Genomic DNA, 48,091 nt, shown 5'->3' with positions numbered 1-48,091 from the left:
GGCGCCCTCGACGACCGCCACGGTGCCGTCCAGCCCGACGTCCGCACCGCCGGGTCCGGGCAGCCGCCCCGGCAGCGCCGCCAGCCCGGCGAGGAGCCGGCCGGCGGCACCCGCGCGGTCCCGCCACCAGCCGTCGGGCCGCGACCCGACGACGTTGGCCACGTCGACCAGCAGCACCGTCATCCGTCCTCCTACCGGGGGGTCCTCGCGCGACGTCGTTTCCGCGCGGAGCCCCTCGGGCATGCAACCTGATCACCGCCCGGGGGATTCACGGCGGCTCCGACGAAGGGAACCACCATGGCCGGGAACCACCACGATCACACGCACTCCGACCGCGACACCACCGTGGGCGCCACCGAGGGGGCCTCGGTCTCCCGCGGGGTCGCCCGCGACGCCGTCACCGCCCAGCACGACCGCTACGGCGGCATCAAGTGGGGCGCGGCCTTCTTCGGCTGGCTGTCGGCCAACGGTCTGGCCGTCATCCTCGTCGCGCTCCTGTCGGCGGCCGGCGTCGCGCTCGGCCTGGCACAGGGCGTCGACTCCGCCGACGCCGCGGCCGACCAGGTCAGCACCGGGATCGGCATCGGCGGCGGCATCGCCGTCCTCGTCGTCCTCTTCCTCGCCTACCTGGCCGGCGGCTACGTGGCCGGCCGGATGGCCCGCTTCGACGGCGTCCGCCAGGGCCTCGCAGTCTGGCTGATCGGGCTGCTGGTCGTCCTCGCGCTCGCCGCGGCCGGGGCGATCCTCGGCTCGCAGTACAACGTGCTGCAGCAGCTCAACCTGCCGCGCATCCCGGTCGACGAGGGCACCGCCACCACCGCCGGGATCATCACGCTCGTCGCGATCCTGCTGGTCACGCTGCTCGGTGCGATCCTCGGCGGCAAGCTCGGCGAGCGCTACCACCGGAAGGTCGACCGCGCAGGCTTCGACCTGGTCTGAACCGGCCCGCCTGCTCCTAGGCTGCACCGCATGTGCCGCAACATCCGCCCGCTGGCCAACTTCGAACCGCCCGCGGCGGACGACGAGATCCGGGCCGCCGCGTTGCAGTACGTCCGCAAGATCAGCGGGACCGCCAGGCCGTCCCGGGCGAACGTCGAGGCTTTCGACCGGGCGGTGGCCGAGGTGACCGCCGCGTCGGCCCGGCTGCTCGAGTCGCTGGTGACCACCGCCCCGCCGAAGGACCGCGAGGTGGAGGCCGCCAGGGCCCGGGCCCGGGCCGCCGTGCGGTACGGCACCTGAGCCGGGGGCCGGACGTGGATCGGTTGTGCACCATCGGAGTGACGGGGCGGTGCGGCGGGTAACGCAGTGCGCATGACCTCCGCACCGCAGACCACCGCCGGCACCACCGACGTCCGCGTCACCGGCAACGGTGCCGCCGAGCAGGAGGCGCCGGGGCACGGTTCCACCGTCTGCGCCGACTGCACCGACGGGCTCGGCAAGCCGCGCCCGATCGAGCCCGGCTCGTTCCGGGAGAGGGTGCACAGCAACCCCGCGGTGGCCCTCACCTGGCGCGTCGCCGTGTTCACCGCCGGACTGCTGCTCGTGATGCTGGGCATCGCGCTCACGGTCCTGCCCGGCCCGCTCACCATCCCGCCGGTGCTGGCCGGCCTCTGGGTGTGGTCGACGGAGTTCGACTGGGCCCGCCGGTTCTTCGCCGTCTTCCGGCGCAAGGCCGTGGCGGCCTGGCGGCACGCGCGCCAGCACCCGGTCAGCTCCCTGGCCGTGACCGTCGGCGGGCTGGCCGCGGCTGCCGCCGTCTTGTGGGCCGTCGGCCACTTCCAGCTCGTGGACCGGGCGACGGCGGCGCTCGGCCTCTGACCGGTCAGTCCTCCCCGGCCCGCCGCACCTCGTGCGGGTCCGGGGTGCGGAACGGCGGTTCACCGTCGTCGCCGGGCCCGCCGGTCGCGGCGGCACCGGTGTCCTCGGCGCGGTCGGGTTCCTCACCCCCGGGTCCGAATCCCGGCGCGGGTGGCGGCGCGCCGGCTCCGGGATCCGCTGCCGGGATCTCCTCGTCCTGCTGGCCGAGGTGGGGTTCGAAGGGGCTGGACATCGACATGCGCCGCTCCCTACCCCGCCGCGGCCCGGCACTCCCCTGCCGTCCGGGATCTTCCCCTGATCTACCACCGCGCGTCCGGCGGCCGGAGGCCTGGGTTACAACTCCTGCATGAGCTCCGCCCCGATCCTGCGCCGCGCCCGGTTCGCCGAACTCACGCCGTTCGAGGTGTACCGGTTGTGCCGGCTCCGGGTCGACGTCTTCGTCGTCGAGCAGGAGTGCCCCTACCCGGAGCTGGACGGCAGGGACCTGGAGCCGGCGACGGAGCACCTGTGGTTCGAGACCGACGGCGAGGTCCTGGCGACCATCCGGGTGCTGGACGACGGCGACAGCCACGCCATCGGCCGGGTGGCGACCGCGGCCACGGCGCGCGGGCGCGGCCTGGCGGCGCAGCTCATCGAGGCCGCCGTGGCCGACTACGGGAACGGCCCGCTGACCCTGGGCGCGCAGGCGCACCTCGAGCCCTGGTACGAGCGGTTCGGCTTCCGGCTCAGCGGACCCGGTTACGTCGAGGACGGCATCCCGCACGTGCCGATGCGCCGCGACGGGGTGTGACGGTGGACGAGGCGGCGACCCTGCTCGCCGCGGCGGGGCGGCTCCGGTCGCTCGCGGTCCGCAGCACGGCCGGCGACTGGCGCGTCGGCGGCCTGCTGGCCAGCCGGCCGGAGGTGGTCGCGCACGCACCGGACGGCGGCACCGAGCACGTGGCGGAGGCGCGGACCCGCTCGGCCGCGTGGATCGCCGCCCTCTCCCCCGCCGTGGCGGAGCCCCTCGCCGCCTGGCTCGCCGCCTCGGCCGCCGCGGGCACGCCCGATCCGGCCGCCGTCGCCCTGGCCCGGGTGCTGCTCGGGCGGCTGCCCGCGGAGCGGCCCACCCCCTGAGACGACGAGTGCCCCGCCGGCGGACCGGCGGGGCACTCGCAGCGAGCAGCGGTCAGACCGGCTCGGCGCAGTAGATCTTGCCGTCTGCGTTCTCGTCCTCGGGGCCGTACCAGATGGCCGACTGGGCGGTCGCGAACTCGGTGCAGAGCATCCCGGTGGCCATGAACTCGTCGTAGGTCATCTCCTGCTCGTCGACCCCGACGACCTTGGCCTCGGCTTCGTCGGAACCGCAGTCGACGGTCTCGACGTCCTCGCCCATGGCGCCCTTGATGCAGTCCCCGACCTCGGGCTCACCGGCGCCGAACAGGCCGAAGGCGGACGCCGCGACGCCCAGGACGACGACGCCACCGACGATCGGCAGCACCTTCTTCAGGGTGCTGCCTTTCTGCGGCCCACCCGCGGCCGAGGCGCCACCCGGCGGGGTCCAGGCCCCGGCGGGCTGACCCGGCTGCTGGTCGAACGGCTGGTACGGCTGACCGGGCGGGACGGGCTGGCCCGGCTGCTGGCCGGACGGGTTCGTGTCCGGGCCGTGTCCGGGGTGGCTCATGGGTGCTCCTGGTGATTAGTCGATGTGCGTACGGCGAGATCCTGTCCCACGCGGCCCCGACCAGGACCGTTTTCCACCGGATGGGCAGGTCGCAGGCCCCCGGCGGACCCGCCCGCACCACTCGTCACACCCATCCCGCGGCCGTGCGACCGGTCGAGCGGCGGCCGGACCGGGTAGCCGCCGGGGATGCCACGCACGCCGCTCCCGGACCCGCTCGACCCATCCCCGCTCGAGGCCGGCTCGGCCGCGCCTTCCGAGGTCGAGGGCCTGGCGCGGCGGCTGGACAAGCCGATGGGCGCGCTGGGGCTGGTCTTCGTCCTCGTCGTGCTCGGGCAGTCGCTGGCCCGCGAGGCCTGGCTGGTGACCACGCTGAGCATCGTCGGCTGGGTGCTCTGGGCGGTCTTCGTCGCCGAGTTCGTGTTCCGGGCGGTCACCGCGCGGGACCGACGGCGGTTCTGGACCCGCAACTGGTGGCAGCTGCTCTTCCTCGCCCTGCCGTTCCTCCGCTTCGCCCGGGCGCTGACCCTGCTGCGGGCCGCCCGGGTGGGCGGTGTGCTGTCGGCCGCCGTGCGCGGGTCGCGCTCGGCCGGCCGGCTGCTCAGCGGGCGCATCGGCTGGCTGAGCGCCGTGACGGTCGTCGTGGTGCTCGCCGTCAGCCAGCTGCTCTACGTCCTGGGCATGTACGACTCCTACGGCGCAGCGCTCTACGACGCGGCGCTGGCCGCCATCAGCGGGGAGCCGCTGTCCGCCCGCACCGCGCTGGCCCGCGTGCTCGACGTCGTCCTGGGCGTGTACGCGGTGGCCGTGTTCGCGACGCTGGCCGGCGCGCTGGGGGCCTACTTCCTGGAGCGCCGGGACCCGGCGCCGGCTGCCGCACCGGACCGGCGGCCGGGCGTGCGGACGCCGGGCCGGGGGTAGGGCCCGGCCATGAGCGACGACGTGGCCACGGGTGGGTTCGCCGCACGACTGGGAGCGCGGCCGGAGGCAGCGGCGGACGGCTCGTCGCGCATCGCGTTCGAGGCGACCGACGAGCACCTCAACCCGGCCGGCACGCTGCACGGCGGCGTGCTGGCCACGCTGGTCGACACCGCGATGGGTGCTGCGGTGCGGACCACGACCGGCGACGACGAGGTGCCCGCCACCAGTCAGCTGACGGTGACCTACCTGCGCCCGGGCAGGCCCGGACCGCTCACCGTCAGCGCCCGGCTGCGCACCCGTGGCGAGCACCTGACGGTGTGCGAGGCCGACGTGCAGCAGGACGGCAAGGACCTGGTGCACGCCGTGGCCACCTTCGCGCTGCTGGAGCGCTGAGCGACCGGTGGCTACCGGCCGAGCTGGCTGACCAGGAAGGCGAACAGGAAGATCAGCGCGATCCCGCCGAGGAAGATCGCCGGCAGCAGGATGCGTCCACGGCGACGGCTCGACTCGGTCGACATCTGCGGCTCACCGGTCTCCGTGGGGTCGCGCTCGTCACCGGGGCGTCCGGCGGGGTGGGAACCGGTCATGGGAGTGCTCCTGCCAGTCGTGGGATTCGGACCGTGCGGATCACGCGTCCTCCCCGGCATGCCCTCCCTGGACACCGTCCACGCGCGACCTGTGCGATCCGGGATGACCGATCGACCTGCGGGGAGGACTATCGCGGCATGACCACCGCAACGTGGAACGGCACCGTGATCGCCGAGTCCGACGACATCGTCACCGTCGAGGGCAACGCCTACTTCCCCCGGGCCGCGGTGAAGGAGGACCTCCTGCGACCGTCGGACAAGCAGACGGTGTGCCCGTGGAAGGGGACGGCGTCCTACTTCAGCCTGGAGGTCGACGGCCAGGTCAACGCGGACGCCGCCTGGTACTACCCGGAGCCCGAGGACGCCGCCCGGGAGATCACCGGGCGGGTCGCGTTCTGGAAGGGCGTCGAGGTGCGCTGAGCCGGCGCCGTCAGCGCCCGGGACGGGTGCCGGCGAGCTCGCGGGCCGAGGCGGCCGCATCGGCGTCGAGCTGACGGGCCACCGACTCGGTGTAGGAGTCCCAGGCCCGCTGCGGGCTGACACCCAGGGCGCTGGCGATCTCGTCCCAGTCCGCACCGCCGCGCAGTGCGGCACGGATGCCGACCAGCTGGCTGTCGTGGGCCTTGCGGGCGATCACCTCGCCCAGCGCGAGCAGTTCCAGGGACTCGTGCACGTCGAGCTGCGTCTGGTCGTCCATCAGGCTGGACCAGGAGTCGGCGTCGGCGTCCCGGACGGTGTTCAGGGCGGTGTCGCCGTTGTCGCGCCGGCTGAGGAAGTCCAGCCGGGTGGCGGCCGTCGTCAGCGAGAACTCCGCCTCGAGGGCCTCGGGTGTGATGCTCATGGGAGAAGGGTCCCCGTCCGGCCCGGCGTGGCAAACCCGGATGCGCGCGACCTGCGGCACGCGGACGCCCCCGGAATCACTCACCCGGGCCGGTCGTGGCCCGCTCAGCACGTGGACGCCCGTCCCCGCCACGTCGAGGGTGGCCACCTGCGGCTGGATCGCCGGCGCAGCCCCGGTTCCCGTCGGGCAGCTCCGGCCCGGGGGGTCGTCCGTCACAGGAACAGGTAGTCGTCGGGGGCCGGCCGGCGGGTGAGCCGCCAGTACTCGAGGGTGTGCAGCGGCCAGTTCTGCGAGACGCGCCCGGTGGCGTTCTTGTACCAGTTGCGCACCTCGGGGATCCCCCAGGCCATCGACCGGTTCGCCCGGTCTATCCGCTCGTTGAAGGCGTCGACGACGTCGGCGCGGACCTCCATCGCGCGTCGCCCCGTGGAGCCCAGCAGGCGGAGGCACTCCAGCACGTAGTTCATCGCCAGCTCGGAGAACATGAAGATGCTGCCGTTGAGGACGAGGTTCGTGTTCGGCCCGTACAGGGAGAAGAAGTTCGGGAAACCCGGGACCGTGATCCCGAGGTAGGCACGCGCGTCGCCGTTCCAGTGCTCGTGCAGGTCCCGGCCGGCCCGCCCGGTGACCGTCATGGACGACAGGAAGTCCGATGCCCTGAAGCCCGTGCCGTAGATGATCACGTCCACCTCGTGCTCGACCCCGTCGCGGGTCCGGACGCCCCGCTCGGTGATCTCGGCGATGCCCACGCTGACGAGGGAGACGTGGTCCCGCTTCAGGGTGGAGGCCCAGACGCCGTTGTCCCGCAGCATGCGCTTGGCGTACGGCGGGTAGGACGGCACCACCTTGTCGAGCAGGTCCGGGCGATCGGTGTACTGGCTCCGGATGTGCTCGGTCAGCTGGGCCCGGAGGCGGGCGTTCGGGGCCGACACCGAGCCGGGCTCCCGCCAGTCGGGATCGACGACGGCGAAGGCGTGCATGCCGTCCACCGCGATCCAGAACTGGTAGAAGCGGAACCAGCGGGCGTAGTAGGGCACGTGCCGGAACAGCCACTGCAGACCGGGCGCGATGTCGTCGTGGTACGTGGGGGCCGGCAGCGCCCACGGAGGAGTGCGCTGGAAGACCACCAGCTCGGCGACCTCGTCGGCGATCGACGGGATGACCTGGTAGGCGCTGGCCCCAGTGCCGATGACGGCCACCCGCTGCCCGGCCAGCTTCACGTCGTGGTCCCATCGGGCGGTGTGGAAGGACGGCCCGGCGAAGCTGTCCCGCCCCGGGACGTCCGGGTAGTTCGGCTGGTTCAGCTGGCCGACGGCGGTGATGACGGCCTGCGCGGTCACCGACGACTCGGTGCCGTCGCGGTCCCGGGTCAGCACGGTCCACGTGCACGTCTCGTCGTCGAACCTGGCCTCGACCACCTGGGTGCCGAACCGGATCCGGTCGCGCAGGCCGAACTCCCCTGCGACGTCCCGGAAGTACCCCTGGATGGCGCTCTGCCGGGAGTACTGCTGGAGCCAGTCGTCCTTCTGCGCGAACGAGTAGCTGTACGCGAAGTTGTTCGTGTCCAGACGGCAGCCGGGGTAGTCGTTCTCGAACCAGACCCCGCCCACGTCGTCGTTGCGCTCGAGGACGACGAAGGACAGGCCGGCCTGGTCGAGGTGGTGGGCCGCGGCGAGACCGGACATGCCCCCTCCGACCACGACGACCGCGTGGTCGACCTGGGCACCGGCCCCCGGGGTGGTCGCGAGCCGGCGCCCGACGTCCTCCGCCAGGCCGAGCTCCTGCATGAGCAGCGGCTCGTAGTCCTCGGAGACCTCCCCGGTGAGGAAGCGCATCAGCCGACGCATCTCCGCCGTCCCCAGGTCACCGGCGACCCGGCAGCCGCCGTCGCGGAACCGGCGCAGCGCCTGGAACGCGGCCTCGCGCGCCCGTTCCTGGGTCTCCTCGTCCATGCCGCCCTGCGGTGCGATGAACGCGTCCTTGGCCCGGCGCGGTGGCTGGAGGTCCGGGGCGATCAGCGTGAGATCGCCGGTGATGTGCGCCAGAGCCGGGAGCAACGGCGGCAGGTCGGCGTCACGCAGCACGCGGCGCAGCGTCTCGTCGTCCTCGGTGATGGGCTCGATGGGGTTGCAGATCGCCATGCGTCAGACCTCCGGTCGGCGCTCGTCCGGCCACGGGCTGGCCCCCACGGCCTCGTCCAGGAACGTCGCGATGCCGGACGCGAGCTCGCACTCCTGCCCGCGGTAGTAGTGCTCCGCACCGGCGAGGACGAGCCGCCGGTCGCCCTCCCCGGCGAACTCGTTGAACACGGAGTGCCACAGCGCGTGCCGCGGTTCGGCGTCGCCCCAGGCCAGTAGCACCGGCGCGGTGGCATGCGACACGTTGGCCAGCCAGACGCCCTCGGGCTCCTCGAGCCGCTGGACGAGGCTGCCGGCGCTGATGGCGTGGTACCAGCCCGGCACCGGGATGAGGTCGCGTTCCCGGCCGTCGGCGACCATCCGCCGGGCCAGGTCGGCGGCCCGGACCTGGTCGGCCGGGTCCGGCCACCACAGCGGGAAGGGGTTCTTGTTCGTCGTCAGCGGCGACAGGAGGACCCACGCGTCGATCGCAGGGTCCCTCGGCATGAGGTCGGCCGCGTAGAAGCCCCCCGAGGAGTGCCCGCAGACGACGACCCGGTCCACGCCGCGCTCGCGCAGGTGCGCGACGCCGGCGGCCAGGTCGAGGTGTCCGGTGGCGAGGTCCTCCCACATGCCGCCCTCGACGGCCCAGTCGTCCGTGCCCACCGTGTAGCCGAGGTCGTGGCAGCGCATGTTGACCGCCAGGTGGGCGATCCCCGGCAGCAGCGGCGGCAGGAAGCGCGAGGGTCCGTTGAGGACGCTGCTGCCCTTGCCGTGGACGTGCAGCATCCCGACCGTGGGCTCGTCAGCCGGGTACCAGAGCGCGTCGATCGGCAGGCCGTCGGCCCGGCGGAGCTCCACGAGCTCCACGCCCACCCGGATCGGCGTCGCCCATGAGGAGACCGGCCCCGTTCCGGCGTCGACGACCGTCATCGACGGGTCACCGGACCTGGACGGTCATGGCACCGATGCCGCTGATGGACATCTCCAGCTCCTCCCCCGCGGCGATCGGGCCGACCCCGGGCGGAGCCCCGGTGAACAGCACGTCACCGGGGTTGAGAGTCATGATCGTCGACGCGTACGCCACGATCTGCGGCACCGGCACCAGCAGGTCCCGGGTGTTCACCGACTGCCGCACCGCTGCCCCACACGTCAGCCCGATGTCCAGCCCCGAGCCGTCCCCCACCTCGTCGGTGGTCGCGATCCAGGGGCCCAGGGGACTGAAGGAGTCGTAGCTCTTCCGCCGCGACCGGTCCGCCGCCGAGCGGACCGTGATATCGAGGCCGGCGGTGAACCCGAGCACGTGCTCCATCGCCGATGCGACCGGGATGTCCTTCCCGCCGGAGCCGATCACGATCACGAGCTCGGACTCGTGGTGCACCTCGTGCCCGGCCTCGACCACGTCGGCCGGCAGCACGATGTCCGCGCCCGGGCCCACGATCGACGACGGCGCCTTCAGGAAGACGTCGAACTCCATCATCCAGGCCTCGACGCGGCCCAGCGTCCGCTCCTGGACCCCGTGCATCTCCGCGACGTGCTTGCCGTAGTTGCTCGCCGCCGCGACCACCTTGGTGGGGCCCAGCACCGGGGCGCGCAGCGCCACGTCGGTCACCGCGCGCGGGGCTCCCTGCTCCGCGGCCGCCGCGAGCGCCGGGGCCAGAGTGCGGAAGTCCCGGCAGAGCGCCCGCCACCACCCGGCGGTCAGCGGGTCGGGATCGTGCGGCCACGGCAGGGCATCGGTGACGTCGACGACGGCCCGGCCGTCGGCAGAGACCACCCCCAGCCGATGGTCATCGAACAAAGCGAGCTTCACGAGGGACTCCAGGGAACAGTCGGGGGGGACGCCGGCGCCGATGTCGCGGGCGCGGGCAGGCCGAGGACGGTCATCGCGGGAGGAAGACCCCCGTCACCGACTGCGGCTCGGGCAGCGTTTCCTGCCGGTAGATCCCCAGTGCGCGCAGCACTGGCGCGTCGGTCAGGAGGAAGAGGTCGGCCTGCTCGTCGGCGGCGTGCTCCACCGCGGACCACGAGGGCACGACGAACATGTCCCCCGGGCCCCAGTCGAAGCGCTGCCCGTCGATGACCGAGGACCCGGAACCCTGGAAGGCGACGTACACGGCGTTGCCCGAACGGCGGACCGCCGGGGTGCGCGCGCCTGCGCGGACGCGGTGCACGGCGCAGGCGAGCGTAGGCAGCACGCTGGCCCCGGTCGTCGGGTTCACGTACTCCACGGCGATCAGCGGCTCGTCCGATCCTGCGGCCCGCCGGTCCAGCTCGGCCGCGGTGTCGGCCCACCGGTAGACGAGCAGGGGTGACGCCGTCGGGGACACGACGCCCTCCACCTCACCCTCCACGTAGCGGGTGCCGCCGGCGTGGGTGCGTTCGGAGGTGTTGTGCTCGGCCGGCTCCGGCTGGCTCTCCCCCGGCCCCGGGTACTCCTCGAAGAACACCCCGTCGAGGGCATCGATCATCGGGAGGTCGAGGCCGTCGAACCAGAACATCTCCGAGTCGCCACCGTTGACGTGGTCGTGCCAGTTCCACGACGGCGTGAGCACGAGGTCACCGGGGTGCATGTCGCAGGCGTCGCCGTTCACCGTCGTCCAGACGCCTTCGCCCTCCAGCACCCACCGGACCGCTCCCGGGGTGTGCCGGTGTGCCGGGGCGGTCTCCCGCGGCCCGAGGCACTGCAGCGCCCCCCACAGCGAACCGGCCGCGTACGGCTTGCCGCCGAGGCCGGGGTTCTGCAGCGACAGCACCCGCCGCTCGCCGCCCCGCTCGACGGGCACCAGCTGGATCGCCCGTCGGGCCAGCGGCTTCATCGTCGCCGCCGACCACAGCCACGGGATGGCCCGGGGGCGAGGGGTCGGGGTGAGCAGCTGCTCGGTGATCGTCCACAGCGGCCGCAGGTCGACCGCGGCGAGGTCCCGGTACAGCGCGTCGAGCTCGGCGTCGTCATGGGCCTGCGCGGAGCTGGTCATGGCATGTCCTCCAGTTGCCCCGGCCGGGGACCGGGTCGAGAGCTGCGCCGCTCGCGGGGAGCGGCGGACGTCCCCGGAGCGGCCGGGCGGCGGCCCCGGGGACGTGGTGCCGGTGGCGCGACCGGCTAGTTGATGACGGCGTCCTCGTAGTCGATCTCCTCGTCGATGAGGCCGTACTCGGCCATGAGCTGACCGGTCAGCTCGATCGACTCCATGTCCGACGCACCGCGCCACTGGATGAGGTTGATCTCCTCGGCCAGCGCCGGGTCGAGGTCGATGAGCGCCGGCAGGGCCGCCCGGAAGGCCTCCGGGTCCTCCCTGATGTCATCCGCGGTGGCCTGCACGGCGGCGGCGAAGTTGTCCGCCACCTCCGGGCACTCGTCGATCTTCTCCTCGGTCATGATCATCGTGCCGATCTGCAGGCCGGGCTTGATGCCCACCCACGGGCGGTCGACCACGCGGAGCCCCTGGTTCTCGGCGATCGTGACGAACGGCTCGATGAGGATGCCGGCATCGACGTCACCCCGGCCGATGGCAGCGACGATCTCCGGGAAGGGCAGCTCGACCGGGCTGATCGCGCCCTCGGCCGAGCCGTTCTCCTCGATGATGTCGTTGATCGCGAGCTCGTTGACGTTGCCGAGCGCGTTGACACCCATCCGGACGCCTTCGAGGTCCTCACGGCTCTGGATCGGGCTGTCGGGCTTGACGAGCACTCCCGAGAAGTCGCCCTCGGGCTCGTCGGAGGTGGAGCTCCCGCCCGAGACCATCTTGAGCGGCAGCCCCGCCTCGATCGAGGTGATGGCCGACACCAGGTCGAGGCCCATGACGTCGTACTCGCCCTGCAGCAGCGCCGGCACGCTGGTGGTGCCGCCTCCCGGGCTGGGCGTCACCGTGAGGTCGATGCCCTCCTCCTCGAAGTTGCCCTGCTGGACGCCGTACGCCACGAAGGAGAGCGGACCCCCGGGGGTCTCGGCCATCGTGAGCGCGGTCAGCCCGTCGCCGCCGCACTCGCCGCCACCCGCGGCTGCCGGGGTGTTGCCCGAGTCCGGGGCGTCGGACAGGCCGCCGCCCTCCGATCCACCACAGGCGGAGAGCAGCAGGACGGCGGTGGCCGTCAGGGCCGTGCAGGCGTACGTCGAGGACTTCATCGGGTTTCTCCAGGTGACTCGGGAGGTGCGTGGGGCGTCGGTGCCCATCCATCAGGAGCCGTGCGGGTGGAGCGGGGGTGCAACCGCGCCTCAGTGCCGGAGGGCGGAGAGCAGTTCGCTGCGCAGACGGGCGAACTCGGGCAGCGCCTTGGTCGTGATCTGGTCCCGTGGCCGCGGCAGGTCCACGTCGGCCACCGTGGTCACCGTCGCCGGCGCCTTGAGGACCAGCACCCGATCGGCCAGGTAGACCGCCTCGTCGATGTCGTGGGTGACGAAGACGATCGTCACGGCATATCGCTCCCAGATCCCGAGCAGGAGGTCCTCGAGGTCCGACCGCGTCTGGGCGTCGACGGAGGCGAAGGGCTCGTCCATCAGCAGCACCCGCGGCCGGTAGGCGAGGGCGCGGGCGATGGCCACCCGCTGCTGCATGCCGCCGGACAGCTGCCAGGGGAACGCCTTGGTCCGGTCGCCCAGGCCGACGGCGTCCAGCGCGTCGGCCGTGGCGATCTTCGCCTCCTGCTTGGACATCCCCTTGTAGCGCAGCGGGAACGACACGTTGCGCTCCACCGTCATCCACGGCAGCAGCGAGCGGCTGTAGTCCTGGAACACGTAGGCGAGGTCCTCGGGCGGGCCGTCGACCGGGCTGCCCTCCACGAGGATCTGGCCGCTCGTGGCCGGCGCCAGCCCCGACAGGCACCGGAGCATGGTGGTCTTGCCGCAGCCGGAGGAGCCGAGGATGCAGACGAACTCCTTCTCCCCCACGACGAACGACAGATCGCCGACGGCGACGTTGCCGGTCTCCTCGCTGCCGTAGACCTTGCGCAGGTGTGACACCTCGAGCACGTCGGACCTCCTGAGAGTTACGAGACGGGGCGCGACGAGCGCGCTGTGGACGGGACGTCCGGTGCGGTAGCGGCTTCCGGCCCACGGCCCTCGGCGTCGTCCGGCCCGTGGCCGTCGGCGGAGGACTCGACCGCAGGTGCGGCGGCGGAGTCGCCGAGCAGGCCCTTGGCACCCCGGTGCCAGAAGAGGACGCGGGCCTCCACACGGAGGAAGAGCCAGTTGAGGACGAAGCCGAGGAGCCCGATCACCACGATGCCGGTCCACATCTCGGGGATCTCGAACCCGCGCTGCGACTGCAGGATGAAGTAGCCCAGGCCGTTGGCGCTGGCGACCATCTCCGAGATGACCATGAGGATGATGCCGATCGACAGGCTGGTCCTCATGCCGGCGAAGATCCGCGGGCTGGCCGCGGGCAGGATGATGTGCAGCAGGACGCTGCGGGACGGGATGCGGTAGGAGCGCGCCATGTCCAGCTGCTGGCTCTCCAGGCCACGCACCCCGTCGATCGTGTTCAGCAGGATGGGCCACACCGTGCCCAGCGCGATGATGAAGACCTTGGAGTTGGTCCCCGTGCCGAACAGCAGCAGGGCGAACGGGATCAGCGCCGGAGCCGGCAGCGCACGCAGGAACTCCACGACCGGCTCCGATGTCAGGCGCGCCCGGCGGGAGAGCCCCAGGGCGATGCCCGCGACGACGCCGACGACGACGGCGAGGCTGTAGCCCGCGACCAGCCGCGACACGCTGGGCAGGAGGTCGACCGGCACGCGCTCGAAGAGCCAGGTGTCGGCGAACGTGGACCCGATCTCCGTCAGAGGCGGGAAGTAGAAGTTGTCCGCCTGCGCGCTCCACACCCCGTAGCCCAGGAGCAGTCCGCCCGGGAGGACGAACTGGAGCAGGAAGTCGCTGACGCGGGGCGCAGTCCTCACAGGGCCACCTCCCGGTGGGAGGGGTGCCAGCGCAGCAGCCGGCGCTCCACGGACAGGAAAACGGTGTTGAGCAGCCAGCCGAGCAGACCGGTGGCCAGGATCAGCGCGTACATCTGGGTGATCGACCCCGAGATCTGCGAGACGACGATGGCCCGCCCCAGTCCCGGGGCGCCGACCACCAGCTCCGCGGTCAGGGCGAGGATCAGCGCGATGGCCGACGAGATGCGCAGGCCGGTGGCGATGTAGGGAGCAGCGCTCGGCAGGATGATCCGGGCGAAGCGGGCCAGCGGTGGCAGCCCGTAGGACCGCGCCGTGTCCCTCGCGACCGGGTCGACATCCTGGACGCCGTAGATGCTCTGGAACAGGATCGGCCAGAAGCAGGCGAACGCGACGAGGAAGACCTTCATGTCCTGGCCGACCCCGAAGACCAGGACGGCCAGCGGGATCAGCGCGACAGACGGCACCGGGCGCAGGAACTCGATGACCAGCCGGCTCATCTGGAACGCACGCTTGCTGGCGCCGAGGAGCATGCCCAGCGGCACGGCGAGCAGGGCGGCGAGCAGCAGCCCGACGGCCCAGCCGCGCATCGTCCGGCCGACCTCGATCCACAGCCCCGGCTCCACCAGCAGGCCCAGCAGCGAACCGTAGATCTCGCTCACCGGCGGGAAGGACTCCCGCGGCAGCACGCCGGTGCGGGAGCAGACCTCGAGCACCACGAGGATCGCCGAGATGCCCATGAGACGGGGCGCCCAGTCGCGGAGGCGGCCTCCGAGCACCCTGCCACGGCCTCGTCCGGCCGAGGAGCCGGTTCCGGCCTGCTGAGGGGGCGCGGAGGACGCCTTCTCCGCTACGCGCACGGCCAACGCAGCACCCGCTTCTCCATCCGTTCGGCACGACCCGAAGGCCTCTTCTCGGGGCGACGGGAGCCGCGCGCCGGTCCCGACGACCCCTCTGCGCCATCGGCGCATCCATGTGTCGGGCGCCACGTAAGCTAGCTCACTCTTCCCTCAAGTGACAAGAAAGCATCGCAGATTTCTGCATGGAAGAAATATGGTCACGGTCGGATGACTGTGCCGGCGGTTTCCGGACCCACTGGCGCCACAGGCGGACCTGCCCGCACCTCCGGCCGCTCGCCCCCGGGCAGCCGGCTCCGGCACAGGCGGGCGGGTGGCCACACCGCGGCCACGACGCCCCTCGTACCGGTCCGCACGGGGAACACCAGCGAGACTCCGCCCACCCGGAACGGCTCGGTCGACCGACGTGTGGACGCCTCGGCTGCTAGCTTTCTGCTATGGAGAATCCCGTTTCCGACCGGGCTGGCCTGCGGTCGGTGGACAACGCGCTGCGCCTGCTGGACCTCATCGGCGAACGGCAGGTGCTGCGGGTGGCGGAGGCGGCTGACGCGCTGGGCGTCGCCGGGTCGACCGCTCACCGCCTCCTCACGGCCCTGCGCCAGCGGGGCTTCGTGCTCCAGGACAAGCCGCACAGCGCCTACCGCCCCGGTCCGGCGCTCAACGCCATCGGGCTCGCCGCGATCGGCCGGATCGACATCCGCCGGGTCGCCCGGCCCATCCTCGAGGACCTCGCGGAGTCGACGCAGGAGACCGTGAGCCTGTGCCTCCTCGAGGGGCGCAGCGTCCGCTTCATCGACTGCGTCGAGAGCCCGCGTCCGGTTCGCGTCGGCGATCGCACCGGCGTGGTCATGCCTGCGCACTGCACGGCGGCGGGGAAGGCCATCCTCGCCGGCATGTCGCCCGGCGGCCTGCGGCGGCTGTACCCCGACGGCGAACTGGGCGGCCTGACGGACGCGTCCATCACCAGGCTGGACGCACTCCTCGACGAACTCCAGACCATCCGCGACAGCGGGTACGCGATCAACATCGAAGAAGGCGAGAACGGGATCAGCGCCGTGGGCACGTCCGTACCGGACCCGCACGGAACCCCCCTGGTGGCGCTGGCCGTCGTCGTCCCGTCCGGTCGCCTGCCCGACGCGTCAGCGGGTCGGACGCTCGCCCCCATGCTGCTCGAGGCCCGGGACCAGATCACCCGGTCGCTGCACACCGCCACCTGAGCCGACGAGGGCCCAGGATCCCGATCCGGGGGCGTGCCCGGTCACGGCGGCGATCACCGCATCGGGGTCCACGCACTCGTCCCCCACCCACGCCACGTACTGATCCGGGCGCACCAGCACCAGGTCCGCGCCGTAGGCGGCGCGGACGTGCTCGCCGATGCCGACGACCTGTAGCGGCACCGACGCCCGCTCGGCGGCCGTGATCAGCCCCGCCCCCTGCCCTCCGGCTCGCAGCAGGACGAACCCTACCCCGGTCAGCCGGTCGAACAGGTCCACGCCCGTGCCTTCCGGCTGGGCCGCCAGGTGGTGACCCGGGCGAGCCCGCGTCTCGTGGCTGCCGTAGGCGCCGGGACGCCCCCCGCCGGAGGTCGCGATGACGGGCGACCCCTCGTAGTGCGGCTCGTACGCGGCGACCTCCGCCGCGGCTCCCTCCGCGCGTGCGGCCCACGCCGCCTCGAACGCCTCCCGGTCGGTGGTGGGGTCGTGGGTGGCGAGGAAGTCCGCGTCGACCTGGATGGACCGGGCGATGAAGTCGTCACGGGTGGAGGCGAAGACGGGGCGCCGTTCGGCGTCGTAGGAGTCCAGCAGGCCGGGTCCGCCCCATCCATGCAGCGTGGCGGCGAGCTTCCACGCGAGGTTGGCGGCGTCCTCGAAGCCGGTGTTGATGCCGTAGCCGCCGTAAGGCGGGTGGCTGTGCGCGGCGTCGCCGGCGAGGATGATGCGGCCCTGCCGGTACCGGTCGGCGAGCGCGAAGCGCATGTCCCAGAAGCCGACGTGCTCGACGTCGATGTCGAACCGGTCCCCGACCGCCCGCCAGACCAGCGGCCGGAAGTCCGCCCCTGGGTCCGCCACGTCGACGGGGGCGTGGAAGAACCACGATTCCGTGGCGTCCACACGCCCCAGGAACTGCCAGTACCCCGACAGGTCCGGGTGCAGGACGTTGAAGAACGACGTGCCCGGGTAGCGCGCCAGGAGACCGTCGAGCTCCCGGGAGCGGAAGACGAGCAGGACCATCAGCTGCTCGTGGTCCGTCCCGTCCTGACCGATGCCCGCCGCCTCGCGGACGACCGAGCGACTGCCGTCGCAGCCGACCGCGTGGTCGGCGAGGACCTCCAGCACCGCGCCGGATGCGTCCCGCGCGCGGACCCGCACGCCGTCGGCGGACTCGCTGACCTCCTCGGCCCGCCAGCCGTGGTGCACCGCCACGGTCGACAGCTCCGCGACACGGGCCCGCAGCGCCCGCTCCGTCGCGTACTGCGGGAGGCGCTCGTTGTCCGTCGCGTAGAACCGGCGGACGGCGCCGCGCCGCAACCACTCGTAGGAGTACTCCCCGAGCAACGACCCGTACGCGGTGAGCCCCCGGGAGTGCCCGACCGGGATGGCGCGGCCGGCCCGGACGCGGTCCTCGACCCCCCAGGCCCGCATGTGCTCCATCGTCCGCTGGGTCAGGTTCTGGCCCTTCGGCACGAGCTGGGGCTCGGCCCGGCGCTCGATCACCGCGCACCGGATGCCGAGCTGCCCGAGCCCGATGGCCAGCCCCGTCCCGACCGGGCCTCCGCCGACGATGACGACCTGTGACCGGACGGGCTCGCCGTCCCCCGGGCCACCACCCCCGGAGGTCACGCCGGGGCGGGGACGTTCAGGCCGAAGACCCGCTCGGCGTTCGTCTGGAAGAGCATCCGCTTGGTCTCCGCGTCGATGTCGAGGTTGTCGTGGGTCAGGACCTCGGAGACCTCGTACTCGTACGGGTAGTCCATGGCGTACATGACCCGGTCGGCGCCGAGGACCTGCTGGCAGAACCGGATCGCCGGCTCCCACGCCATGCCGCTGGTGGTGATGTAGACGTTCTCGCGCATGTACTCGCTGATCGTGCGCTGGGTCGGCTTCATCGACTCGTACCGCTCGGCGCGGACCGTCGCTGCGTGCATGTGGTCCAGCCGGAAGAGCCAGAACGGCAGCGCCTCGCCGGCGTGGCCGACCACGATGCGCAGCCGCGGGAACCGGTCGAAGACGCCGGCGGTGATGATGCGCAGCAGGTGCAGGCCGGTGTCGACGCCGAACCCGTAGATCGCCCCGTCGAGGCCCGCCTCCTGGAACGGCTCCAGCATGTTCGCCGGGAGGCCGGTCGGGTGGATGTAGATCGGGACGTCGAGGTCCTCGGCGGCCTCGAAGATCGGCCAGAACTCCGGATCGGAGAGGTAGCGGCCCTGGGTGTGACCGTTGATGACCCCGCCGTGCAGCCCGAGCTGCGTCACACCCCGGCGCAGCTCCTCCGCCGCCGCCGCGGGGTCCTGCGGGGCGACCGCGGCCAGACCGCTGAACCGGTCGGGGTGCCGGCGGCAGGCATCGGCCAGCTGGTCGTTGGTGGATGCGGCGAGCGCCACGCCCTCGCCCCGGTCCAGCCACTGCACGCCCGGGGCGGTCAGGAGCAGCAGCGCCCGGTCGATCCCGGCGGCGTCCATGTCCGCGATGCGCTCCTCACCGAGGTCGAGCAGCCGCCGCTTGATGGTCCGGGGGCGCTCGGCCTGGCTGGTCGTGTAGAAGCCGGCCAACCCGGCGAACCCGGGGTCCACGTCGGTCCGCTCCATGGTCCGCGCCCAGGCGTCGAAGAGGTCCGGCGTGGCGAACGCCTCCTCGGTGGCGATGCGCAGGTAGCCCTGAGCGCCTCCGGTGCGGGGCGTGGCGGGGTCGGTGCTCATGCGTGGTGCTCCTCGGGCAGAGACGGGGGCAGAGATCGGGTCGGAGCCACCGGCCGGCTCAGGAAGCCTCCGACATGACCGCGGACGGGCCACGGTCTCGACGCAGTGGTGAGGCAGGACACTAGTTCCCGTAGCGGTCAGAGGAAACCGAATGTGCAACTTTTCCGCACTGCGGAAGCCTGCAGTCATGGGTAGCACCGTCCAGACGGCGAGGCGCTCCCCGGAGCACGCGTCCGCTGTCGACCGTTCCGGTCTCGACCCCGGCGACCCGACGCCGCCGTTCCCTCATGCGGAATACCCTGTCGGCGGTCTTCGCGCTGGTGGACAGCCAACCCGATACGGCCCTACTGTGGCGCAGGTCTCCTCGGCGCCGGCTCGCGCAGGCAGCTCCCCGAGGACGGCGGCGAGCCGAGCGATGGTGACCCCCGCTCGTGGACGACTTCCCGCCCACCTGACGAGACGAGAGAGAGCACCGACATGGCGCAGACGCCGAGCCGCACCGCCGTCGCCGACCGGGGGGACACCGTCCTGCACGAGGCGGCCGTCCTGGTCGCCGGGCAGCGGCTGGACTCCGAGTTCCAGCCCGTCGTCAATCCGGCGCGCGTGCACGAGGTGGTCGGCCGGGTGGCCATGGGCACCGGCGAGCACGTCGACCGCGCAGTCGCCGCTGCGTCGGCGGCCTTCCCGGCCTGGTCGCAGCTGAGCGCCCACGAGCGCGCCGAGCACCTCGCCCGGGCCGCTGGGGCCATCACCGCGGCCGCCGGCCCGCTCGCGGAGCTGCTGACCCGCGAACAGGGCAAGGTGCTCTGGGAGTCGCGGGTCGACGTCGGCGGTGCGGCGCACATCCTCGGGTACTACACCGGACTGGCCGAGCGGCTGGCCGAGGACGAGGTGTTCCGCTCCGACTCCCGCGGCACGATCTTCTCCGGTCGCCGCCCGATGGGCGTGACCGGCGTCATCGTGCCGTGGAACAGCCCCGTGTACCTCGCTTTCCTCGGGATCTCCCCCGCCCTCCTGGCCGGCAACACCGTCGTCGTGAAGCCTTCGGAGCTGGCGCCGCTGACCCTGAGCGCCGTGCTGGAGATGCTCGCCGCGAAGCTGCCCGAGGGGGTCGTGAACGTCGTGCCCGGCGGCGGCGAAGCCGGCGCAGCCATCGCCGCCCACCCCGGGATCCGCAAGGTGTTCTTCACCGGCAGCACCGCCACCGGCCAGCAGGTCATGCGCGCCGCGGCCGGCAACCTCAAGAACGTGAGCCTGGAGCTCGGCGGCAACGACCCGGCCATCGTGCTGGAGAGCGCAGTGGTCACCGACAGGCTCGTCGACGAGCTCGTGCAGAGCGTGTTCACCGCCAGCGGTCAGATCTGCTTCAACGTCAAGCGCATCTACGTCCACCGGTCCCACTACGACCGCTTCGTCGAGCGCTACACCGCCGCCGTGGACCGGCTGGTGGTCGGGGACGGCCTGGACCCCCGCAGCACCATCGGGCCGGTCAACAACCGGCCGCAGTTCGAGAGGATCCTGGGTCTCCTGGACCGCACCCGCGCAGCCGGCGCGACGGTGAGGGTCCTCGGGACCGCCCTCGACCCGGACACCTGGGACGACGGCTACTTCCTCCGCCCCACCGTCGTGACCGACGTGGAGCCCGGCGCCGAGCTGGTCAGCTGCGAGCAGTTCGGTCCTGTGGTCCCCGTCCTCCCGTTCGACTCCGACGACGAGGTCGTCGGGCTGGCGAACGCCACCGAGTTCGGACTCGCCGCCTCCGTCTGGAGCGAGGACCGGGAGCACGCGCTGCGGATCGCCCGCCGGCTGGAGTGCGGCAGCGTCTTCATCAACGTCCACCGCATCGGCGCCTCCGACGTGTCGATGCCCTTCGGTGGGTTCAAGGGCAGCGGCATCGGACGCGGCCACGGCATCACCGCCCTGGAGGCGTGCACGGAACTGCAGACGATCGCCGACTACGTCGACGTCTCCGGCTTCCCCGGTCCGAGCCGCTGATCGTCGGTCTCCCGACCGGACCCGCTCGCGGAGCGTGGGACTCCCGACGGCGAGGGCCCGCACTCCCGGGAGGGGGTGCGGGTCCTGCGCGCGTTCCGGCGGACCGGAGGGGGCGCTGCGTCAGCTGTCGACGCCGACGGCCTCCTTGGCGACCGCGGCGAGGGCGACCTGGGCGGCGCTGATGACGCTCGACCGGTTCTTGTGGGTCTCCTCGTAGCGGATGATCACCCGGATGTCGTGCGGCTCGGTGAGCCCCTTGACGGCCTTGGCGGCGTCCGTGGTGTTCAGCGAGTCGAAGCCCTTGACGGGCAGCTCGTCGGCGGTCACGTCGCCGAGCTCCTCGCGGGCGGACCGGGCGACGTCGGCGGCCTCCTTGTTGCCCTCGCGCTGGGCGATCCGCTCGGCGCGACGCAACGAGGCGGCGCGGCCGACCACGAGGGTCTCGCGAGCGGCGTCGGCGAGGGCGGCGGCGCGGCCCACGACCCCGCGGACGTTGTCGCCGGTCTCCTCGCCGGCCTGCTGCACGGTGTCCACGGCCTGGTTCACCGTGTTGGCGACGAAGCGCACCGGGGCGTTGACGGCCTTGGCCACGCCACCGGCGACCTTCTGCAGCGGGGTCGCGACCAGCGCGGCGGGGCCACCGAGGGCCTCCTCGGCCAGCACGACGGTCAGCCACTCCACCGTCGCCTTGTGGGCGGTGACGAGCTTCTCGGCGAGCCGCTCGACCTTCGGCTGCTCGGCGGACTGGGCCAGCACCTTGACGTAGGTGGCGCGGTCCAGCAGCTGGTGCTCGAGCTGCAGGTCGGTGAGCAGGGCCTCCTCGATGGGCGTGGCCTGCTCGAAGGTGGCCTTCAGGACGGCCGACAGGCGGCCGATCGCGGGGGTGACGACGTCCGGCACGCCGCCGAGGGAGCGCAGCGCGTCGGTGATCTCGAGCGAGCGGGCCGCGGCGTTGTCGGCGTTCTGCGTGAGCTCCCGGCGCACGGCGTCGGTGCGGGCCTGGGAGATGCGGGTGCGTGCGACCTGCTCCTCGGTCTGCGTGAGCAGGACGAGGGCGCGCAGCTGGTTGATCAGCTTGGTGTTGTCAGTCATGAGGGGATCAGCTCCAGAGAGATCGAGGATGACCTGACGGGTTGTTCTGTGCCCCGGAACCCTTCGGTGCTAACAAGAGCAAGCACATTGCTAGCAGTGAGCCTCGTCACCCGTTCGGGTGAACGGCATCCCGCCCGGTACGTGGACGGACGGGGAGGACCGCGATCCGGCGGACGGCGACACCGACGGCCGCGTGCCCGGCGACGACCACCGACACCGCCGTGACCACCACCAGCCAGGGAGGTGCGCCGCCGCGGATCACGGCCACGACCAGGAAGCCGTCGGCCAGCGCGACGAGGGTGAAGCCGAGGTGCCGGAGGTAGGCCTCCGACGGGCCGCCCGGCCGCGCGGGCCGCCCGCGGACGGCCAGCTCGGCGCGCACCACCACGGCCCCGGCCAGCAGCACCAGCCCGCCGAACACCCCTCGGGCGACCGGATCGGTGACGCTCCAGTCGACCAGCACGGCAGGGACCAGCGCGGCGGCCATGAGCAGCACGGCGGCGCGGTACACCGCCAGGAACCGGCCGCGGGCGACCGAGGCGATCCCGGCCGCGAAGGCGACGGTCGCCGCGGTGGCGTGGACGGTGACGAAGAAGCTGTTCAGCACGGGAGCCCCCCAGGGACCGGATGGGATCCCCAGGCTCGCCGGCGGCGCGGAGGGCGGTCAACGCCGCCGGGCGTGCCGGACGGTCTCCCCGCCGCATTCAGGACATCCGTCACGCCGGGGACCCGGCAGAACGCACGAGGGCGCCACTCCCGGTGGGGAGTGACGCCCTCGAGGGACGAGGCGGTCAGCCGGCGTCGGCGGTCAGTCGTCCCGGGACGACCGGGCGGCGCGGGCGGACGTCGAACCGCAGCACCGGCTGCGTCATGTCGTCGGTGATCTCGTACGCCGGCCGCGGCGCCAGCCGCACGCGGCGGGGCGAGCGGGGTGCGGGCGGCACGAGCTTGCCGCAGCCGATGCAGTACCGGCCACGCTGCTCCAGGGCTCCACAGTGCGCGCAGTTCATGGGACCTCCTCGGCGCCCCGGACGGGGCGTTCGAGCGGACACTGGCAGTTCCGACCCGTGCGCGTCACGCCGTTTCGACTCGTGTGACGAGCCGTTATGCGACTGTCACGGGAACGACCCGGTTCCGCCGGCGGTCGCACGAACCTGCCGGTCAGCGTCCGGTCCACCGCGGGGCGCGCTTCTCCAGGCGGGCGGCGATGCCCTCCTTGCGGTCCTCGCTGAGGTAGGGGTTGGGGCCGACGTCGAGCCGCAGCCCCTGCCAGAGCGGGAGCTCCAGCGCCTTGACCGCCGTCTCCTTCATGCGCCGCACCGAGATCGGCGCGTTGGCCGCGATCCGGTCGGCCAGCTCCAGCGCGGTGGGCAGCACGGCGGCCGGTTCGACCAGCCGGTTGACCAGCCCCCAGCGCTGCGCGTCCTCGGCTGCCAGCGGGTCCCCGGTGAACAGCAGCTCCAGCGCGATGCCCACCGGGATGCGCTTGGGCAGGACGACGGAGCCGAAGTTGGCGCCCATGCCGATCGCCGCCTCGGGCAGCGCGACGTGCACCGCCGGCGAGGCCACCCGCAGGTCGCAGGCCAGCGCCAGCTCGAACCCACCGGCCACCGCCGGGCCGTTCAGTGCCGCGATCACCGGCACGGGGGTCTCGGTGACCACCTCGAAGACGGCCCGGCCCGCCCGGTTCATCGGCGGGCGGAAGCGCTCGCCCCGCTCGTCCGCGGCCCGGATCTCCTCGAGGTCGAAGCCGGCGCAGAACGCCGGCCCGTTGCCGGTCAGCACCACGGCGCGCACGCCGTCCTCGACGACCCGGAGCAGCTCCTCCACCAGATCGGCCTGCAACCCCGTGGAGAGCGCGTTGCGCCGCTCGGGCCGGTCGAGGGTGAGCAGGCGGACGTGGCCGCGGTCCTCGACGGCCAGTCCCGAGTCGTGTCGTCGCGCGTCGGTCATGGGTGCAACCTGCGGCCAACGCACGCCGCCGGCAAGCCCGGGGCGGACGGGGCCCGATCGGCAGGGCGACCGGGGGTCGGAACCGCGGGCGGGCGGGAGACCTGTGATCCCGGGCAACGACCATGCGCACCTGTCACATCCGCCCCTCCTGTCGGGGACCATGGGAGGACCAGTCCGTCCGACCCGGTAGACAGGTGACATGGAGAGCACTGCCGACATCCGGCTCGGGGATGTCGTCGCGCCGTCGGCGGGCGTCTCCATCGAGCTCACCTCCACCCCCGTGCTCAGCTACGCGCTGGCGCACAACCGCATCCCGGTCGTCTCCCGGCTGGCGCTGACCAGCGAGCAGACGCAGCGCGGGCTGACGGTGCGGCTGTCGGTGCGGGACGCCGAGGGCCCGATCGCGCAGACCGTCGAGCTGCTCGCCGACGTCGACGCCGGGCGGACGACGGTGCTCACCTCCATCGGCCTGGTCATGGACCCGGCCGCGATGCTGCACGTCGAGGAGCAGCGCCCCGGGGTCGTCGACGTGGAGGTCGAGCTCGACGGCCTGCTGCTCGGCGAGGCCACCGCCCCGGTCCAGGTGCTGGCCGCCAACCAGTGGCTGGCCACTCCCCTGCCGCTGGCGCTGGAGATGCTCGCCGCGCATGTCATGCCCAACCACCCGGCGATCACCGGGCTGGTCGCCGAGGCGTCGGAGCTGCTCGAGCAGCGCACCGGCAGCGGCGCGATGGTCGGCTACGCGGCCACCGCCGAGCGGGTCGACGAGGTGGTGCAGGCACTGGCCGCCGCGCTGCGGGGCCGCGGGATCCGGCACTCGGAGCCGCCGGCCAGCTGGTCGGACCTCGGTCAGCAGGTCCGCTCCCCCGGCGACGTGCTGACCTGGCGGGTCGGCACCCCCCTGGACGTCGTCGTCCTGCTGGCCGCCGCGTGCGAGCAGGCCGGCATCCGGCCGCTGCTGTGGCTGGTCGGGGGGGCCGGCGGGCGGGAGGGGGAATCGCACGCGTTCCTCGGCTACTGGCGCGAGGAGCGCAGCTCCGAGTCCGCCGCCACCACCGACGTCAGCTCCCTGGTGAACCTGGTCGACCTCGGGCTGGTCGGCCTGGTCGAGACCACGCCGCTCACCAGCACGGACGAGGCCGGCACCGATCTGCACACCCCGGCCTACGAGCGCTGGCTGGCCGGAGACCTCGACCGCGTCCTCGGCGTCACCGACGTCCACCGCGCCCGGCGCGACGGCATCCTGCCGCTGCCGGCCCGCGCCCGGACGCCGGAGGGTCTGCTGCAGGTCGTCGAGTACCGCCCGGCCGAGCACAGCGCCCCGGCCTTCCCCACCGGCACGGCACCCCAGCAGCCCGGCAGCCGACCCGAGGCACCCGCGCGGGTGCAGCAGTGGAAGAACTCGCTGCTGGACCTCAGCCTGCGCAACCGGCTGATCAACTACAGCGAGCGCTCGGGCCTGCCGCTGACCCTGCCCTCGACCGCGCTGCCGATCCTCGACAACCTCGTGCAGGACGGCACGCCGGTCACCCTGCTGCCCGGCGACCAGCTGGCCACCGCCCAGGAGGAGCGCGGGCTCACCGCGGCCGGGGAGCTGCCGGCCGAGCAGCTCACCGAGCTGCTGGTCGAGCGGCGCGAGGTGCACGCCGACGTCACCACCGGCGGCTACCTCCCGCGGCTGCGCAACCTCGCCTACCGCGCCAAGACGGTGCAGGAGGAGACCGGCGCCAACAACCTCTACCTGGCGATGGGCTCGCTGGTGTGGGAGCTCGACGGCCGCCCGCTGCGCTCCCCGCTGGTGCTCGTGCCGGTCGTGCTCACCCCGGTCGGGCGCACCGGCTCCTACCGGCTGTCGCTGGACGAGTCCGGGTCGAGCACGCCGAACTACTGCCTGCTGGAGAAGCTGCGCCAGGTGCACGGGCTCGTCGTCCCGACGCTGGCGGAGTCGGCCGAGCCGACGCTGGACGTCGAGGGCGCGCTGGAGGCCATGCGGGTCGGGCTCGTCGGGCACGGCCTGCCCTACCGGGTGGAGGCCACGGCGGACCTCGCGATCCTGCAGTTCGCCAAGTACCGGCTCTGGAAGGACCTCGACGAGCACTGGTCGGACTTCGCCCAGAACCCGCTCGTCGCCCACCTGGTGCACGAGCCGACCGAGCCGTTCGACGACCCGGCGCGCGACTCCGGCGCCTACGTCGACCTCGACGCGCTGGCCGCCGAGCTGCCCGTGCCGGCCGACGCCTCGCAGCTGCGTGCGATCGCGGAGGCGGGCGCCGGGCGCACGTTCGTGCTCGAGGGCCCACCGGGCACCGGCAAGTCGCAGACCATCACCAACCTGCTGACCCGCGCGGTCGCCGACGGCAAGCGGGTGCTGTTCGTCGCCGAGAAGCGCGCCGCGCTCGACGTGGTGGCCCGTCGCCTGGACGCCGTCGGCATGGGCATGTTCGCCCTCGACCTGCACGACAAGGGCAGTCGCGCCTCGATGGTGCGGGCCCAGATCCGCCTCGCCATGGAGCACGCCGTCGCCGTCGACGAGCAGGGGCTCGCCGCGGAGTCCGAGGCGCTGCGCTCGGCCCGCCGGCAGCTGGCCCGCTACGCCGACCGGCTGCACGGCGAGAACGCCGTCGGGCTGTCGCTGTACACCGCCCGCACGGCCGAGCTGACCGCCGGCACCGACGTCGAGCCGCTGCCGGTGCCGCTGCCCTTCGTGGCGAACGCGCCCGCCGAGGTGCTCACCGCGGTGCGCCGGGCGCTCGCCCTGCTGCCCGACATCGCCGACCTCACCCGCCCGTCGCCGCGGCACCCGTGGGCCTTCGTCGACTCCCCCGAGATCGACCTGGTCGCCGCCCGCGAGGCCGCCGCCGAGGTCGACACCGCGGTCCGCGAGGTCGCGGCCCTCCCCGAGCTCGGCGGGGTGATGCGGCACGCCCGCACCCCGGAGGACCTCGACTCGCTGGTGCACCTGCTGTCCGGCCCGCAGGTCGGCATCGACGTGCTCGACGAGACGTTCAGCAGCCGCTGGACGACGGCGACCGGCGCGGTCATCGGCGAAGCCGCCGGGTTCACCGCGTTCCGGCACCCGGGGCTCGACGTCGCCTCCCCGGAGGCGCTGGGCCTGCCGCTGGCCGACATCTACGTGCGCGCGCAGACCGCCGCGGCGTCCAGCTGGTGGGGGCGCCGCCGCCGGCTGACCGTGGTGCGTGACGAGCTGACCCCCTGCCTCAGGCCGGGCGCCAAGGTGCGGCCCGGGGACGTGCCCGGCCTGGTGGAGAACCTGTGGCGGGTGCAGACGGCGGTGCAGGCCATCGTGGGGCGGGTCAACACCGTGCCCGGCCTGGCCGCCCCCGAGACCTGGAACCCCTTCACCGATCCGCAGCTGCTCGAGCGCCAGGCGCACTGGCTGCGCCGCGCGGGGATCGCCGTCGACGGCCGGTCCGCCTTCCACGTCGCCCTGCGCAAGCTGATCGTCGCCGGGATGCCCGCCGGCGAGCGGACGGCGACGGCCGTGGCCCGGCTGCGCGACGCCGTCGCGGCACTGCTGGACCTGTGCGGCAGCTCGTCGGACCAGCTGGCCGAGTGGGCCGGCGACGACGGCTTCGTGCTGCGCTGGTCGATGACCCGCCCCGAGCGGGGCACCTTGACGCCGCCCGGGTCCGGCGGGGAGCGCTCCGTGCTCATGTCGCTGCGCCGCTGGGTCTCCTTCCTCGACACGCTGGAGCCGCTGCGCTACGCGGGCCTGTTCGACGCCCGCCGGCTGCTGATCACCGGCCGGATCGCCGCCGACGACGCCGTCCGCGCGCTCGACCGCGGCCTGGCCATGGCCTCGGTGACCGAGCGGCTGGACGCCACCGGGCTGGACATGTTCGACGTCGAGGTGCACGAGGCGGCGATCGACCGGTTCACCGCCGCCTCCCGCGCGGTCCGCGAGCACCTGACGGCGGCGCTGCCGGCGTCGGTACTGGGCGCGCGGCCCTTCGACGCGGCGATGGGCACCGGCCAGGTCGGCGCGCTGCAGCGGGAGCTGGCCAAGCAGCGCCGGGGCCTCGGGGTGCGCCAGCTGCTGGCCCGGTACGGCGAGCTGATCACCACGGTCATGCCGTGCGTGCTGGTGTCGCCGGACTCGGTGGCACGGTTCTTCCCCGCCAAGGCCGACCAGTTCGACCTGGTCGTCTTCGACGAGGCCTCGCAGATCCGGGTGGCCGACGCCGTCGGCGCGCTGGGCCGGGCGAAGGCCGCGGTGGTCGTCGGTGACTCCAAGCAGATGCCGCCGACGTCGTTCCTGGAGCCGACGACCGCCTCCACCGACGACTCCCTCGAGGTCGAGACGGCCGTGGAGGACGAGGAGTCGATCCTCAGCGAGTGCGTGCAGGCGCGGGTGCCGCGGCACTGGCTGTCGTGGCACTACCGCAGCCAGGACGAGTCGCTCATCGCGTTCTCCAACGCCCAGTACTACGAGAACCGGCTGTCGTCGTTCCCGGCGCCCACGCACGGGCGGGCCTCCGCGGAGCCCGACGGGCGCGGGGTGGCCCTGGTCCGCGTGCCCGGCACCTTCCACCGCTCGGGCGCCGGCCGGCTGCTGCGCACCAACCCCATCGAGGCCAAGGCGATCGTCGCCGAGATCCGGCGGCGCTTCGACGCGGTCCCCACGTGGGACGGCATGGAGGTCGTGCCGTCGATCGGCGTGGTCACCTTCAACGCCCAGCAGCGGTCCTACATCGAGGCGCTGCTGCGCGACGCCGACGACGACCGGCTGGCCGCGGCGCTGGACCGCACCGACGGTGAGGGGCTGTTCGTCAAGAACCTGGAGAACGTCCAGGGCGACGAGCGCGACGTCATCTTCTTCTCCACCGGCTTCTCCCCCACCGCCGACGGCACGCTGCCGCTGAACTTCGGCCCGCTGAACCGGGTGGGCGGCGAGCGGCGGCTGAACGTGGCCATCACCCGGGCCCGGCGCCAGGTCGTCGTCTTCTCCTCCTTCGACCCGGAACAGCTGCGGGCGGAGGAGACGTCGTCGGTCGGCATCAAGCACCTGCGCGCCTACCTGGACATGGCCGAGCGGGGCACCGACGTGCTGCCGCGGGCGGCGCGCTCGGCCGCCGTCGTCGACCGGCACCGCGAGCAGATCGCCGCCGCGCTGCGCGAGCGCGGGCTGGTGGTGCGCACCGACGTGGGCCTGTCGGAGTTCCGCGTCGACCTGGCGGTCTCCCGCCCCGTCGACCCCGACACCCCGCTCGTGGCCGTGCTGCTGGACGGTCCGGCGTGGGCCCGCCGCGGCACCGTGGGCGACCGCGACGCCGTGCCGGTGGAGGTGCTCGGCGAGATGCTGCGCTGGCCGGTGGTCGAGCGCGTGTGGCTGCCGACGTGGCTGTCGTCGGCGGGGTCGGTGCTCGACCGGCTGGTCGCGGCCGTCGACGCCGCGCCCGTGCCGTCGCTGCCGGTCCCCGAGCCGGTGCGGCTGCCGACGGCGGCCGTGGAGTCGTTCAAGGGCGTGGCGGCGCTGCGCTCGTCGGTGACGTCGCTGGCCGTGCCGGCCACGCCGTCGCGTCCCGCGCCGAAGTCCGCCGTCGCGAAGAAGCCGTCCGGCCCGGTGCCGCTGGAGGGCGAGACGCCGTTCGTGCCGTGGATCCCGAAGTCGACCGGTGACAAGACGGTGCTCGACGAGCTGCCCGCCTCGAAGCCGGCCCGCGCGGTGCGCCGCGTGCTGCTGGCCGGGATCAAGGGCGAGGGGCCCGTCCACGCCGACCGGCTGGCGAAGCTCACCGTGGGCGCCTTCGGGCTGAACCGGGCCACCGAGTCGCGCAAGCAGACGCTGCTGTCGCTGCTGCCGCCCTCGGCCGTGGACGGCGACTACCTGTGGCCCGAGGGCACCGACCGCGCGACGTGGACCGGCTTCCGGCGCCAGGTGTCGAGCACCGACCGGCCGATCGAGCACGTGGCCCCGGAGGAGATCGCCAACGCGATGGCGGCGCTGTGCCGGGCGGCGGCGGGCATGCGGCGCGACGAGCTCCTGACGGCGACGGCGGTGGTGTTCGGCTACAAGCGGCGGGCGGCGTCGGTCACGCCGGTGCTGGAGAAGGCGCTGGTGCTCGCACTGGGCTCCGGCCGGCTCACCGAGCAGGGCAACGGCCTGCTGACGGCGCAGATCGCGGCGGCACCGGCCCCGCCGGACTGACCCGCTCCCGCCCGCGGATGACGGCCTGATGACGATCCGGCCGGTCCGCTTCAGCGAAGCCCGCGGGGAGCCGATGACTTCGGGGACGACGACGTCGGATGGACGGAGGGAACAGTGCGCATCACCTGCCGGGCCACCGTGCCCGCCACGGAGAGCCAGATGGTCGCCAGCATCCAGCAGGTGCTGGACCGGCGCGGATCCATGAACCACCCCCCGGTCAGCATCGCGGTCAACGACTCGGTGGCCCTGGGCATCGCCAGCCTCTTCACCAGCCCCATCGAGTCAGGCCAGGTGATGGAGCGGCTGTACCGCGGCGGCGACGTCGACAGCGCCGAGCTGCTCGCGGCCATCAGGTTCGAGCAGGGCTACGCCTCCCCGGAGGGCCACGCGGCGCTGCACTGCCTCGCCGGCTGGGTGGCCGCCAAGGTGCACCGGTCGGACGCCGGCTGACACTCAGGTCCGGGCGACGCCCAGCAGGGTGACGTCGTCGGTGCGGGGCGGGTTCAGCGCGCCCAGCACCGCGTCGAGCAGCTCCTGCGGGTCGGCCGGTCCGGCGGCGACCGCCGCCCGCAGGTCCTCCAGGCCGGCCGCGAGCCCGTCGGCCGAGCGCTCGACGAGGCCGTCGCTGAACAGCAGCAGCCGGTCGTCGCCGTCGAGGTGCACGCGCGTCTCGGCGTAGTCGGCGACGTCGAGCAGGCCGAGCGCGGGGCCGCGCCCCTCGTGCAGGTACGTGGTGCCGGCGGCGGTGGCGACGAGCACCGGCGGGTGGCCGGCGCTGGCGACGACGACGTCGCCGGTGGCCGGGTCGAGCTCCGCGACGATCGCCGTCGCCAGCTCCCCCGGCAGCAGCGCGCCGATGACCTCGTTGAGCCCGTCCAGCGCGGCGGCCGGTCCGGGCGCCCGCAGCAGGTGCGCGCGGAGGGCGTGCCGGAGCTGGGCGGTGATCGCGGCGGCGGCCAGGCCGTGACCGGCGACGTCGCCCAGCACGATCGACACCCGGCCGCCGGGCAGCGGCACGATGTCGTACCAGTCGCCGCCGACGACGTCCTCCTCGCTGGGCAGGTAGCGGGCGGCCAGCGCGACGCCGGGGACCTTGGGCAGCTGCTCCAGCAGCAGGGTGCGCTGCAGCGCGGTGGCCAGCCGGTTGTCCTCCTCGGCCCGGTTCGCCGCGGTCCCGGTGAGCAGGGCGGCCAGGCCCCGGGCCGCATCCACCTCGTGCTCGCGCCAGGGTCGCGCGGTCTCCCGCACCGTCTCGCTCCAGGCGTCGAACGACCGGCGGGGGCTCAGCCGCGGGCCGGCGTCGGTCTGCGCCGTCGTGGACGTGTACGGGTTGCCGCCCCAGGTGATCTCGCGCAGCGTCTCGGGCCGGAACCAGGCGAGGAAGTCCTCGCGTCCGCCGGCCACCTCGACGGCCAGCACACCGCTCGCGGTCCCGGAGAGGTCGGCCGCCTCCGGCAGCACCCGGCTCACCGCGTCGGTGACCGGTGAGCCCGCGGCCAGGAGGCCCTGGACCAGCGGCACGACCCGGTCGGCGGGCGGCGTCTCCCCCAGCAGGCGCAGCTGCCCGTTGATGCGGACCGCGACACCGGCGGCGGGCAGCAGGTCCAGCGCGGTGACCTCGCCCTCGGTGAGGGCCTCGGTCAGGCTCCGCGGGGTGCGGCCGATCGCCGCGGCGAGCTCGGCCCGCCGCTGCGCGACCTCGAGCATGCCGTTCTGCTCGCCGGCGGCCACCGGGGTGGGCAGCAGCAGCGAGGCCGTGCGGCCGAGGAACTCCGTGGCGACCCGGTCGGCATAGGACGGCCGGTGCGGGCCGGCGTAGTGGTGGCAGGCGATGAGCCCCCACAGCTTCCCGCGGTCGATGAGCGACACCGACATCGACGAGACGACGCCCATGTTGGCCAGGTACTCCAGGTGCACCGGCGAGACGCTGCGCAGCATCGCCCCGGAGAGGTCCAGCGGGCGGCCGGTCGACGGCGTCACCGGCGGCTCCAGCGGCACCGGCCGGTAGCCGGCGTCGGGGATGAGCCGCATCCAGTTGGTGGCGTACAGCGCGCGCGCCTGGGCGGGGATGTCGCCGGCCGGGTAGCGCAGGCCGAGGAAGGGTTCGAGGTCCTCGCGGCGGTCCTCGGCGATGACCTCGCCGTTCCACTCGGCGTCGAAGCGGTAGACCATCACGCGGTCGAACCCGGTCAGCGCCCGGACGTCGCGGGCCAGCACCTCGGTCAGCTCCTCCAGCGTGGCCGTGGCCGACAGCCGCTGCAGGGTCGAGGGGAGCCGCCGGTGCCAGGCGGCGCCCGCCTGCTCGGCGCCCCCCACCGGCTCCCATTCGGTGACCAGCAGGCCGTCGGCGCGGTGCAGGACGAGGTCGACCTCGCCGCCGGCGAGCCGCACCCGCAGCGGGTTGACCTCGGCGAGGTCGCCGGCCAGCCCGGCCAGCAGGCGGGCGGTGTCCTCGTCGTCGAGCAGCTGGTCCAGCGAGGTGCCGGCCACCGGCCGCCCGAAGAGCGCTGGGGCGTTGGCCGAGGCGACGACGACGGCGAGGTCGGGCTCGGTGACGGCCACCAGGGCACCGTGCGGCTGGACGGCGCCCGGGACGGCGATCGGCTCGTCGGCGCAGCGCAGGAGGGCGTCCTCGCCGGCCGGTCCACCGGGCACCGGGGCCTCGACGGGAGGCAGCCGGCTGGGTCCGCGGCTGGTCACCGCTGGGACGTCACGGCGTTTCCCGGCCCGCGTTCACGCTGGGCAGCTCGCCGGCGGAGTTGACCAGCGGGACCACCCGCTCGAGCTGCAGGAGCTCCAGCGGCAGGCGGACCGGCCGGTTGGTCCGCGGGGCGATGACGTGCAGGTCGATCCCGCCGGCAGTGCACCGGCGGGCGATGGCGACCAGCGCCCGCGCACCCGAGGAGTCGAGGAACCGGGTGGGGCTCAGATCGATGACCAGGCCGGCGGGAGAGGTGTCCAGGAGGGCCTCGGCGGCGGTGGCGAGCTGAGTCGACGTGGCGGTGTCGACCTCACCCCGTACGGTAAGGGCCGCACGCCCGGCGATCGTCGTCCGTTCCACGTCGAAGAGCACCGTCCACCTCCCTCGTTCCGTCGTCCTCGGCGTCCGAGGGTAGGCCACGCGACCTGAAGGGGCTGAACGGCCATCAACATCGACTTCAGCGTCCGCCTGCCGACCGACGCGCACAGCGTTCCGCTGGTGCGCGGGCTGCTGCGCCAGGCGCTGGAGCACCTGGCCGTGCCGCAGACCGTCATCGAGGAGATCGTGCTCGCGCTGACGGAGGCGTGCGCCAACGTGGTGGACCACGTCCACGACCAGGAGGCCTACCAGGTCGAGGTCTCCATCGACGACGAGCTGTGCCGGATCAGCGTGCTGGACCAGGGCGAGGGCTTCGATCCCGGCTCGGTGCAGACCGGCGGCCAGCCGACGGACGCCGAGCGCGGCCGGGGCCTGATCCTGATGAATGCGCTGGTCGACCGGCTGCAGTTCGTGCAGGACGACGACGGCCACCACCGCGTCACGTTCGAGAAGCGGCTGGTTCCCCAGCAGCCGCACCTGCGCCTGCTGCAGAGCTGAGCGCCCCGGCCGCGGTCGGCGCGGCACCCTCCCTCCGGTCCGCCCGTCGCGGTGGACGACGATGACGGGGTGAGTGCCACGGTCGACGAGTCCCCCGACGCCTTTCCCGCGCTCGTGCGGGACGCCGTCCGCCGGCTCTCCGGCGTGGCCGAGCGGACGCCGCTGCAGCGCAACGCGCGGCTGTCCGGCCTGACCGGCGCCGACGTGTGGCTCAAGCGGGAGGACCTGCAGGTCGGCCGCTCGTACAAGATCCGCGGCGCCTACAACACCATCGCCCAGCTCGCCGACGCCGACCGCGCGGCGGGCGTGGTCTGCGCGAGCGCCGGCAACCACGGGCAGGGCGTGGCCTACGCCTGCCGCGCGCTGCAGGTGCACGGTCGGGTCTTCGTGCCCGGCACGACGCCGCGGCAGAAGCGCGAGCGGATCGCCGCGCTCGGCGGGGACATGGTGGAGCTGGTGGTCACCGGCGACTCCTACGACGAGGCGGCGGCCGCGGCGGCCGCGTTCGCCACGTCCTCCGGGGCGACGCTGGTGCCGGCGTTCGACGCGCTCTCCACGGTCACCGGGCAGGCGACCGTCGCGGTGGAGATCCTCGAGCAGCTCGGGTGCGCGCCCGACGTCGTCGTCCTCCCGGTGGGCGGCGGCGGGCTGCTGGCCGGTGCCGGCACGTACCTGTGCGAGCACTCCCCCGGCACCCGGCTGGTCGGCGTCGAGCCCGCCGGCGCGGCGAACATGGCGGCGGCGCTGGCGGCCGGGGAGCCGGTGGAGCTGGCGGAGATCGACACGTTCGTCGACGGCGCGGCGGTGCGGCGGGCGGGGGCGGTGACCTATCCGCTGGTCCGCGACTCGGGAGCCGAGCTGCTGGCCGTCCCCGAGGGCCAGATCTGCACCGAGATGCTCGACCTGTACCAGGCCGACGGGGTGATCGCCGAGCCCGCCGGGGCGCTGGCGTCGGCGGCGCTCAGCGGCGGGCTGGTGACGGTCGACCCCGGGCAGACGGTGGTGTGCGTGCTGTCCGGCGGCAACAACGACGTGAGCCGGTACGCCGAGGTGGTCGAGCGGTCGCTGGTGCACCGCGGGCTCAAGCACTACTTCCTGGTCGAGTTCCCCCAGGAGCCGGGCGCGCTGCGCCGCTTCCTCGACGAGGTCCTCGGCCCCGACGACGACATCGTGCTGTTCGAGTACGTGAAGCGGGACAACCGGGAGACCGGCGCGGCGCTGACCGGCATCGAGCTGGGCCGGGCCGAGGGCCTGCCGGAGCTGCTGGCGCGCATCGCGGCCAGCCCGCTGCGCATCCAGCACGTCGCCCCCGGGACGACGGCCTACCGCTTCCTCGTCTGAACCTGTCACCGCTCGGGCGTAGCGTCCGCGCCATGAGCCCCCCATCAGCGATCACCCTCGGAGCGGTGAACGTCGAGGCCGACGCCCCCCACGCGCTGGCGGCCTTCTGGGCACAGCTGCTCGGCGGCACGGTTGCGGGTGATCACGCCGGGTTCGCCTACGTGTCCGCCCGCGAGCCGGGCGGCTTCGCCATGTTCTTCCGGCTGCGCTCGGATGCGCGTCCGGACCGGCAGGGCCAGCACCTGGACCTCACCGTGCCGTGGGGCACCCGCGTGGCGGAGGTCGACCGGGCCGTCGGGCTGGGAGCGACCCACCGGTGGGACGTGCTCGAGGAGGTGCCCTGGGTGCAGTGGTCCACGCTGTCCGACCCGGAGGGCAACCTCTTCTGCATCGCAGAGCACCCGCCGACGGGCTGAGCTCAGGCCGGTCGGGCGGCGTCCGGCTCCTCGTCGGCGCCGCTGCCGGGGTCGCGGGCCAGCAGGTACGTCGCCCCGCCCAGGACGATCCCGGCGACGGCGGAGAGCGCGACGACGATGCCGGTGTCGACGGTCCCGAGGACATCGGTCAGCAGGTCCCGCGAGCGGGACGTCGGGTCGGAGAGCACGACGCCGACGAACACCGCGACGAGCACCCCGGCACCGGCGGCCAGCAGCTGCGCGAGCCGCCCGGTGAACCCGTGCCGCAGCCCGACCGCCCGGGCGGCCTTCACGATCCGCCCGGCGCGGAGGATGCGCAGCGCGCCGACGGTGCGGGCCAGTCGCAGCACCTGCACCGGGCCGAGGGCGAACACGACGGCGACCACCACCGCGACCGTGAGGGCGATCAGGCCGAGGTGCCCGCGGATCCAGGCGCGCTTGTGCTCGGCGACGACGAAGAGGATGACCGTCTCGGCGACCAGCACGGCGCCGCTGACGATGTCGATGACGTGGCCGGCGGTGCCCAGCGTCCCCTCGGCGACGGTCAGGAACATCGCCGGGATGGAGGCCAGCGCCGCGACGAGCACGGGCAGGGCGAGCCGCTCCTGCCAGCGCTCCTCCCTGCTCGTCACCGCCGTCCACGCTAGCCGTCAGCCGAGGACGCGGATCGGCTCCCCGGCGACGAACGCGGCGACGTCCTCCACCGCCTCGCCGTAGAAGACCTCGTACGTGCCGCGGGTGACGTAGCCCAGGTGCGGGGTGAGGACGGTGCGCGGCGCGGTCCGCAGCGGGGAGTCCGCCGGCAGCGGTTCCTCGTCGTAGACGTCCAGGGCGGCCGCGCCGATGCGGTCCTCCCGCAGGGCGTCCAGCAGGGGCTGCTGCTGCACGATCGGGCCGCGGCTGGTGTTGACCAGGACGGCGGTGTGCTTCATCAGCGCCAGGTCCGCGGCCCCGATGAGCCCGCGGGTCCGCTTGGACAGCAGCAGGTGGATCGTGGCGACGTCGGCGGTGGCGAACAGCTCGTCGCGCTCCACCCGGCGCACCCCCACCTCGGCGGCGCGCTCGTCGGTGAGGTTCTGGCTCCAGGCGACGACGTCCATGCCGAACGCCTGGCCGATGGTGGCGACCCGGCTGCCGAGGCGGCCGAGGCCGATGACGCCGAGCCGCGCGCCGGCGAGGTCGCCGCCGACGGTCCGCTGCCAGCCGCCGGCGCGCATGCCGGCGTCCTCCTGCGGGATGTGCCGCACCGCGGCGAGGATCAGCCCCCACGTGAGTTCCACCGTGGCGGTGGCGTTGGAGCCGGTGCCGCAGACGGTGATGCCGCGCTCGGTGGCGGCCTCGACGTCGATGGACTTGTTCCGCATGCCGGTGGTGACCAGCAGCTGCAGGTTCGGCAGCCGCTCCAGCAGACTGCGGCGGAAGTCGGTGCGCTCGCGCATGGCGACCACGACGTCGAAGGACTGCAGGCGCTCGGCGAGTGCGTCCTCGTCGCCGACGTGGTCGGAGAACTCCACGACCTCCACCGGTCCGGGCACCCGCGACCAGTCGCAGAAGTCGGCGGCGACGGACTGGTAGTCGTCCAGGACGGCGATACGAGGCATGCCGACGGTCTACCGCATGCGGCGGGTTCCCGTCAGCGGACGGTCACCGCGCCGGTGGCCTTCGGCACGAGCTCGACCCAGGTGGTGCCGGGGGCGAGCAGGATCGGTGCGCCCTGCGCGTTGGTGAGGACGACCCGGTCACCCTCGCCCGCCTTGGACCAGGTGGCGGGCAGCGTGTGCCCGGCGGTCGCGACGAGGGCCTCCCCACCGCCGACCATCGCCGTCTCGGGCACCGGGTTGCCGGCCGGATCGGTGTAGCGGGTGTTGACGACGTCGACGCGGAGCACGACGACGTTCGTGGCCCGGAGCTGCCGGCCGTCGGCCTGGGTCGCCGGCGTGCTGCCCTCGGCGCGCAGCCAGGCCGACTCCGGCGGGCTCCAGGTCCAGTTCGGGCGGCTGGCGCCGGAGAGCTTCAGGTCGAGGACGACGGCGGGCGTGCCGACGGCGGGGGCGCTGGGCTGGTCGGCCGCGGTGGCCATCCGGAACTGCTCGATCGGATCGGCGGCGTGCGCGGGATCGGCCTGGGCGAGGAAGTCCGCCGGGTTCGCGTAGACGTCGTGCGGCGCGGACCGGCTCTGGTTGCGGTAGAAGCCGCCGGCACCGGCGTCGTGGCTGATCACCTGCATGCCGGCGCTGGTCACCGCGTCGACGAAGGGGCGCTGGCCGCCGGAGAACGCGAACAGGCCGCGCAGCGGGGCGGCGATGGCGGCATCCATGGGCCGCACCGAGCGGATCGGGCCGATCTCGGGCGGCAGGGTGGAGTGGTAGACGGCGACGAAGCGGGTGATCCCGCCCTCGACGACCTCCTCCCACACCATGTCGGCGGCGTTGAGCCCGGACTGCGGGCGGGAGTCGACGGAGTTCTCGATCTTCACCGCGAGCGCGGGGCGGTGCACCGGGTCGGTGGTCTCCACGCCGGTGAGCGGCCACGGGTAGGTCGGCGGCGGTGGTGGCGGTGCCGGCGTGGTCGGCGTTGCGGCCGCCGCGGGGGTGGCCTGCGGCGCGCAGGCAGCGGAGAGGGCGAGGCCGGCGGCGGCGATCAGGGCCGCGGCGGCCCGGGTCGCCCGGCGGCGGACGGGTCGGGGCACGGAACGGTTATCGGCCTACGGCGACCGCTGCGTGACCTGGGGGGCGGACGCCGGCTCACAGCTCCGGGACGCAGGCCCCGGCACCCAGGGCGCTGAGCCCGGTGAGGTCGCCCTCGGCGAAGTCCAGGATGCCGCCGCTCGCCGTCGGGAACATGAGCTGGCCCGGGTCGTCGACGTGGTCGAGGCCGACCAGGTGCCCGATCTCGTGCAGGACGATCGCCCGGGCGATCGGATACCCGTCCGGGGAGGCCATCAGCTCGGCGAAGAAGGCGCTGTCCAGCGCCACGCCGCCGGTGACGTAGACCTGCGGGCTCGACCCGAGCGACCGCCAGTGGCTGCCCGCCTCGCCGGCGACGTCGCCGAGGAAGTCCGGGTTCTCCTCGCCGGTCTGCCAGGAGACCAGGACCGGCGCCCAGCGGTCGCCGTAGCGGTCGGGCTGGTAGGGCTCGCGCTTCTCCGCCGGCGGCTCGTCGGTGCCGCCGTCGTAGACGAACTGCAGGCCGGTGACCTCGGTGACGCGGGCGAACGCCTCGTGCAGCAGCAGCTCCCCGCCGACCGGGGCGTTGTCGGGGCGGATGACGTAGTGGATCGGCCGGCACGGGTCGAAGGCGACGGGCCCGGAGCCGTCGGGCTGGGTCGCGACGAAGGCGTGCGTGCCGCCGGCCGCCGGCACCGGGGGCGGGGCGCCGAGCGGGGCGTCGGTGGACTCGTGGCCGGGCGGCGGCCCGGGGGTGGCCGGCTGCTGCGCGACGGGCGGGTCGCCGACCAGCAGTCCGGGCTCGGCCAGGTAGGCCGCGCCGAGCGCGACCACGACGACGACGAGGACGGCGAGGAACCCGCGCAGCCGGCGGCGGCGCCGCTGCGGCGGCTCCGGCGTCCACGCGCGCCAGCCCTCGTCCGCCGTCGGCCGGCCCGCTGCCTCGTCGAGGACCCACTGGGGGACGCGGCCGGTCGGCGACGTCCGGAGGGCATCGGGCTGCCCGTTCGGTCCCCCGTCCACGCCGTCTCCCTCCTGGTGCACCTGCATCCCAGGATGCATCGGCCGCTCCGCTCCCGGGGCGGAGCGGCCGGCGGGTGCGCCCACCCGAACGGGTCGACGGTCCCGAAGGCACCGACGACAGCGCCCCTCGCCCGGGTTCCCGGGGAGGGGCGCTGTCGTACGCGGGGTCAGTAGCCGCGGGTGCGGCCGGTGCCACCCTTGTTCTTGTTCTGGAAGTCCGAGATGAACTTCTTGATCTTCGCCTGGTTGTGCGGCTTCTTGGCTTCCTGGATCACCTTCGCCGCGATCCCGGACATCATGAGCTTGCGGATCATGCCTGCCATGGTGTTCCTCCTTCTGTCGTCTCGGTCGTCCTTGCCCGCCCGGGCGGATCGCCAACCGTGCAGCCTCGTCGGCCACCCGGGCGGGGCGGCGTCACGGCTGTCCGCCGAGCCCGGCGTCGCGGGCACGGGCGACCGCCTGCGCCCGGTCGGTGACGCCCAGCTTGGCGAAGATGCTGGAGACGTGGTTGCGGATCGTCTTCTCCGACAGGAAGAGCCGCCGGGCGATGTCGGCGTTGCCCCGTCCCTCGGCGGCCAGCCGCAGCACGTCCAGCTCCCGATCGGACAGCTGCGGGAACGGGCTCCCCGCCGCGCCACCCCGGGCGGCGAAGAAGGCCATCACGCGCTCCGCGACGCCGGCACCGTAGACGACCTGCCCGCCGGCGACCGAGCGGACGGCGCGCTCGATCTCCTCCTGCCCCGCCCCCTTGAGCAGGTAGCCCCACGCACCGGCGCGGATGGCGGCCAGCACCGTCTCGTCGGCCTCGATCATCGTCAGCACGAGCACCCTGGTCCCCGGCGCCACCTCCTGCAGCCGCCGGGTCACCTCGACCCCGGTCAGGCCGGGCATCTGCAGGTCGAGCAGAGCGACATCGGGCCGCATGGCGACGACGGCCTCGAGGGTCGCCGGCCCGTCGGCGGCCTCGGCCACCACGTCGAGACCGCTGTCCTGCAGCAGCAGGCGGAGCCCGGCGCGGAACGCGGGGTGGTCGTCGGCCAGGACGACGCGGATCACGGGTTCCCTCCCCACGGCAGGACGGCGGACACCCGGGTGCCGCCGCCGGCCTCCGGGATGATCGCGCACGTGCCGCCCAGCTCCGCGGCCCGGTCGCGCATCGACTGCAGGCCCATACCGGCGGGGGCCCCTTCCGGGCAACCGCGGCCGTCGTCGGCGACGTCGATGCAGACGGCACCGGGCCGGCCGGCCAGCCGCACCGTGATGTGCTCGGCGCCGGCGTGCCGGACGGCGTTGGTCATGGCCTCCTGGGTGATGCGGAAGGCCGCGACCTCGACGGCAGCGGGCAGCCCGTCGAGCGACCCGCTGCCCTCGATCCGGATGCGCGGCGCGCCGTCGTCCTGCGGCAGGAGGCCGGGGCCGGTGACCTGGAGTGCGCCGAGCAGGCCGAGGTCGTCGAGCGCCGGCGGGCGCAGGCCGTGCACGATGCGGCGTACGTCGCCGACGGCCTCCTGGAGCTGGTCGCGCGCGGTGGTCACCAGCGGCGCGGCTCGTTCGGGATCTCTCCCCAGCGCCCGGTTCGCGACGTCCAGGGCCATGACGGCCGAGGCCAGTTGGGGGCCGAGCCCGTCGTGCAGGTCGCGGCGGATGCGCCGGCGTTCCTCCTCGCGGGCGGTGACCAGCCGGTCCCGCGAGCGCTCCAGGTCGGTGGCCAGCCGCAGCGCGAACCCGACGGCGGCCAGCTGCGCGGCGAGGTCGGTGAGCAGGGAGGAGTCGAGCGGCCCGAGGCCGTCGGTGCCGGCGCGGTGGGCCACGTGCACGGTGCCGACGACGTCGTCGTGCCACCGCAGCGGGAAGGCGTGCACGGCGAGCCCCGGCTCCCCCACCGACTCGACGACCGGCGGCGCGTCCGGCCGCTCGACCTGCACGGTGACGGCCGGCAGCTTGAGATCGGCGGCGATCGTGGCGACCGCCCGGGCCAGCGCCTGGCGGGGCGACGCGGCGTCGCGCAGCACCTCGGTGACCCGGCCGACGACCCGGTAGGGATCCCCGCGGTAGCCGTGCAGGAGCCGGTCGACGGCGCGCTGGATGCGCACGTAGAGGGGATGGAAGACGGCGGCGACCGCGACGGCCCCGATGAACCCGATGACGGAGTTCGGGGCGCCGGCCAGGCCACCGAGCCAGCCGACCACGGCGACGTAGACGAGCGCCGAGCAGGCGAGCAGCGCCGTCCCGACGAGGGTGCGGTTGAGCACGACGTCGATGCCGAACAGCCGGTAGCGGACGACCGCGATGCCGATGGCGACCGGCACCGCGACCGTGGCCACGACGTTGAGCGGCGCCGGCGCGACGAACGACGCCAGGATGGCCACCGCCAGCGCATAGCCGACCCAGGCGATCTGCCGCCGTCCCTGCGGGTCGGCGCGGCGGAACCGCAGGACCAGGCTCGCCAGCCCCAGCAAGGCCAGCGCCGGGACGACGGGGTCGAGCACCGTCTGGAGGGCGTCGAGGAACGGCTCCGGCACCGCGATCGCGATCGGGTTCGCCGGCTGGTCGCCCTCGGGCTGGACGTCGGTGAAGGCGGTGACCAGCGCCATCGTGGCGATGAGGGCGACCGCGGTCATCGCGACCGGGCGCCAGCGGCGGGACAGCAGCCGGCCGTCCGGGAAGATCAGCGGGAGCAGGGTGACGAAGGAGACGAACGACGGCACCCAGGTCCAGAGGGTGAGCCAGGCGGCGATCCGGAACACCAGGGCCGGGTCGTCGCTGCCGGTGAAGCCGTACACGGCAAGACCGAGGCTCCCGGCGTACAGGCAGGCGGAACAGCCGATGAAGGTCATCAGCTGCAGGACGCGATGGCCGGGCACCCGGCCGAGCAGGACGGCGCCGACGACCGCCATGGCGGGGCCGACGACCGGCTCGGGTGACGCGAAGAGGCTCACCCGGTCGGCCGCCGGGGTGCCGACGTGCGCGACCAGCCCGACGGCGAACCAGCCGATCGCGGCCGCGGCGGAGAGCCGGGCCGCCAGGGTGGCGGCCCGGCCCTCTCCGGTCGTGCGACCTCTCAGCACTCGTCGCCTCCGCGGCGGACGCTAACGGAGAACCCGGCGCCGGGTCAGGGGGTCACGTCCCGGTCGGGAGCACCCGTCCACCACTGCCGGTCACTGCGCTGCGCCACCGATCCGGCCAGGCCGAAGGACGCGGCGACGAAGAGCCAGTGCGGGTCGACGGGGCCGGTGGAGAACGGTCCGAAGTCGAGCACCAGGAAGACCAGGAGGAGGACGGGGATCCACACCGGCACCGCGCGGGTGCGCAGGAAGCCGATCGAGACGAGCAACACCGCTCCCATCAGGCCGAGCATGAACGGCGCCAGGATCAGGATGGCGAGCGGGCTGCTCTGCGCCGACTCGATCAGGCTCACCATCGCCTGCCGGTCGGGCTGGTCGACGGCCGCGCGGTCGATGATCGAGACGGCGTGGATGCCGAGGAAGCCCAGGCCGCCGACGTAGCCGAGGAAGGCGGCGACGGCGCCCAGGCGGGGCATGTGCGGCCGGACGAGCTGGGCCATGGCCACGATGGCGAGCAGCAGGAACGGAACGGCGATCGTGCCGACGGCGAGACCGATCGAGGCCAGGGTGGGCTGCTGCTCCCACGCCTCGAGGCTGCCGGCGACGGAGCCGTTCTGGCCCACCACCCGGCCGATGAGCGCCTCGGCGAGGTTCAGCGCCGATCCGACGACGAGGCACACGACGGCGGTGCGCCGGCCGATGGGCGCCGGCCGGGGAACGGGCAGCCGTCCCGGTCCGGTCGCGGGCGGAGCCGGGGTCAGGGGCTCAGCGGTCATGGGTCCACCTCCAACGCTGCCGGGGCCTTCCCGGCAGGCGAGGACCACCGTGGGGCGGGACGTGTCCCGGCGTCATGGGGTCGTCGTCCCGATCCAGCCGGGAACGGCGCCGCGCCGACCGTGCACGGACGCTCTGTCGCGCCACGCCGCCGCGGCGAAGTATGCGGCCGATCGCTCTCCGTGGGGACGAGCCCGCTGCGACCCGGGACCGCCGCCGGGATCGGTCGTGGTCGGGCCGCGAGTCGTCCTCGCGGCGTGCCTCCAGGGCCGTCCGCCCGGCGCTCGGGGAAGCCGTCACGGCCGCTTTGTGACGCCCCGATGACGGACCTAGCGTCGTCGCCGTCCGGCCGAGGCCCCGTCGTCACCGCACCTGGTGGCACCCGACCGGACACCGCCGAACCGGCGCCGGAGACCTCCGGTGCCGGGCCGGGGACCCACCGCAGTCCTGGGGTGAAGCTCGACCGGATCCCGCCGGTCGCGCCGGGCGATCTCCCCGCCCGAACCCGTCAGCTCACCCGGTAGGCGGTCGATGGAGAACAGGAGAACCCGTCGTCCATGACGACCACTCGTACGTTCACGCTCACCCGTCGTTCCTTCCGCGGGGCGGCGCTCGCCCTCGTCACCGGCGCGGGGATCGCGCTCACCCCCCTCACCGCGTCCGCCTCCGTCGGCGCCGTGGCGCCGGCCGCCCCGGCGCCGGTCGCCCTGGCCGCCGCGCCGAACACCGCGGCGCAGGTGGCCGTCGACACGGCGCTGGCACAGCTGGGGGCGCCCTACGCGTGGGGCGGCACCGGACCGGGCGGGTACGACTGCTCGGGTCTGACGTACTCGGCGTACCAGGCTGCCGGCGTGTCGATCCCCCGCACGTCGCGGGCGCAGTCGACGGCGGGCGTCCCCGTGGACCGGGCGGACCTGCAGCCCGGTGACCTGATCTTCTTCTACGACCCGGTCGGCCACGTCGGCATGTACGTCGGGAACGGGCAGATGGTGCACTCCTCCACCTACGGCAACCCGGTCTCCGTCGTGCCGGTCGACTCGATGTGGGGCTACAACACCGCGCGCCGGGTCGTCTGAGCCCGTCCGGTGCCTCGGTCGGCGACGTGCGACCGGGGCACCGGGGGTCAGGCCTTCGTGACGCGCAGCGTCGCCCGCTTGAGCCGCATGACCAGCCGCATGCCGCCGGACGCGGCCAGCTCGCGCTGCCGCTCGCGCAGCTGCTCGCCGAGCTCCTCCAGCCGCGCCTCGCCCAGCGAGTGGGACTGGGGGAACATCCGCTCCTCCTCCTCCATGGTGTGGTGGCGCAGCGTCTTCTCGAGCATGCGCACCTCGGCGCCGAAGTCGGGGTCGTCGACGGGCAGCCGCATGACGGTGGCGAGCTGGTCGTCGATCTGCCGGTGCTCGGCGTGCGCCAGGGCGAGCAGCGGCGAGACGTCCACGACCGCCGGGTAGAACAGCTCGTCCTCGATCTGGGTGTGGATCTCCAGCTCGCGCAGCAGCCGGTCGCGGAGCTCCTCCCGCCGTCCGAGCTCCGCCCCCGTCGTCCCCGCCAGCTCGCGGAGCAGCCCGCGCAGCACGTCGTGGTGGGCGATCAGCACCTCGTCGGCCTTCATCGTGAGGCCTCCTCGACCGTGGTGAGCGCCGTGGCCGAGCGCCAGTGCGCCCGCCGGCGCACCTCGACGCGACCGTCGCGGATGCGTGTGTCGTAGCACGGCAGCGGCGCGGTCGACGGCCCCTGCGCCGGCTCCCCGGTGTCGAGGTCGAAGCGTGAACCGTGCCAGGGGCAGACCAGCTCGTCGCGGTGCAGCCAGCCCTCGCCCAGGGGCGCCCCCTGGTGCGGGCAGCGGCCGCTCACGGCCCGCACGGCCCCCTCGGTGCCGACCAGCACGACGGGCACGCCGGCCACGTCTACGCCCACCGGCTCGCCGTCCGGGAGGTCGGCGAGATCGGCGACCCGGGTGAACCGTCGGGGCTCGCGGCTGCCGACGGAGTGGTCGACGCCCAGCCGGTGGCGGTAGGAGAGCGTGCCGCCGAGATACCCGCCGGCCAGGACGACGGCGTACCCGACGGCGGCGGTCACCCGCGCCCGGACCGCCCGGCCCCGCCGACGGTCGGCGAGCGACCAGGAGTAGAGCGCCAGCGCCGTGCTGTTCAGGGCCGCGTGGACCAGTCCGACCCGGCGGGCCTCGTCGTGCGCGTGCTGCCAGTCGGTCATCCCGGTGGCCGCCGACGCCACCGCACCCGCGACGCCCAGGCCGACGACGGCCTGCGCCGCCTGGGCGGTGCCCGGGCCGCCGCGGCCGGTGGCGTCGAGGCCGTCGAGCAGCGCTGCGGCGGTCCACGCCCCGACGGGAACCGTGACGAGGAAGGGGTGCACGGGGTGGCCGAGCCAGACGCCGTGCAGCAGGTCCTGCAGCGGCCGGGCGTACCGGCCGGCGAGCAGGAAGGTCAGCGAGACGCCGTGCTCGACCTGGTAGCTCGGGGCGTCGAGCACCTGCGCGCGCTCGACGGCCGAGACCATCCGCTCGAACCGGCTCCGCACGGTCACCGCTCGCACCGGTCGTCGACCCATGTCCGGCCCGTGCCCAGCCCGCGCGCGCCGAAACGACGGCGTCCGTGGCCGGGGGCGGAGCGCCCCCGGCGCGACGGCGGGCGGGGAGCCCGACGGCCCCCCGCCCGCCGGCACGGCGTGCCGGGGCTGGGTCAGGGCACGGGCACGAAGGCCGCCGGCCCGATCCGCTGGACCTCACCACGGCCGGACAGGCCGAGGAAGCCGGCGATGCTCCATGCCGAGGCGTAGAGGTCGCCGCTCTCGACCTCGAGGCCGGTGGGCATCGTCACCTCGGCGGTGGCACGCGCGCCGTCCGGCGAGATCCGGGTGAGCCGGCCGACCGACGACGGGTCGAAGCCCTCCGGCGGCGGGCCCTCACCCATCGGCGCCCCCTCCAGCACGTTGGAGACGTAGACCGTGCCGTGGTTGCCCACGGCGACCCCGGTGACGCCGGTCAGGCCATCGATCACGTCCACCTGGTTGCCGTACCTGTCCAGGACGTGGACCTTCGCGGCCCCGGGTGCCTCGGCGCCCAGGGTGCCGACGTAGATCTTGCCGCCGGGCCCCTCGGCGATCTCGGTGGGGACCGGGTCGCACCCCGTCGTGCCGGGGTTGTTCGGCACGCCCTCGCACGCCCCGCCGGTGACGACCGGCGGGACGAAGAAGGTGCTCATCTCGCCGGTGCGCCGGTCGATGGAGAGCACGGCGTTCGCGCCGGCGTCGGCCACCAGGATCCGGTGCGGCTGGGCGAGCACCGAGAACGGGTTGGACAGCGTCTCGACGGGCTCCTGCTTCGCCTCGTCGAGGAACTGCTGCTGGCCGTCCGGGTTGTGGCCGAGCTCGTACTGGAGGAGGTCCCAGGTGCGGAGGATCCGCCCGCCCGGCGTCGCCTCGAGCAGCACCTGGCTGTACCCGCCCGCGGGGGGTGCGGCCGACGCGACGCCTTCGTCCTCCGGCGGCGGGCCGGCCTCGCCGACGGCGACGTAGATCAGCCCTCGCACGTAGTCGACGCCCTGGGCGTTGCCCAGCCCGGTCAGGATCGTCCGGGAAGTGCCGAACCGCGGGTCGACCCAGCTGACCTCACCGCTGTCGGCCTCGGCGACGATCAGCCGGCGCCCCTTGTAGTCGCTGAGCTGACGAGGCCCGTCGAGCCCGGTCGCGACCGTGGTGATGGCCTCGCCGCGGCTGTGCCTGTTCGCGTCCTCGGCGCTCGATGTCGCCGGTGACACGACGACCAACGCCATGGCCGCAGCCGCGCCCGTCGCCGTCCTGAGATACCGCATGCCCACTCCTCCACGTCCTGGTCCCCGAGAACGCGCAGGAAGCTGCCAGGGATCGCCCGCCCGGGGACCCCCTCCGCGCCCCGTCCGGACGACCTGCATGCGTGGCGTGACAGGGCGCAGTCGCCCGGTTGCGAGACTCTGCGTTCTTCTCCGGGACGCCGGACCGCCGGTCGGGTATGACGGCGTCATGCCTCCTCCCCCGCCGGTCCTGCTGCTGGACGTCGACGGCGTGCTGAACGCCCTCTGCCACGAGCTGCCGGAGGGCTGGCGGCGCGGGACCTTCAACGGCTACGTGCTGTCGTGGGACCCGACGGTGGTCCGGCGCCTCCGGGAGTGGCACGAGTCGGGCCGGGTGGAGCTGCAGTGGCTGACGACGTGGACGGAGCTGGCCGACCGGCTGCTGGCCGAGCCCATGGGCCTGCCGCGGGGTCTGCGCACCCACGCCCGGGAGGCCGTGCTCCCCACCGGCTTCGGCGGCCGCCTCGGCGGGGTGGCCGGCTGGTGGAAGCTGGCCGCCGCCCGCGCGGTCGCCGAGGTCGAGCCCGGCCGCCGCATCGTGTGGATCGATGACGACCTGGCCGACCAGGCCGAGGACACCAGCGAGTGGCTGGCCGCGAACGGGCAGGTGCTCGTCGTCGCCCCGGAGGTCGCCACCGGGCTGACGCACGCCGAGCTGGACCGGGTCGAGGCCTGGCTCGCCGCCCCGGGCTGACCGGCCGGTCCGGGGGCGCTCACAGGTTGCCGCCCTAATCTGGACGAACGACCCGACCAGGGAGGGACCGCGCCATGGCCTCCGACCCGCCGGACCCCCGGTCGACGCGCTGGCTGCGCCGCCGGCCTCCCGAGCCGCTGCCCCGGCCGCAGCCGCCCTACGAGCCGCAGCCGCCGTACGGCGAGCAGCCGCGTCGTCCCCGGTTCGACCAGCCGCCGCCGTCCGGCTGGTACGTCCCCCCACCGGACGGTGCCGTCCGGCCCCCGGCGCAGGAGCAGCCGCGGGCCCCGTGGCTCCCGCCCGAGCGCCAGTTCCCGCCGGGTCCTCCCCCGCGCCGCGCCCGCCCGCAGCGTCCTCTGCCGCCGGTCCGCCCGGACGACGGCCGCCGGGGTCGCCGGGACCGCGTCGGGGGCCGCCCCCGCCGTCGGCTGCTCCGCCGGGTCGTCCGGCTGCTGGCCGCGCTCGCCGTCGTGCAGGCCCTGGTCGTGCTGTCGCTGCGCTGGGTGGACCCGCCGACGACGGCCTTCATGGCGGCCAATCCCGGGGGCTCCATCCAGGAGTCGGTGCCGGTCGAGCACGTCTCGCGCAACTTCCTCGCCGCGGTGATCGCGCACGAGGACGCCGCGCTGCCCTACCGCTCCGGCGCCTTCGAGTGGGGCCAGCTGTGGAGCCGCGCGTTCGCCCACGTCACTGGTGAGGACGACCCCGCCGGCTCGACGATCCCGCAGCAGGTGACCAAGAACCTGTTCCTCAACCAGGAGATGAGCGCCTGGCGCAAGGCGGTGGAGGCGGGGCTGGCCGTCGAGCTGGCCGCGTTCGTGGACGACCGCCGGATGCTCGAGCTGTACGTGAACTACGCGCAGTTC

General features: G+C 73.9%; 49 protein-coding genes, 1 pseudogene and 1 riboswitch (1 of these 51 running past the window's edge). Of the genes and pseudogenes, 18 read left to right on the top strand and 32 right to left on the bottom strand.

What is annotated here, in order from left to right; genetic code table 11:
- Nucleotides 1-183: pseudogene (locus tag C5507_RS10365) on the bottom strand (hypothetical protein); the annotation flags it as partial.
- 114 nt (nucleotides 184-297) lie between these two features.
- Between C5507_RS10365 and C5507_RS10360 the strand changes: the two are divergent.
- From C5507_RS10360 to C5507_RS10350, 3 genes are all read left to right on the top strand, one after another.
- Nucleotides 298-939 carry a hypothetical protein gene (locus C5507_RS10360; protein WP_104528441.1) on the top strand — a complete coding sequence of 214 codons (642 nt, stop codon included), beginning with the start codon at nucleotides 298-300 and terminating at the stop codon, nucleotides 937-939.
- A 30-nt stretch (nucleotides 940-969) separates the two neighbouring features.
- Complete coding sequence (locus C5507_RS10355; RefSeq protein WP_104528440.1) at nucleotides 970-1,239, top strand: DUF2277 domain-containing protein; 270 nt, start codon at nucleotides 970-972, stop codon at nucleotides 1,237-1,239.
- Nucleotides 1,240-1,311: 72 nt separating this feature from the next.
- A complete protein-coding gene (locus tag C5507_RS10350; protein WP_104528439.1) occupies nucleotides 1,312-1,818 on the top strand; it encodes a PGPGW domain-containing protein in 507 nt (168 codons plus the stop codon).
- Nucleotides 1,819-1,822: 4 nt separating this feature from the next.
- On the opposite strand, the gene C5507_RS10345 is transcribed toward C5507_RS10350, so the two are convergent.
- A complete protein-coding gene (locus C5507_RS10345) occupies nucleotides 1,823-2,056 on the bottom strand; it encodes a hypothetical protein (RefSeq protein ID WP_104528438.1) in 234 nt (77 codons plus the stop codon).
- A gap of 108 nt (nucleotides 2,057-2,164) precedes the next feature.
- On the opposite strand from C5507_RS10345, the gene C5507_RS10340 reads away from it, so the two are divergent.
- Nucleotides 2,165-2,608, top strand: a complete 444-nt coding sequence (locus C5507_RS10340; RefSeq protein ID WP_104528437.1) for a GNAT family N-acetyltransferase — start codon at nucleotides 2,165-2,167, stop codon at nucleotides 2,606-2,608.
- A gap of 2 nt (nucleotides 2,609-2,610) precedes the next feature.
- Complete coding sequence (locus tag C5507_RS10335) at nucleotides 2,611-2,934, top strand: hypothetical protein (protein WP_242611082.1); 324 nt, start codon at nucleotides 2,611-2,613, stop codon at nucleotides 2,932-2,934.
- Nucleotides 2,935-2,986: 52 nt separating this feature from the next.
- Here C5507_RS10335 and C5507_RS10330 read toward each other — a convergent pair whose 3' ends face one another.
- Nucleotides 2,987-3,481 (bottom strand): LppU/SCO3897 family protein, encoded by a 495-nt coding sequence (locus tag C5507_RS10330; protein WP_104528435.1) that lies wholly within the window; start codon nucleotides 3,479-3,481, stop codon nucleotides 2,987-2,989.
- Between the two features lie 186 nt (nucleotides 3,482-3,667).
- Here C5507_RS10330 and C5507_RS10325 point away from each other — a divergent pair, with 186 nt between their 5' ends.
- Both C5507_RS10325 and C5507_RS10320 read left to right on the top strand, forming a co-directional pair.
- Nucleotides 3,668-4,399, top strand: a complete 732-nt coding sequence (locus C5507_RS10325) for a hypothetical protein (RefSeq protein ID WP_104528434.1) — start codon at nucleotides 3,668-3,670, stop codon at nucleotides 4,397-4,399.
- A gap of 9 nt (nucleotides 4,400-4,408) precedes the next feature.
- Entirely contained in the window at nucleotides 4,409-4,792 is a 384-nt protein-coding gene (locus tag C5507_RS10320; protein WP_104528433.1) for a PaaI family thioesterase, read from the top strand.
- An 11-nt stretch (nucleotides 4,793-4,803) separates the two neighbouring features.
- On the opposite strand, the gene C5507_RS10315 is transcribed toward C5507_RS10320, so the two are convergent.
- On the bottom strand, nucleotides 4,804-4,986 hold the full coding sequence (locus tag C5507_RS10315; protein WP_104528432.1) for a hypothetical protein: 183 nt from the start codon (nucleotides 4,984-4,986) through the stop codon (nucleotides 4,804-4,806).
- A gap of 138 nt (nucleotides 4,987-5,124) precedes the next feature.
- Between C5507_RS10315 and C5507_RS10310 the strand changes: the two genes are divergently transcribed.
- Nucleotides 5,125-5,406, top strand: coding sequence for a DUF427 domain-containing protein (locus tag C5507_RS10310; RefSeq protein WP_104528431.1), 282 nt, complete (start codon nucleotides 5,125-5,127; stop codon nucleotides 5,404-5,406).
- Between the two features lie 10 nt (nucleotides 5,407-5,416).
- Here the strand turns inward: C5507_RS10310 and C5507_RS10305 are convergent, their stop codons facing one another.
- The 9 genes from C5507_RS10305 to C5507_RS10265 all read right to left on the bottom strand — a co-directional run bounded on the left by C5507_RS10305 (nucleotide 5,417) and on the right by C5507_RS10265 (nucleotide 14,615).
- On the bottom strand, nucleotides 5,417-5,827 hold the full coding sequence (locus C5507_RS10305; protein WP_104528430.1) for a hypothetical protein: 411 nt from the start codon (nucleotides 5,825-5,827) through the stop codon (nucleotides 5,417-5,419).
- Nucleotides 5,828-6,039: 212 nt separating this feature from the next.
- Nucleotides 6,040-7,968 carry a flavin-containing monooxygenase gene (locus C5507_RS10300; RefSeq protein WP_104528429.1) on the bottom strand — a complete coding sequence of 643 codons (1,929 nt, stop codon included), beginning with the start codon at nucleotides 7,966-7,968 and terminating at the stop codon, nucleotides 6,040-6,042.
- 3 nt (nucleotides 7,969-7,971) lie between these two features.
- Nucleotides 7,972-8,877 carry an alpha/beta hydrolase gene (locus C5507_RS10295; protein WP_104528428.1) on the bottom strand — a complete coding sequence of 302 codons (906 nt, stop codon included), beginning with the start codon at nucleotides 8,875-8,877 and terminating at the stop codon, nucleotides 7,972-7,974.
- A gap of 7 nt (nucleotides 8,878-8,884) precedes the next feature.
- Nucleotides 8,885-9,721 (bottom strand): fumarylacetoacetate hydrolase family protein, encoded by an 837-nt coding sequence (locus C5507_RS10290; RefSeq protein WP_207225750.1) that lies wholly within the window; start codon nucleotides 9,719-9,721, stop codon nucleotides 8,885-8,887.
- Nucleotides 9,722-9,827: 106 nt separating this feature from the next.
- Nucleotides 9,828-10,922: a cupin domain-containing protein gene (locus C5507_RS10285; RefSeq protein ID WP_104528426.1), complete on the bottom strand. Its 1,095-nt coding sequence runs from the start codon at nucleotides 10,920-10,922 to the stop codon at nucleotides 9,828-9,830.
- A 125-nt stretch (nucleotides 10,923-11,047) separates the two neighbouring features.
- Complete coding sequence (locus tag C5507_RS10280) at nucleotides 11,048-12,070, bottom strand: ABC transporter substrate-binding protein (protein ID WP_158657564.1); 1,023 nt, start codon at nucleotides 12,068-12,070, stop codon at nucleotides 11,048-11,050.
- 90 nt (nucleotides 12,071-12,160) lie between these two features.
- The gene (locus C5507_RS10275; protein WP_104528424.1) at nucleotides 12,161-12,913 is read right to left on the bottom strand and encodes an ABC transporter ATP-binding protein; all 753 of its coding nucleotides are present in this window, start codon (nucleotides 12,911-12,913) and stop codon (nucleotides 12,161-12,163) included.
- 17 nt (nucleotides 12,914-12,930) lie between these two features.
- Complete coding sequence (locus C5507_RS10270) at nucleotides 12,931-13,839, bottom strand: ABC transporter permease (RefSeq protein WP_104528423.1); 909 nt, start codon at nucleotides 13,837-13,839, stop codon at nucleotides 12,931-12,933.
- On the bottom strand, nucleotides 13,836-14,615 hold the full coding sequence (locus C5507_RS10265; protein WP_207225751.1) for an ABC transporter permease: 780 nt from the start codon (nucleotides 14,613-14,615) through the stop codon (nucleotides 13,836-13,838). Before C5507_RS10265 ends, C5507_RS10270 begins: the two co-directional genes overlap by 4 nt.
- Nucleotides 14,616-15,130: 515 nt before the next feature.
- On the opposite strand from C5507_RS10265, the gene C5507_RS10260 reads away from it, so the two are divergent.
- Nucleotides 15,131-15,910 carry an IclR family transcriptional regulator gene (locus C5507_RS10260; protein WP_104528421.1) on the top strand — a complete coding sequence of 260 codons (780 nt, stop codon included), beginning with the start codon at nucleotides 15,131-15,133 and terminating at the stop codon, nucleotides 15,908-15,910.
- Here C5507_RS10260 and C5507_RS10255 read toward each other — a convergent pair.
- Together C5507_RS10255 and C5507_RS10250 are read right to left on the bottom strand one after the other, a co-directional pair.
- Nucleotides 15,833-17,533, bottom strand: a complete 1,701-nt coding sequence (locus C5507_RS10255) for an FAD-dependent monooxygenase (RefSeq protein WP_104528420.1) — start codon at nucleotides 17,531-17,533, stop codon at nucleotides 15,833-15,835. The two genes, C5507_RS10260 and C5507_RS10255, sit on opposite strands and share 78 nt — an antisense overlap.
- Nucleotides 17,530-18,609 carry an amidohydrolase family protein gene (locus C5507_RS10250; protein ID WP_104528419.1) on the bottom strand — a complete coding sequence of 360 codons (1,080 nt, stop codon included), beginning with the start codon at nucleotides 18,607-18,609 and terminating at the stop codon, nucleotides 17,530-17,532. The genes C5507_RS10255 and C5507_RS10250 overlap by 4 nt, the downstream gene beginning before the upstream one ends.
- Before the next feature lie 477 nt (nucleotides 18,610-19,086).
- Here C5507_RS10250 and C5507_RS10245 point away from each other — a divergent pair, with 477 nt between their 5' ends.
- Nucleotides 19,087-20,604 carry an aldehyde dehydrogenase family protein gene (locus C5507_RS10245; RefSeq protein ID WP_104528418.1) on the top strand — a complete coding sequence of 506 codons (1,518 nt, stop codon included), beginning with the start codon at nucleotides 19,087-19,089 and terminating at the stop codon, nucleotides 20,602-20,604.
- Nucleotides 20,605-20,724: 120 nt separating this feature from the next.
- Here the strand turns inward: C5507_RS10245 and C5507_RS10240 are convergent, their stop codons facing one another.
- From C5507_RS10240 to C5507_RS10225, 4 genes are all read right to left on the bottom strand, one after another.
- Complete coding sequence (locus C5507_RS10240; protein ID WP_104528417.1) at nucleotides 20,725-21,696, bottom strand: hypothetical protein; 972 nt, start codon at nucleotides 21,694-21,696, stop codon at nucleotides 20,725-20,727.
- A gap of 106 nt (nucleotides 21,697-21,802) precedes the next feature.
- Entirely contained in the window at nucleotides 21,803-22,303 is a 501-nt protein-coding gene (locus C5507_RS10235) for a hypothetical protein (protein ID WP_104528416.1), read from the bottom strand.
- A 184-nt stretch (nucleotides 22,304-22,487) separates the two neighbouring features.
- Complete coding sequence (locus tag C5507_RS10230) at nucleotides 22,488-22,706, bottom strand: hypothetical protein (RefSeq protein ID WP_104528415.1); 219 nt, start codon at nucleotides 22,704-22,706, stop codon at nucleotides 22,488-22,490.
- 151 nt (nucleotides 22,707-22,857) lie between these two features.
- A complete protein-coding gene (locus C5507_RS10225) occupies nucleotides 22,858-23,649 on the bottom strand; it encodes an enoyl-CoA hydratase/isomerase family protein (protein WP_104528414.1) in 792 nt (263 codons plus the stop codon).
- A 199-nt stretch (nucleotides 23,650-23,848) separates the two neighbouring features.
- Between C5507_RS10225 and proA the strand changes: the two genes are divergently transcribed.
- Entirely contained in the window at nucleotides 23,849-29,818 is a 5,970-nt protein-coding gene (gene proA / locus C5507_RS10220) for an anti-phage protein ProA (RefSeq protein WP_104528413.1), read from the top strand.
- Nucleotides 29,819-29,932: 114 nt separating this feature from the next.
- Complete coding sequence (locus C5507_RS10215; protein ID WP_104528412.1) at nucleotides 29,933-30,268, top strand: hypothetical protein; 336 nt, start codon at nucleotides 29,933-29,935, stop codon at nucleotides 30,266-30,268.
- Between the two features lie 3 nt (nucleotides 30,269-30,271).
- Here C5507_RS10215 and C5507_RS10210 read toward each other — a convergent pair whose 3' ends face one another.
- Both C5507_RS10210 and C5507_RS10205 read right to left on the bottom strand, forming a co-directional pair.
- Nucleotides 30,272-32,518, bottom strand: coding sequence for a SpoIIE family protein phosphatase (locus C5507_RS10210; protein ID WP_104528411.1), 2,247 nt, complete (start codon nucleotides 32,516-32,518; stop codon nucleotides 30,272-30,274).
- Between the two features lie 10 nt (nucleotides 32,519-32,528).
- Nucleotides 32,529-32,891, bottom strand: coding sequence for an STAS domain-containing protein (locus C5507_RS10205; protein WP_158657563.1), 363 nt, complete (start codon nucleotides 32,889-32,891; stop codon nucleotides 32,529-32,531).
- 72 nt (nucleotides 32,892-32,963) lie between these two features.
- Here C5507_RS10205 and C5507_RS10200 point away from each other — a divergent pair, with 72 nt between their 5' ends.
- The 3 genes from C5507_RS10200 (at nucleotide 32,964) to C5507_RS10190 (ending at nucleotide 35,152) form a co-directional block, all read left to right on the top strand.
- On the top strand, nucleotides 32,964-33,395 hold the full coding sequence (locus C5507_RS10200; RefSeq protein WP_104528410.1) for an ATP-binding protein: 432 nt from the start codon (nucleotides 32,964-32,966) through the stop codon (nucleotides 33,393-33,395).
- Nucleotides 33,396-33,464: 69 nt separating this feature from the next.
- The gene (gene ilvA, locus C5507_RS10195; protein ID WP_207225752.1) at nucleotides 33,465-34,736 is read left to right on the top strand and encodes a threonine ammonia-lyase IlvA; all 1,272 of its coding nucleotides are present in this window, start codon (nucleotides 33,465-33,467) and stop codon (nucleotides 34,734-34,736) included.
- Between the two features lie 32 nt (nucleotides 34,737-34,768).
- The gene (locus C5507_RS10190) at nucleotides 34,769-35,152 is read left to right on the top strand and encodes a VOC family protein (RefSeq protein ID WP_104528409.1); all 384 of its coding nucleotides are present in this window, start codon (nucleotides 34,769-34,771) and stop codon (nucleotides 35,150-35,152) included.
- A 2-nt stretch (nucleotides 35,153-35,154) separates the two neighbouring features.
- Here C5507_RS10190 and C5507_RS10185 read toward each other — a convergent pair whose 3' ends face one another.
- The 8 genes from C5507_RS10185 to C5507_RS10155 all read right to left on the bottom strand — a co-directional run bounded on the left by C5507_RS10185 (nucleotide 35,155) and on the right by C5507_RS10155 (nucleotide 42,682).
- Complete coding sequence (locus C5507_RS10185; protein ID WP_104528408.1) at nucleotides 35,155-35,784, bottom strand: hypothetical protein; 630 nt, start codon at nucleotides 35,782-35,784, stop codon at nucleotides 35,155-35,157.
- Between the two features lie 18 nt (nucleotides 35,785-35,802).
- Nucleotides 35,803-36,753, bottom strand: coding sequence for a D-2-hydroxyacid dehydrogenase family protein (locus C5507_RS10180; protein WP_104528407.1), 951 nt, complete (start codon nucleotides 36,751-36,753; stop codon nucleotides 35,803-35,805).
- A 32-nt stretch (nucleotides 36,754-36,785) separates the two neighbouring features.
- A complete protein-coding gene (locus C5507_RS10175; protein WP_242611083.1) occupies nucleotides 36,786-37,841 on the bottom strand; it encodes a DUF3048 domain-containing protein in 1,056 nt (351 codons plus the stop codon).
- A 55-nt stretch (nucleotides 37,842-37,896) separates the two neighbouring features.
- On the bottom strand, nucleotides 37,897-38,841 hold the full coding sequence (locus C5507_RS10170; protein ID WP_242611084.1) for a matrixin family metalloprotease: 945 nt from the start codon (nucleotides 38,839-38,841) through the stop codon (nucleotides 37,897-37,899).
- A gap of 167 nt (nucleotides 38,842-39,008) precedes the next feature.
- Nucleotides 39,009-39,164, bottom strand: coding sequence for a hypothetical protein (locus tag C5507_RS22675; protein ID WP_165400448.1), 156 nt, complete (start codon nucleotides 39,162-39,164; stop codon nucleotides 39,009-39,011).
- A gap of 91 nt (nucleotides 39,165-39,255) precedes the next feature.
- Nucleotides 39,256-39,897 carry a response regulator gene (locus C5507_RS10165; RefSeq protein ID WP_207225753.1) on the bottom strand — a complete coding sequence of 214 codons (642 nt, stop codon included), beginning with the start codon at nucleotides 39,895-39,897 and terminating at the stop codon, nucleotides 39,256-39,258.
- A complete protein-coding gene (locus C5507_RS10160) occupies nucleotides 39,894-41,909 on the bottom strand; it encodes a sensor histidine kinase (RefSeq protein ID WP_104528405.1) in 2,016 nt (671 codons plus the stop codon). The genes C5507_RS10165 and C5507_RS10160 overlap by 4 nt, the downstream gene beginning before the upstream one ends.
- Nucleotides 41,910-41,953: 44 nt before the next feature.
- Entirely contained in the window at nucleotides 41,954-42,682 is a 729-nt protein-coding gene (locus C5507_RS10155; RefSeq protein WP_104528404.1) for a DUF4386 family protein, read from the bottom strand.
- A 382-nt stretch (nucleotides 42,683-43,064) separates the two neighbouring features.
- A riboswitch (cyclic di-AMP (ydaO/yuaA leader) is annotated at nucleotides 43,065-43,222 on the top strand.
- A 15-nt stretch (nucleotides 43,223-43,237) separates the two neighbouring features.
- On the opposite strand from C5507_RS10155, the gene C5507_RS10150 reads away from it, so the two are divergent.
- Complete coding sequence (locus C5507_RS10150; RefSeq protein ID WP_104528403.1) at nucleotides 43,238-43,756, top strand: C40 family peptidase; 519 nt, start codon at nucleotides 43,238-43,240, stop codon at nucleotides 43,754-43,756.
- Between the two features lie 47 nt (nucleotides 43,757-43,803).
- Here C5507_RS10150 and C5507_RS10145 read toward each other — a convergent pair whose 3' ends face one another.
- From C5507_RS10145 to C5507_RS10135, 3 genes are all read right to left on the bottom strand, one after another.
- On the bottom strand, nucleotides 43,804-44,292 hold the full coding sequence (locus C5507_RS10145; RefSeq protein WP_104528402.1) for a hemerythrin domain-containing protein: 489 nt from the start codon (nucleotides 44,290-44,292) through the stop codon (nucleotides 43,804-43,806).
- Nucleotides 44,289-45,227, bottom strand: coding sequence for a Rieske (2Fe-2S) protein (locus C5507_RS10140; protein WP_207225754.1), 939 nt, complete (start codon nucleotides 45,225-45,227; stop codon nucleotides 44,289-44,291). The genes C5507_RS10145 and C5507_RS10140 overlap by 4 nt, the downstream gene beginning before the upstream one ends.
- 155 nt (nucleotides 45,228-45,382) lie before the next feature.
- The gene (locus C5507_RS10135; RefSeq protein WP_158657561.1) at nucleotides 45,383-46,513 is read right to left on the bottom strand and encodes a ScyD/ScyE family protein; all 1,131 of its coding nucleotides are present in this window, start codon (nucleotides 46,511-46,513) and stop codon (nucleotides 45,383-45,385) included.
- Between the two features lie 187 nt (nucleotides 46,514-46,700).
- Between C5507_RS10135 and C5507_RS10130 the strand changes: the two genes are divergently transcribed.
- Both C5507_RS10130 and C5507_RS10125 read left to right on the top strand, forming a co-directional pair.
- A complete protein-coding gene (locus tag C5507_RS10130) occupies nucleotides 46,701-47,225 on the top strand; it encodes an HAD domain-containing protein (RefSeq protein ID WP_104528400.1) in 525 nt (174 codons plus the stop codon).
- Between the two features lie 74 nt (nucleotides 47,226-47,299).
- A protein-coding gene (locus C5507_RS10125; protein ID WP_104528399.1) for a transglycosylase domain-containing protein crosses the window boundary here: on the top strand, nucleotides 47,300-48,091 show its 5' portion. The gene runs 360 nt beyond the window's last position; only the first 792 of its 1,152 coding nucleotides appear in the window; it begins with the start codon at nucleotides 47,300-47,302; its stop codon lies beyond the right edge, outside the window.

The sequence above is a fragment of the Blastococcus saxobsidens genome (assembly GCF_002938435.1).
Lineage (GTDB): Bacteria > Actinomycetota > Actinomycetes > Mycobacteriales > Geodermatophilaceae > Blastococcus > Blastococcus saxobsidens.
This window is presented reverse-complemented; position numbering and strand designations above follow the sequence as displayed.

What these genes read in the sequence shown, in the direction of transcription:
- C5507_RS10360 (WP_104528441.1), top strand. Translation starts at nt 298, where the DNA reads ATGGCCGGGAACCACCACGATCACACGCACTCCGACCGCGACACCACC.
- C5507_RS10355 (WP_104528440.1), top strand. Translation starts at nt 970, where the DNA reads ATGTGCCGCAACATCCGCCCGCTGGCCAACTTCGAACCGCCCGCGGCG.
- C5507_RS10350 (WP_104528439.1), top strand. Translation starts at nt 1,312, where the DNA reads ATGACCTCCGCACCGCAGACCACCGCCGGCACCACCGACGTCCGCGTC.
- C5507_RS10345 (WP_104528438.1), bottom strand. Translation starts at nt 2,056, where the DNA reads ATGTCGATGTCCAGCCCCTTCGAACCCCACCTCGGCCAGCAGGACGAG.
- C5507_RS10340 (WP_104528437.1), top strand. Translation starts at nt 2,165, where the DNA reads ATGAGCTCCGCCCCGATCCTGCGCCGCGCCCGGTTCGCCGAACTCACG.
- C5507_RS10330 (WP_104528435.1), bottom strand. Translation starts at nt 3,481, where the DNA reads ATGAGCCACCCCGGACACGGCCCGGACACGAACCCGTCCGGCCAGCAG.
- C5507_RS10325 (WP_104528434.1), top strand. Translation starts at nt 3,668, where the DNA reads ATGCCACGCACGCCGCTCCCGGACCCGCTCGACCCATCCCCGCTCGAG.
- C5507_RS10320 (WP_104528433.1), top strand. Translation starts at nt 4,409, where the DNA reads ATGAGCGACGACGTGGCCACGGGTGGGTTCGCCGCACGACTGGGAGCG.
- C5507_RS10315 (WP_104528432.1), bottom strand. Translation starts at nt 4,986, where the DNA reads ATGACCGGTTCCCACCCCGCCGGACGCCCCGGTGACGAGCGCGACCCC.
- C5507_RS10310 (WP_104528431.1), top strand. Translation starts at nt 5,125, where the DNA reads ATGACCACCGCAACGTGGAACGGCACCGTGATCGCCGAGTCCGACGAC.
- C5507_RS10305 (WP_104528430.1), bottom strand. Translation starts at nt 5,827, where the DNA reads ATGAGCATCACACCCGAGGCCCTCGAGGCGGAGTTCTCGCTGACGACG.
- C5507_RS10300 (WP_104528429.1), bottom strand. Translation starts at nt 7,968, where the DNA reads ATGGCGATCTGCAACCCCATCGAGCCCATCACCGAGGACGACGAGACG.
- C5507_RS10295 (WP_104528428.1), bottom strand. Translation starts at nt 8,877, where the DNA reads ATGACGGTCGTCGACGCCGGAACGGGGCCGGTCTCCTCATGGGCGACG.
- C5507_RS10285 (WP_104528426.1), bottom strand. Translation starts at nt 10,922, where the DNA reads ATGACCAGCTCCGCGCAGGCCCATGACGACGCCGAGCTCGACGCGCTG.
- C5507_RS10280 (WP_158657564.1), bottom strand. Translation starts at nt 12,070, where the DNA reads ATGAAGTCCTCGACGTACGCCTGCACGGCCCTGACGGCCACCGCCGTC.
- C5507_RS10260 (WP_104528421.1), top strand. Translation starts at nt 15,131, where the DNA reads ATGGAGAATCCCGTTTCCGACCGGGCTGGCCTGCGGTCGGTGGACAAC.
- C5507_RS10250 (WP_104528419.1), bottom strand. Translation starts at nt 18,609, where the DNA reads ATGAGCACCGACCCCGCCACGCCCCGCACCGGAGGCGCTCAGGGCTAC.
- C5507_RS10245 (WP_104528418.1), top strand. Translation starts at nt 19,087, where the DNA reads ATGGCGCAGACGCCGAGCCGCACCGCCGTCGCCGACCGGGGGGACACC.
- C5507_RS10240 (WP_104528417.1), bottom strand. Translation starts at nt 21,696, where the DNA reads ATGACTGACAACACCAAGCTGATCAACCAGCTGCGCGCCCTCGTCCTG.
- C5507_RS10230 (WP_104528415.1), bottom strand. Translation starts at nt 22,706, where the DNA reads ATGAACTGCGCGCACTGTGGAGCCCTGGAGCAGCGTGGCCGGTACTGC.
- C5507_RS10225 (WP_104528414.1), bottom strand. Translation starts at nt 23,649, where the DNA reads ATGACCGACGCGCGACGACACGACTCGGGACTGGCCGTCGAGGACCGC.
- proA (WP_104528413.1), top strand. Translation starts at nt 23,849, where the DNA reads ATGGAGAGCACTGCCGACATCCGGCTCGGGGATGTCGTCGCGCCGTCG.
- C5507_RS10190 (WP_104528409.1), top strand. Translation starts at nt 34,769, where the DNA reads ATGAGCCCCCCATCAGCGATCACCCTCGGAGCGGTGAACGTCGAGGCC.
- C5507_RS10180 (WP_104528407.1), bottom strand. Translation starts at nt 36,753, where the DNA reads ATGCCTCGTATCGCCGTCCTGGACGACTACCAGTCCGTCGCCGCCGAC.
- C5507_RS22675 (WP_165400448.1), bottom strand. Translation starts at nt 39,164, where the DNA reads ATGGCAGGCATGATCCGCAAGCTCATGATGTCCGGGATCGCGGCGAAG.
- C5507_RS10155 (WP_104528404.1), bottom strand. Translation starts at nt 42,682, where the DNA reads ATGACCGCTGAGCCCCTGACCCCGGCTCCGCCCGCGACCGGACCGGGA.
- C5507_RS10150 (WP_104528403.1), top strand. Translation starts at nt 43,238, where the DNA reads ATGACGACCACTCGTACGTTCACGCTCACCCGTCGTTCCTTCCGCGGG.
- C5507_RS10145 (WP_104528402.1), bottom strand. Translation starts at nt 44,292, where the DNA reads ATGAAGGCCGACGAGGTGCTGATCGCCCACCACGACGTGCTGCGCGGG.
- C5507_RS10135 (WP_158657561.1), bottom strand. Translation starts at nt 46,513, where the DNA reads ATGCGGTATCTCAGGACGGCGACGGGCGCGGCTGCGGCCATGGCGTTG.
- C5507_RS10130 (WP_104528400.1), top strand. Translation starts at nt 46,701, where the DNA reads ATGCCTCCTCCCCCGCCGGTCCTGCTGCTGGACGTCGACGGCGTGCTG.